The organism is Leptospira perdikensis, from assembly GCF_004769575.1.
GTDB lineage: Bacteria > Spirochaetota > Leptospiria > Leptospirales > Leptospiraceae > Leptospira_A > Leptospira_A perdikensis.
Genome location: NZ_RQGA01000007.1, coordinates 57,672 through 114,525 on the forward strand (window position 1 = coordinate 57,672; position 56,854 = coordinate 114,525).

At 39.6% G+C, this 56,854-nt stretch carries 61 protein-coding genes (2 of these 61 only partly in view); 32 read left to right on the forward strand and 29 right to left on the reverse strand.

What is annotated here, in order from left to right; genetic code table 11:
* From EHQ49_RS07350 to pnuC, 4 genes are all read left to right on the forward strand, one after another.
* Positions 1-8, forward strand: partial view of an aconitate hydratase gene (locus EHQ49_RS07350; RefSeq protein ID WP_135577931.1) — the end only. Its footprint begins 2,248 nt before the window's first position; the window shows 8 of its 2,256 coding nt (coding positions 2,249-2,256); its start codon lies off the left edge, out of view; its stop codon occupies positions 6-8.
* Positions 9-74: 66 nt separating this feature from the next.
* On the forward strand, positions 75-1,229 hold the full coding sequence (locus EHQ49_RS07355; protein WP_135577933.1) for a hypothetical protein: 1,155 nt from the start codon (positions 75-77) through the stop codon (positions 1,227-1,229).
* Positions 1,229-1,906 (forward strand): class I SAM-dependent methyltransferase, encoded by a 678-nt coding sequence (locus tag EHQ49_RS07360; protein ID WP_135577935.1) that lies wholly within the window; start codon positions 1,229-1,231, stop codon positions 1,904-1,906. The genes EHQ49_RS07355 and EHQ49_RS07360 overlap by 1 nt, the downstream gene beginning before the upstream one ends.
* A 92-nt stretch (positions 1,907-1,998) precedes the next feature.
* Positions 1,999-2,652, forward strand: a complete 654-nt coding sequence (gene pnuC, locus EHQ49_RS07365) for a nicotinamide riboside transporter PnuC (RefSeq protein ID WP_135577937.1) — start codon at positions 1,999-2,001, stop codon at positions 2,650-2,652.
* A gap of 25 nt (positions 2,653-2,677) precedes the next feature.
* On the opposite strand, the gene EHQ49_RS07370 is transcribed toward pnuC, so the two are convergent.
* The 9 genes from EHQ49_RS07370 to EHQ49_RS07410 all read right to left on the reverse strand — a co-directional run bounded on the left by EHQ49_RS07370 (position 2,678) and on the right by EHQ49_RS07410 (position 6,882).
* The gene (locus tag EHQ49_RS07370; protein ID WP_135577939.1) at positions 2,678-3,049 is read right to left on the reverse strand and encodes a DoxX family protein; all 372 of its coding nucleotides are present in this window, start codon (positions 3,047-3,049) and stop codon (positions 2,678-2,680) included.
* A 92-nt stretch (positions 3,050-3,141) separates the two neighbouring features.
* Positions 3,142-3,744, reverse strand: a complete 603-nt coding sequence (locus EHQ49_RS07375) for a YdeI/OmpD-associated family protein (protein ID WP_135577941.1) — start codon at positions 3,742-3,744, stop codon at positions 3,142-3,144.
* Positions 3,745-3,769: 25 nt separating this feature from the next.
* A complete protein-coding gene (locus tag EHQ49_RS07380; RefSeq protein WP_135577943.1) occupies positions 3,770-4,237 on the reverse strand; it encodes an SRPBCC family protein in 468 nt (155 codons plus the stop codon).
* A gap of 6 nt (positions 4,238-4,243) precedes the next feature.
* A complete protein-coding gene (locus EHQ49_RS07385) occupies positions 4,244-4,567 on the reverse strand; it encodes an ArsR/SmtB family transcription factor (RefSeq protein WP_135577945.1) in 324 nt (107 codons plus the stop codon).
* Between the two features lie 330 nt (positions 4,568-4,897).
* On the reverse strand, positions 4,898-5,227 hold the full coding sequence (gene cutA / locus EHQ49_RS07390; RefSeq protein ID WP_135577947.1) for a divalent-cation tolerance protein CutA: 330 nt from the start codon (positions 5,225-5,227) through the stop codon (positions 4,898-4,900).
* A gap of 49 nt (positions 5,228-5,276) precedes the next feature.
* Positions 5,277-5,522 carry a hypothetical protein gene (locus tag EHQ49_RS07395; RefSeq protein ID WP_135577949.1) on the reverse strand — a complete coding sequence of 82 codons (246 nt, stop codon included), beginning with the start codon at positions 5,520-5,522 and terminating at the stop codon, positions 5,277-5,279.
* A gap of 4 nt (positions 5,523-5,526) precedes the next feature.
* Positions 5,527-5,862: an LBF_4227 family protein gene (locus tag EHQ49_RS07400; protein WP_135577951.1), complete on the reverse strand. Its 336-nt coding sequence runs from the start codon at positions 5,860-5,862 to the stop codon at positions 5,527-5,529.
* Complete coding sequence (locus EHQ49_RS07405; RefSeq protein ID WP_002979579.1) at positions 5,863-6,147, reverse strand: DUF883 family protein; 285 nt, start codon at positions 6,145-6,147, stop codon at positions 5,863-5,865.
* 9 nt (positions 6,148-6,156) lie between these two features.
* Positions 6,157-6,882 carry a response regulator transcription factor gene (locus tag EHQ49_RS07410; protein ID WP_002975764.1) on the reverse strand — a complete coding sequence of 242 codons (726 nt, stop codon included), beginning with the start codon at positions 6,880-6,882 and terminating at the stop codon, positions 6,157-6,159.
* A 58-nt stretch (positions 6,883-6,940) separates the two neighbouring features.
* On the opposite strand from EHQ49_RS07410, the gene EHQ49_RS07415 reads away from it, so the two are divergent.
* Positions 6,941-7,357, forward strand: coding sequence for a DUF4279 domain-containing protein (locus tag EHQ49_RS07415; RefSeq protein WP_135577953.1), 417 nt, complete (start codon positions 6,941-6,943; stop codon positions 7,355-7,357).
* Here the strand turns inward: EHQ49_RS07415 and EHQ49_RS07420 are convergent.
* Entirely contained in the window at positions 7,326-7,685 is a 360-nt protein-coding gene (locus EHQ49_RS07420; protein ID WP_135577955.1) for a hypothetical protein, read from the reverse strand. The genes EHQ49_RS07415 and EHQ49_RS07420 overlap by 32 nt on opposite strands.
* A gap of 12 nt (positions 7,686-7,697) precedes the next feature.
* Here EHQ49_RS07420 and EHQ49_RS07425 point away from each other — a divergent pair, with 12 nt between their 5' ends.
* Positions 7,698-8,669, forward strand: coding sequence for an amino acid--tRNA ligase-related protein (locus tag EHQ49_RS07425; RefSeq protein ID WP_135577957.1), 972 nt, complete (start codon positions 7,698-7,700; stop codon positions 8,667-8,669).
* 7 nt (positions 8,670-8,676) lie between these two features.
* Here the strand turns inward: EHQ49_RS07425 and EHQ49_RS07430 are convergent, their stop codons facing one another.
* Positions 8,677-9,066, reverse strand: a complete 390-nt coding sequence (locus EHQ49_RS07430; protein WP_135577959.1) for an LA_2478/LA_2722/LA_4182 family protein — start codon at positions 9,064-9,066, stop codon at positions 8,677-8,679.
* A 411-nt stretch (positions 9,067-9,477) separates the two neighbouring features.
* On the opposite strand from EHQ49_RS07430, the gene EHQ49_RS07435 reads away from it, so the two are divergent.
* The 4 genes from EHQ49_RS07435 to EHQ49_RS07450 are packed head-to-tail and all read left to right on the forward strand — an operon-like array spanning position 9,478 to position 12,207.
* Positions 9,478-10,068: a DUF6935 domain-containing protein gene (locus EHQ49_RS07435; RefSeq protein ID WP_135577961.1), complete on the forward strand. Its 591-nt coding sequence runs from the start codon at positions 9,478-9,480 to the stop codon at positions 10,066-10,068.
* Complete coding sequence (locus EHQ49_RS07440; RefSeq protein ID WP_135577963.1) at positions 10,069-10,881, forward strand: ZIP family metal transporter; 813 nt, start codon at positions 10,069-10,071, stop codon at positions 10,879-10,881.
* Between the two features lie 15 nt (positions 10,882-10,896).
* Positions 10,897-11,211, forward strand: coding sequence for a hypothetical protein (locus EHQ49_RS07445; protein WP_135577965.1), 315 nt, complete (start codon positions 10,897-10,899; stop codon positions 11,209-11,211).
* A 12-nt stretch (positions 11,212-11,223) separates the two neighbouring features.
* Positions 11,224-12,207 (forward strand): BtrH N-terminal domain-containing protein, encoded by a 984-nt coding sequence (locus EHQ49_RS07450; protein WP_135577967.1) that lies wholly within the window; start codon positions 11,224-11,226, stop codon positions 12,205-12,207.
* 63 nt (positions 12,208-12,270) lie between these two features.
* Here the strand turns inward: EHQ49_RS07450 and EHQ49_RS07455 are convergent, their stop codons facing one another.
* Positions 12,271-14,022 carry an alginate export family protein gene (locus tag EHQ49_RS07455; RefSeq protein WP_135577969.1) on the reverse strand — a complete coding sequence of 584 codons (1,752 nt, stop codon included), beginning with the start codon at positions 14,020-14,022 and terminating at the stop codon, positions 12,271-12,273.
* 393 nt (positions 14,023-14,415) lie between these two features.
* The gene (locus EHQ49_RS07460; RefSeq protein WP_135577971.1) at positions 14,416-15,438 is read right to left on the reverse strand and encodes a zinc-dependent alcohol dehydrogenase family protein; all 1,023 of its coding nucleotides are present in this window, start codon (positions 15,436-15,438) and stop codon (positions 14,416-14,418) included.
* A 92-nt stretch (positions 15,439-15,530) separates the two neighbouring features.
* Here EHQ49_RS07460 and EHQ49_RS07465 point away from each other — a divergent pair, with 92 nt between their 5' ends.
* From EHQ49_RS07465 to EHQ49_RS07475, 3 genes are read left to right on the forward strand one after another with little or no spacing between them, the layout of a single operon-like run.
* The gene (locus tag EHQ49_RS07465; protein WP_135577973.1) at positions 15,531-16,340 is read left to right on the forward strand and encodes an SDR family NAD(P)-dependent oxidoreductase; all 810 of its coding nucleotides are present in this window, start codon (positions 15,531-15,533) and stop codon (positions 16,338-16,340) included.
* A 39-nt stretch (positions 16,341-16,379) separates the two neighbouring features.
* Positions 16,380-17,195: a DUF1295 domain-containing protein gene (locus EHQ49_RS07470; protein ID WP_135577975.1), complete on the forward strand. Its 816-nt coding sequence runs from the start codon at positions 16,380-16,382 to the stop codon at positions 17,193-17,195.
* Between the two features lie 19 nt (positions 17,196-17,214).
* On the forward strand, positions 17,215-18,285 hold the full coding sequence (locus EHQ49_RS07475) for an SAM-dependent methyltransferase (protein WP_135577977.1): 1,071 nt from the start codon (positions 17,215-17,217) through the stop codon (positions 18,283-18,285).
* On the opposite strand, the gene EHQ49_RS07480 is transcribed toward EHQ49_RS07475, so the two are convergent.
* Positions 18,264-19,838: a DEAD/DEAH box helicase gene (locus tag EHQ49_RS07480; RefSeq protein WP_135577979.1), complete on the reverse strand. Its 1,575-nt coding sequence runs from the start codon at positions 19,836-19,838 to the stop codon at positions 18,264-18,266. The two genes, EHQ49_RS07475 and EHQ49_RS07480, sit on opposite strands and share 22 nt — an antisense overlap.
* A 50-nt stretch (positions 19,839-19,888) precedes the next feature.
* Positions 19,889-21,556 carry a hybrid sensor histidine kinase/response regulator gene (locus EHQ49_RS07485; protein ID WP_135578342.1) on the reverse strand — a complete coding sequence of 556 codons (1,668 nt, stop codon included), beginning with the start codon at positions 21,554-21,556 and terminating at the stop codon, positions 19,889-19,891.
* A 69-nt stretch (positions 21,557-21,625) separates the two neighbouring features.
* On the opposite strand from EHQ49_RS07485, the gene msrB reads away from it, so the two are divergent.
* Entirely contained in the window at positions 21,626-22,171 is a 546-nt protein-coding gene (msrB, locus tag EHQ49_RS07490; protein ID WP_135577981.1) for a peptide-methionine (R)-S-oxide reductase MsrB, read from the forward strand.
* Between the two features lie 19 nt (positions 22,172-22,190).
* Here msrB and EHQ49_RS07495 read toward each other — a convergent pair whose 3' ends face one another.
* The 4 genes from EHQ49_RS07495 to EHQ49_RS07510 form a co-directional block, all read right to left on the reverse strand.
* Complete coding sequence (locus EHQ49_RS07495; protein ID WP_135577983.1) at positions 22,191-22,976, reverse strand: hypothetical protein; 786 nt, start codon at positions 22,974-22,976, stop codon at positions 22,191-22,193.
* Positions 22,977-22,979: 3 nt separating this feature from the next.
* Positions 22,980-23,186, reverse strand: a complete 207-nt coding sequence (locus tag EHQ49_RS07500; protein ID WP_100791940.1) for a hypothetical protein — start codon at positions 23,184-23,186, stop codon at positions 22,980-22,982.
* An 87-nt stretch (positions 23,187-23,273) separates the two neighbouring features.
* Positions 23,274-23,828 (reverse strand): hypothetical protein, encoded by a 555-nt coding sequence (locus EHQ49_RS07505; RefSeq protein WP_135577985.1) that lies wholly within the window; start codon positions 23,826-23,828, stop codon positions 23,274-23,276.
* Positions 23,812-24,876 (reverse strand): KamA family radical SAM protein, encoded by a 1,065-nt coding sequence (locus tag EHQ49_RS07510; protein WP_135577987.1) that lies wholly within the window; start codon positions 24,874-24,876, stop codon positions 23,812-23,814. Before EHQ49_RS07510 ends, EHQ49_RS07505 begins: the two co-directional genes overlap by 17 nt.
* 68 nt (positions 24,877-24,944) lie before the next feature.
* Here EHQ49_RS07510 and efp point away from each other — a divergent pair, with 68 nt between their 5' ends.
* Genes efp through EHQ49_RS07535 form a run of 5 tightly spaced genes read left to right on the forward strand, consistent with a single transcriptional unit; the run spans position 24,945 to position 29,432 of the window.
* On the forward strand, positions 24,945-25,511 hold the full coding sequence (gene efp, locus EHQ49_RS07515; protein WP_135577989.1) for an elongation factor P: 567 nt from the start codon (positions 24,945-24,947) through the stop codon (positions 25,509-25,511).
* Positions 25,512-25,513: 2 nt separating this feature from the next.
* On the forward strand, positions 25,514-26,134 hold the full coding sequence (gene mtnB, locus EHQ49_RS07520; RefSeq protein ID WP_135577991.1) for a methylthioribulose 1-phosphate dehydratase: 621 nt from the start codon (positions 25,514-25,516) through the stop codon (positions 26,132-26,134).
* The gene (locus EHQ49_RS07525) at positions 26,131-26,865 is read left to right on the forward strand and encodes an SDR family oxidoreductase (RefSeq protein WP_135577993.1); all 735 of its coding nucleotides are present in this window, start codon (positions 26,131-26,133) and stop codon (positions 26,863-26,865) included. Before mtnB ends, EHQ49_RS07525 begins: the two co-directional genes overlap by 4 nt.
* A gap of 5 nt (positions 26,866-26,870) precedes the next feature.
* Positions 26,871-27,608: an SDR family NAD(P)-dependent oxidoreductase gene (locus tag EHQ49_RS07530; protein ID WP_135577995.1), complete on the forward strand. Its 738-nt coding sequence runs from the start codon at positions 26,871-26,873 to the stop codon at positions 27,606-27,608.
* Between the two features lie 3 nt (positions 27,609-27,611).
* Positions 27,612-29,432 (forward strand): hypothetical protein, encoded by a 1,821-nt coding sequence (locus tag EHQ49_RS07535; protein ID WP_135577997.1) that lies wholly within the window; start codon positions 27,612-27,614, stop codon positions 29,430-29,432.
* Here EHQ49_RS07535 and EHQ49_RS07540 read toward each other — a convergent pair whose 3' ends face one another.
* The 5 genes from EHQ49_RS07540 to EHQ49_RS07560 form a co-directional block, all read right to left on the reverse strand.
* Positions 29,433-30,392: a magnesium transporter CorA family protein gene (locus EHQ49_RS07540; RefSeq protein ID WP_135577999.1), complete on the reverse strand. Its 960-nt coding sequence runs from the start codon at positions 30,390-30,392 to the stop codon at positions 29,433-29,435.
* On the reverse strand, positions 30,393-32,171 hold the full coding sequence (locus tag EHQ49_RS07545; RefSeq protein ID WP_135578001.1) for a M61 family metallopeptidase: 1,779 nt from the start codon (positions 32,169-32,171) through the stop codon (positions 30,393-30,395).
* A 265-nt stretch (positions 32,172-32,436) separates the two neighbouring features.
* A complete protein-coding gene (locus EHQ49_RS07550; RefSeq protein WP_135578003.1) occupies positions 32,437-34,509 on the reverse strand; it encodes a methyl-accepting chemotaxis protein in 2,073 nt (690 codons plus the stop codon).
* A 14-nt stretch (positions 34,510-34,523) separates the two neighbouring features.
* Positions 34,524-36,584: a methyl-accepting chemotaxis protein gene (locus EHQ49_RS07555; RefSeq protein ID WP_135578005.1), complete on the reverse strand. Its 2,061-nt coding sequence runs from the start codon at positions 36,582-36,584 to the stop codon at positions 34,524-34,526.
* A 66-nt stretch (positions 36,585-36,650) separates the two neighbouring features.
* The gene (locus EHQ49_RS07560; protein ID WP_135578007.1) at positions 36,651-36,995 is read right to left on the reverse strand and encodes a VOC family protein; all 345 of its coding nucleotides are present in this window, start codon (positions 36,993-36,995) and stop codon (positions 36,651-36,653) included.
* 65 nt (positions 36,996-37,060) lie between these two features.
* Here EHQ49_RS07560 and EHQ49_RS07565 point away from each other — a divergent pair, with 65 nt between their 5' ends.
* A complete protein-coding gene (locus tag EHQ49_RS07565; protein WP_135578009.1) occupies positions 37,061-37,339 on the forward strand; it encodes a TIGR04454 family lipoprotein in 279 nt (92 codons plus the stop codon).
* A gap of 11 nt (positions 37,340-37,350) precedes the next feature.
* Here the strand turns inward: EHQ49_RS07565 and EHQ49_RS18810 are convergent, their stop codons facing one another.
* A complete protein-coding gene (locus EHQ49_RS18810) occupies positions 37,351-37,653 on the reverse strand; it encodes a hypothetical protein (protein WP_135578011.1) in 303 nt (100 codons plus the stop codon).
* A 36-nt stretch (positions 37,654-37,689) separates the two neighbouring features.
* On the opposite strand from EHQ49_RS18810, the gene EHQ49_RS07575 reads away from it, so the two are divergent.
* The 10 genes from EHQ49_RS07575 (at position 37,690) to EHQ49_RS07620 (ending at position 50,662) form a co-directional block, all read left to right on the forward strand.
* Positions 37,690-38,619 (forward strand): DMT family transporter, encoded by a 930-nt coding sequence (locus EHQ49_RS07575; RefSeq protein WP_167482996.1) that lies wholly within the window; start codon positions 37,690-37,692, stop codon positions 38,617-38,619.
* A gap of 52 nt (positions 38,620-38,671) precedes the next feature.
* The gene (locus EHQ49_RS07580; protein WP_135578015.1) at positions 38,672-39,799 is read left to right on the forward strand and encodes an Lsa36 family surface (lipo)protein; all 1,128 of its coding nucleotides are present in this window, start codon (positions 38,672-38,674) and stop codon (positions 39,797-39,799) included.
* A gap of 76 nt (positions 39,800-39,875) precedes the next feature.
* Positions 39,876-42,416, forward strand: a complete 2,541-nt coding sequence (locus EHQ49_RS07585) for a methyl-accepting chemotaxis protein (protein ID WP_135578017.1) — start codon at positions 39,876-39,878, stop codon at positions 42,414-42,416.
* 65 nt (positions 42,417-42,481) lie between these two features.
* On the forward strand, positions 42,482-43,471 hold the full coding sequence (locus tag EHQ49_RS07590; RefSeq protein WP_135578019.1) for an ArsR/SmtB family transcription factor: 990 nt from the start codon (positions 42,482-42,484) through the stop codon (positions 43,469-43,471).
* On the forward strand, positions 43,455-44,774 hold the full coding sequence (ahcY, locus tag EHQ49_RS07595; protein WP_135578021.1) for an adenosylhomocysteinase: 1,320 nt from the start codon (positions 43,455-43,457) through the stop codon (positions 44,772-44,774). Before EHQ49_RS07590 ends, ahcY begins: the two co-directional genes overlap by 17 nt.
* A gap of 48 nt (positions 44,775-44,822) precedes the next feature.
* Positions 44,823-45,122, forward strand: coding sequence for a ferredoxin family protein (locus EHQ49_RS07600; RefSeq protein ID WP_135578344.1), 300 nt, complete (start codon positions 44,823-44,825; stop codon positions 45,120-45,122).
* 61 nt (positions 45,123-45,183) lie between these two features.
* Entirely contained in the window at positions 45,184-48,900 is a 3,717-nt protein-coding gene (metH, locus tag EHQ49_RS07605; RefSeq protein WP_135578023.1) for a methionine synthase, read from the forward strand.
* 32 nt (positions 48,901-48,932) lie between these two features.
* Positions 48,933-49,226, forward strand: coding sequence for a hypothetical protein (locus tag EHQ49_RS07610; RefSeq protein ID WP_135578025.1), 294 nt, complete (start codon positions 48,933-48,935; stop codon positions 49,224-49,226).
* 31 nt (positions 49,227-49,257) lie between these two features.
* The gene (locus EHQ49_RS07615) at positions 49,258-50,268 is read left to right on the forward strand and encodes a hypothetical protein (RefSeq protein ID WP_135578027.1); all 1,011 of its coding nucleotides are present in this window, start codon (positions 49,258-49,260) and stop codon (positions 50,266-50,268) included.
* A 4-nt stretch (positions 50,269-50,272) separates the two neighbouring features.
* Entirely contained in the window at positions 50,273-50,662 is a 390-nt protein-coding gene (locus EHQ49_RS07620; protein WP_135578029.1) for a hypothetical protein, read from the forward strand.
* Here the strand turns inward: EHQ49_RS07620 and EHQ49_RS07625 are convergent.
* Entirely contained in the window at positions 50,655-51,479 is an 825-nt protein-coding gene (locus EHQ49_RS07625; protein WP_135578031.1) for a hypothetical protein, read from the reverse strand. The genes EHQ49_RS07620 and EHQ49_RS07625 overlap by 8 nt on opposite strands.
* A gap of 84 nt (positions 51,480-51,563) precedes the next feature.
* Between EHQ49_RS07625 and EHQ49_RS07630 the strand changes: the two genes are divergently transcribed.
* Positions 51,564-52,871 (forward strand): ATP-dependent 6-phosphofructokinase, encoded by a 1,308-nt coding sequence (locus EHQ49_RS07630; RefSeq protein ID WP_135578033.1) that lies wholly within the window; start codon positions 51,564-51,566, stop codon positions 52,869-52,871.
* 9 nt (positions 52,872-52,880) lie between these two features.
* On the opposite strand, the gene EHQ49_RS07635 is transcribed toward EHQ49_RS07630, so the two are convergent.
* From EHQ49_RS07635 to argB, 3 genes are read right to left on the reverse strand one after another with little or no spacing between them, the layout of a single operon-like run.
* On the reverse strand, positions 52,881-53,471 hold the full coding sequence (locus EHQ49_RS07635) for a hypothetical protein (RefSeq protein ID WP_135578035.1): 591 nt from the start codon (positions 53,469-53,471) through the stop codon (positions 52,881-52,883).
* 15 nt (positions 53,472-53,486) lie between these two features.
* Positions 53,487-55,232, reverse strand: a complete 1,746-nt coding sequence (locus EHQ49_RS07640) for a SpoIIE family protein phosphatase (protein ID WP_135578037.1) — start codon at positions 55,230-55,232, stop codon at positions 53,487-53,489.
* A 6-nt stretch (positions 55,233-55,238) separates the two neighbouring features.
* On the reverse strand, positions 55,239-56,117 hold the full coding sequence (gene argB / locus EHQ49_RS07645; protein ID WP_135578039.1) for an acetylglutamate kinase: 879 nt from the start codon (positions 56,115-56,117) through the stop codon (positions 55,239-55,241).
* A 20-nt stretch (positions 56,118-56,137) separates the two neighbouring features.
* On the opposite strand from argB, the gene EHQ49_RS07650 reads away from it, so the two are divergent.
* On the forward strand, positions 56,138-56,854 hold the 5' portion of the coding sequence (locus tag EHQ49_RS07650; RefSeq protein WP_135578041.1) for a carbon-nitrogen hydrolase family protein. Its footprint extends 93 nt past the window's final position; 717 of the gene's 810 nt are visible here — the first part of the coding sequence; its start codon is at positions 56,138-56,140; the stop codon falls past the right edge of the window.

Sequence of the window (56,854 nt, forward strand, 5' to 3'; positions counted from 1 at the left end):
AAGCATAAACAAAACACAAATTAAAGACTTTACGAGTCGCCAGATGGGGATTTCCCTCTGGCGATTTTTCTCGTATGCCAAAACAAAAATCAAAACCCACAGCAGTCAAAACAGAAGAAACATTGATTTGGAAGGGAGTTTCTTCTAACCAAACCAAAGCCCAAAAAGAATTTAACGACGCTCTCAAAAAACATAAAGAAACCTTAGAACGGAACAAAGAAATTGAACCTTTGTTCCAAATGGTAAATGAAACCTATTTAAAAGATGTTTTACCCGAGTTAGAAAAACAAAAGAAATTAGAACGAACACGTTTTGAATTAATGTGCGCCATCCTACTCGAAGAAAAACTTTCTTTTGGAAAGATGCAAAGGGAGTTTTTACGCAGGTATTTACTCGATATTTGTACAGATTCTATTTTAGAAAATCCAAACTTCTATGGGAAATATCGAGATGAATTGGAAACGAAGTTTGAAAGAATGGAACGCCTTAGGCATAAAAATCAAATGGAATCCAAAATCAAAAATACGTTTGGAATAGAAATTGATTTAGATGATATGAATCGAACTGGGTTTGATTCAGAGGAGGAGAGAGAGTCTCACGAGAAAAAGTATAGAGAATTTCGGGAGAAATATGAAGAATACCGAGCAGAATACTTTAGAGGGAGAGGATCTAAATCCAACGAACGAAAAAAAAATAAATCGCAAACGGAAAAAGAAAAAAAGATCTTAGAATCAGAGCGATTACTCAGCACAGACATCAATACTCTATTTAAAAATCTAGCGAAACTCATTCATCCAGATAAAGAGCAGGATCCCGTTTTAAGGGAAAAAAAATCCAAACTGATGACAAAACTTTCCGGTGCGAGAGACAATATGAACATTGCAGAAATTTTGGAAATTAAGTTACAAGTAGACGAACTTCTCCCTGACCAACAAACAGATGTTTCTTTTCATGATACTTCCATCAAACGATTTGTGGGGATCATCAAATCAAAAATACGAGAACTCGAAGATTCAATTCGCCAGAGATTTTTTTCTCATCCACTTATGGCAGATTTTTCAGAAAGAAAAATCACCAAAGAATCTCTCACTGCTTATTTGAAACGAGTGAAAAATGACAATCAAATGGTAACCAAAGCTTTTGAAGAAGAAGTCGAACAACTGTCGAAAGAACCAAAATATATTAAAGAAATGATACGTGAATTACAAAGTTTGGGAGTTCAATTTTAGTGAAAAGTTTTTTGAACAAAAAGAACTTTGGCCTTGGTAAAAATGGCAAAAAGTTCGATGACACCTATTGGTCGGATATCTACGGGAATGGATTGGATGTAGATGGATCTTATAATGCGAAACAACATGCTGAATATTTAAGAGCACTCTTTCAATTAATGGAAATCCCAGTTTATAAAATGGCAGATTTTGGGTTTGGAAAGGCGATTCTACTCCGAGAGATGGTAAAAACTTTTTCTCCAGTAAAGGTGTATGCAGTGGATGCATCCAAAGAAGCCTTTGAAGATCTCAAAAAAAAAGATTGGGTCAAACGTTCAGACAAATTCCATTTATACAATGAATCCTTAGAGACTTTCAAACTTTCTAAATTGGAGAAAGATCCTGTGGAACTTGGGATTTGTAATTCAGTTATCCAATACCTTCCGGATTCCATGATTCCTGGTGTTTTGGAAAAGATGGCAAAATATTGTAATTATTTGTATTTTACTGTGCCAACAAACGAAGACTATGCGGTGATGAAAGACGAGATGTCTTTTCACGATCCATATGCCTTTTCCAGATCCAAAAAAAAATACCAAAAGTGGATCTCTAGGGATTTCGAAATCGTAGGGTATAATCTTTTACAAAGTAAATGGTTAGGTGAAAAAGGGTTTAAGGAAGATTTCTTTCGGATATAGTTTGGGGCAAATTACACTTTTGGTTTTGTACTTCTACCCAGATTTGATGATTTGGGTTTGAAGAAAATAGTGTGGAAAACAAACCTTTGTAAATGACGGATTTTTTCTCTTATCTATCGATTGAGTTTCAAATTTTCTCAGTATTTGGTTACTCTATTAGTTTGATTGAATTTCTAGGAACAAGTTCGGGTCTTGTCTGCGTTTATTTGGCCTCTAGAAATCATATTCTTACTTGGCCCATCGGGATTTTTAATTCGATTTGTTTTTTCTTTTTATTCTTCCAGATCCAATTGTATTCGGATATGTTATTACAAATTTATTTTTTTGGATCTAGTATTTACGGATGGTGGATCTGGCACAAAAGGACAGGAGCTTATGTCCAAATCCAGTCTCTTGGTAAAACGAAAAACATTTTACTTCTGTTCTCTATTATTTTGGGAACATATGCATTAGGTGAGACCACTAGCCGGTTGCCTTTTTGGTTACCAAAAATTTTTGAGAAACCACCGGTGTTTTTGTATTGGGATGCTTTTACTACTGTGGCAAGTATCATCGCTAATTTTTTGTTAGCTCAAAGAAAATTAGAGTCTTGGTTTTTATGGGTTCTAGTAGATGTAGTTTGTATTGGATTGTACTCTTTGAAAGAGATTCCCTTTGTTACCGCAGAATACATAGTATTTTTACTCATTGCGTTCTACGGTTGTTTTCATTGGTACAAAGAATACAAACTAAATCAAACCACTTGATAAGTTATGGACAAATAGTCCGAATTTACATTCTACGATTTGTTGGTCGTAAATACCAAGAAACCACAGTGAGTGCTAAAAGAAGTACGGAAGGGAAAATTTCTCCAATTGGGTGGCCACAGACAATGTGAGAAATGGCCGCTCCAGACATCGCAAAGAAAAATCCTGCATAAGCCCATTCTTTTAACAAAACAAATTTTGGAACAAGAACTGCGACTACACCGAGTAATTTCCAAATCCCAAGTAAGGTTAGAAAGTAAGTAGGATAACCTAATTGGTTTATCTTTTCTACTTCTTCGGGCAGTTTCATTAGTTGTACAATGGCAGTGGAGACCATTCCAAGGGACAACCAAAGGGTAAAAAACCAATAAGCTATTTTTTTTGTTTTTTCTGACATCTAATTTCTCCTAAATTGAAATATAATCCTGTTTGTTGTGTTTTGTTATATGAGTTGAACAACTAAAACTTTCCCGTAAATTAGGGATCAGTTTAATCGTTCAAACCTTTGCCTTTTAAAATATTGGAAACTTGTTTATCGATTCTTTCTTCTCTTGTTTCCGATCGTTTAGCTCCTGAGAAGTGGAGTAAATATCCTCTTTGCCTGCCAGGGGTTAAACCCGAAAAAGCAGTTTGAAGGTTGGGGTTGTTTTCTAAACGTCTTAAAAACTCTTCCGGGACCTCATACTCTGAGGTTTTTTTTAGAACTACTTTTTTACCTGATTGTTCAATCTGTACGGCTTCTTTTATCAATGATTTGATGGTCGATTTTAGTTTTGTGATTTCAGAAGTGTTCTGGAAGCGGATTTGTCTGGCTGATTGTACATTTTTGCTTTGTTGAATCAGAATTTTTTTTGGGTCTTTTAATAAGGCACCTTTGAAAAATAAAATGGCACAGTATTCTTTGAATCCATGTAATAAGAATATGTTTTGCCCTTTGTCAGTATAACAAGGTTGCCCCCATTTGATTTCTTCTACTAGTTTACTTTCGATGGCAATAGAACGTAAAATCTCAAATTCTTTTTTCCATGTTTTGGTTCCTTTGAAAAAGGAATCAGCACTATAGGTATTGTTTTTTTTTATTTTTTGATCCATGTTATTAATTTGATTTGTATACTGATCAATCCTTATCTTTTAGTAATTGTTCCATCTTGGTGTGCGCCATATTAATTCCTTGGATAAAAGGCATTTTAAGAACCTGATCTCTTTGTTCTACTGACTTATATATGATATGCATTTTGAGTTTTGATTTGGATTCTGAAACCTTTTGAAATTCAAAAAATTCTAGTTGGACGGCAAACCCTGTGTTTTCCATTTCAAAAGTTCGAGTGAATCTTTCGTTTTCCACAAAATCATGAAGCACTCCATTGGCTCGAAATACAACAATCCCATCTGGATTTTTAATTTCGTAAATCCAACCACCATGATTTTTTGCTTCAAATTTTAAGACTTTGTTCCCCATCCATTGTTCAATGAGGTCAGGTTCTGTATGGGCTTTAAAAACCAAAGAAACGGGCAGATCAAATTCACGTTCAATTGTTAACTCTTGTTTGCCGTCTTCTGCATGAACTTTTGTTTTTAATTCCATAAATCTTTATCCTTTCTTTTGGTAGTTTTTCATCACAGATTCTAATTTGTTGAACCGATCGTCCCAAAGTTTCTGGAAGGGTGCGATGAAATTGGCGATCTCTTTCATTTTGTTTGGGTTCAGGTGGTAATAAATCTCCCGACCATTGGGTTCTTTAGCGAGTAATTCACATTCGGTAAGGATTTGTAAATGTTTGGAAACCGTGGGTCGTTTGGTATCAAAATGGGAGGCGATGGTTCCCGCTGTCATAGACTGGGTGGCCACAAGTAAAAGGATGGCTCTCCTTGTGGGATCGGCAATTGCTTGGAATACGTCTCTTCTTAAGTCCATTGTGTAGTCATTTGACTAATCAAATACGTGTAGCCATTTGGCAACACATTTTTGATCGGAAAGGGAGATTTTAAACGAGTCATTCCTTCTAATGGGAGTACTTACTTACGCCAGGGCATACGGAGGGCTTGGTCTGCCTTTGGCAGACGGGAGCGAATGCGGACCCCGAAGTACGCCCGGTCGGTCTATATTGGGAGATTGGTGGGAAAAGAAATTCGAGGCGCCCGAAAAAAGAAATAGAATCAGGGATTCTTTTGGAACCACCAATGTGTTTTTCCAGAGGAGGGATCTGGCAACACCTGGCGGATCAATGTTAGTGTTGTTTTTGATTTAACTATTTTTTTGAATTTTATCGGCAACAAACGCTTTGTAGGTGGGACTTCCAAAACTCACGTCCATACGAATGATTTCGGGAGCAATGTAGGGATGGTGTTTTTTGATGTATTCTTCGATCGCATCGTACTTGTCAGCTTTTGCTTTGAGTAGGATTTTGTTTTCGGTATCGACTGTGATTTTTCCTTCCCATAAATAAACAAGTTCGACTTCGGGAAAGATGGTTCCGGAAACAATGATTCCTTGTTCTAACATTTCGGAGATTTGTTCTTCGGCCATATCGCGGTCGCCGATTGTGGTAAATACTAAAATTTCTTCTGAAGCCATGAGGATCCTTCTTTGTTTTTACAAAGATCGGCTTCGCATGGGGAAACCCTTATTCTTTTGGAGATTTATTTTGTAAGTAGGATTGGAATCCTTCTCTAACTTGGTCTACCATTCCTGATTCACGGACGGAGCGAACCACTCGTTGCCAAAATTTGATTTTGCCTTCAAATTCATTCCAACCGAGTTGTAAGTCCATCCGTTTGATTTTCAGTAACATTCTTAGTTCTGTAAGAGACATGTCCTTCGGATCTTTGTCTAAATACCGTTCATGATCTGTTAGAGGATTGAAACTCATGGAATTATTTTTTCTTTAATACGAGTGACAAAAATAAAATAGCAAAAACTAAAAATCCAAATCCTGTTCCGAAACTCGCAAGGATAGGGTCACCCGCGGAAAGAAATTTTTGAATGCTTAAGTACACTCCATAGGAGATGTAGATAAAACCTAAGAAGATTAGGAAAATAGAAGTGAAAACCCAAACAGAAGAGAGAACCAAATTTTTAATATAAACTTGGAGGTTCTTCTGGATATAAATTGCCATTACTTCTACATAAGCAACGGTTTTGTTGATTAAGTCATCGAAGGCGGCTTTGATTCCGCCCTTTTTACGATGTTTTGATTCTTTGTGTTCCAATTATTTCTTCTTAAAAACCCAACCAAGAGCAAGACCAAGTCCAAGACCTACACCAAAGCCAATGACTGCCGCTTTTTGTGGATGTTCTTTCACATAAGTTCCCACAGTATCAATTACTTCTTTTGCTTTGATAGAAGCTTCTTCACTAGCTTTACCTAACTTTTGTTTGATGTCACTTACTTGTTCCATATACTTCTCCTTGGCTCTTTGTTCAATTTCTTTGGCTTTTTTCTCATACAACTTGATTTCATCGATGAGGGATTTGTCTTTTTTCACTTCTTCCATAAAAGTTACCTAATCTGGAACAACAATGTTCTCAAAATTATCAGTAAATCTGTATCCGATTCCCCAAATGGTTTCGATCCATTCTGGTTGTGCAGAATTTTTTTCTAGTTTGGAACGAATCCGCTTGATATGACTGTCGATCATCCTTTCAAAACCATCCCATTCTACTCCCCAAACTGATTCCAAAATCATTTCACGAGAAAAAACTTTTCCAGGTGAACCAGCTAGTAGTTGTAAGATGTCAAATTCCTTTCTAGAAATATTGATGATGTTTTCGTTTAAAGTCACACGTCTGCGGATGGAATCAATTTTTAGAGCACCACGAATGATTTCGCCGGCTTGTCCCACATTGGGTTTGATCCCAATTTTTTTATCCCATCTACGAAAGAATACATCCACTCGAGTTTTGAGTTCACGTACAGAAAATGGTTTTGTGATGTAATCGTCAGCACCTAACTCAAGTCCCATGATGCGATCAATTTCCTCTGTCCTTGCGGAAAGGATAAAAATCGGCGTACTTTCATCGGCCTTTCGGATGCTACGGCAAATTTCCATACCATCAATGTCAGGTAGAGAGAGATCCAGAATCACTAAATCAGGATGATTGGACTTGTAAAATTTCAAACCTTCTTCGCCATTTTCAAAAACGGAGGTTGTGTAGTGAGCAGAATCGAGAGATTTCCGGATTAGGTTCCCGATATCCGGATCGTCCTCAATTACCAAAATATTTTTCATGTTTTTCCCTTGAGTTCTTTCTCAATTTGGTTCTTGTAGTAGAAAAAAAAAGTAAAAAATGGAATCGGGAACACAAAGAGAAGCAAAATCGTGGGCGATGTTCGCCATCACAGGACCTAGGCTTAGGCCTCTGGAAGTGACGGAAAAACTAGGCATTCAGCCGGATTATTATCATGGTGCGGATGTAAAAGACATCGAAAATATGACAATTCCGAGTCATTGGCAGCTGAATTCGAAGCTTGGACCTGAATTCCCGTTACTCGATCATATCTGGGACCTTCTCAAAACCTTAGCACCTGTTCGTAAAAACCTAAAAGAATTCACAGAAAGTTATGGGTCTACCATTTATGCTTCCGTTGAATTTGCATCTGAGTTTACAAAAGGTGTGGTTCTCGACAAAAGGACTATGCTTTTGTTAGGTGAGATGGGCGTGGACCTGGAAATTATTCCGTGGACTGCCTCTGAGATTCTCTAAGGATCGCTTCACTTGGGAAAATAAGCCGAATGAGGCCAAATCGTTTTAAATACATATAACTGGAAAGAGGGAGCCCAAGAAGTACAAGGACTCGTTTTTTCAAACGGAGATCCCGTGCGATATTTAAGAGTTTGGTGAGTAGAGTTAAAGGAAGGTAGGGAAGGTTAGAAAGATCCATTTGGATATGAGATCTTGTTTGGAAGAATAACATATGCATCACCGAATCCATTTCTTCTTCCAATTCGGTATTAACCTTCTTAGACAAAATGACAATTTCATAAGCATTCTGAACTTCGCGCACACTTAGGTATTTTGTTTTTTTTGCCATTGGAGGTAATGTATGGTCTCACTCTCAAAAGATACACTCATTTTTCGTTCCCAAGTGATCCGAAAGGTTCGGGAGATATTATGGAGGGATGGATTTTTAGAAGTTGATACACCTAGCTTAAAACCCGTTGTGGGGATGGAACCGTATTTGGATCCTTTTGAAGTGCGATCACCCAATGGACGTGAGAAAGGTTACCTCATCACTTCCCCAGAATATAGTTTAAAACAAATGATGGCTAGAGGAATGACTCGGATCTTTGAATTAGCCCATACGTATCGGTCCGGTGAGATGGGTAGTGAGTTTCATTCCAAAGAGTTTCTTATGTTAGAACTTTATGCAAAAGGTATGAATGATAGTTCCTTACGAAATTATATAGAAATTTTTTTAAGAGAGTTGGTTCATAATTTTGGAACCAAAGAGGATCAGAAAAAAACATCTAACCCGGATTGGATTTGTCATCTTTCAGTGGAAGAGGCGTTTGTAAAAACTGTGGGACATGGATTTTCTCGCGAGGAATTGTTCGAGACGATTGAAAAACATAAACTATCCACATCTAGTCTGGCAGAACTTAAGGCATGGCAATATGAAGATCTTTTCTTTTTGGTATTTCTCAACTTGGTAGAACCAAAATTAGGTGAGGGGATTGTTTTTTTATACGACTATCCGCCGGAATGTGCAGCCCTTGCTCGAGTTGTGGATGGGGTAGCCAAACGATTTGAAATTTATTGGGATGGTTTGGAACTTGCCAATGCCTTCTATGAACTCAGTGATGCAAAAGAACAACGAAAACGATTTAGAGAAGAACAGGAATTAAGAGAGAAATTAGGAAAAGAAGTTTTTCCGATGGATGAAGATTTTCTTCGGTGTTTGGAAAACGGGTTTCCTGAATGTGCAGGAATATCCATTGGAATGGATCGGTTGTTGTTAAAGCTGTCCGGTAAACACGGGCTAGGTGAGGTTAGCCCGTATTGGATGGAGGTTTAGTTAAATTTTAGTCTTCTTCTTGGAATTTTTCGCAAGACTCAGGTACTTTCCCATCTTCCAAATCCGCACAAGAGAAGGCAGCCATATCCTTGGCACATTTTTTCATATCTTCTAAGTCTTGTTTGGTGAGTTTTTTTGTCGGTTTGTCGTTTGTTGGTTTTTGGCCTTCCACCACATAGTTTTTGTAACGTGCTTCACAGACATTGCCATTCACAAATTGAGACTCAACCATCTTTCTTTGGTCTGCCGGAAGGTCTTTTAGTTTTTCTTTCATACACTCAGAAGTTTTGGCGCACATCTTTTTAGAGAGTGATTGGAATTCTTTAGCATCCTTTACCGTTTGTGCGGTGATAAGGAAAGGGATTAGAATTAGTAAAAAAATGGAAATTTTTTTCATACGAAAACCATCTGCGAACAAAAGGCTTTCGTAAAGTTTTTTTTAGCTATTTTTTAGAATTGGAATCCTGCATCACGATCACATGTAGACGTTACATCTGTAAGTGTACTCATGTCATCATGATGACGAGTGCCCATCCCATTCCCATAATGGGGAGTTTTCCCGATGCCGATTGTACATCTCCAATTAAAGTTTTAGCAGGATTCTTGCCGGAGTTGGAAATGGTAATTTGTGGTAGTAATCAAACTATGGCTTACATGAGTTGAAATAGAATATTTTTCGTATTATTTTACGTTAGCTTATTGTCGGATAACGCATGTTTATTCTAGAATGTAAGCATCCCCTCTTTTTTTCAAAAGCCAATCGAAAATAAATTGATAAATATCGGAAATTTCCCTACATTTTGAGATTATGAAAAAAGTCCCAATACTTGTATTTTGTTTCTCTCTCGTAACAGGGCCGACGATGGCTCAGAATTTAACTTCACGTAATGCGGTAGTAATTCCTTCTGAACCCACAACGATTGAAGAATTTAAATCGTTACAATCAAACCTTGCCACCACAGCGGAGGGAGGGGCAGCTATCCTTGTACTTGCAATTTCCCTCTATGGGAAAAACCAAGATCTGGGCAGAAAAACAATTACACTTTCTGTGCTTTCTAAAAACAGACAGAAGTCAACCAAACCAACAGCAGTGGATGGAGTGGACTTAGGTGGAGGAGATCAGTTTTTACTCGGCCAATTGGATAAATACAAAATGTTGTCTGGTGGATATTGGAAAGGTGCCGAACCGGCTAATGGATACACGCCGACTTTACCTTTAACAGTGGAAACCTACACCAACCCATATTCTGGTGATGAATCCACAGGAAAACTCAAACTATTTGTCGCCACTCGTGGTGCTTCTAGTTTTCGACCTGTGTCAATGGAAAAAGATACGGATGGTCTTTGGCGAGCCAAAGAAATGAGTTCCCTTTTTGTTGGAATGATGCCAGCCAAATAGATGTTAGATTCTCTGATGGTTTGGCACCCTGTGGCCTTGGCTCTTCTTGCTACTGGGTTTACTTGGTTTTGTACAGCCTTCGGTGCTGGTTTTGTTTTTTTCTTTCGAACCGTACCGAGACCTGTTTTTAATGCGATGTTAGGATTTGCTTCCGGCATTATGATAGCTGCCAGTTTTTGGTCTTTGTTATTGCCGTCCATTGCCCTTTCCGAAAGGGCTGGAAATCCTGCTTGGCTTCATTCGAGTTTTGGATTTTTATCTGGAGGACTTACCCTCTATGTTTTACATAAACTCCTTCCTCATTTACATGTGGGATTGGAAGAAAACCATTTGGAGGGAGGGAAGTCTTCCTTTCAACGTAGTTTGTTACTTGTTCTTGCCATCACTCTCCATAACATTCCTGAAGGTTTAGCCGTTGGTGTTGCCTTCGGAGCACTTGGTGATGGATTTACTTACGAAGCCTTAATGGCTGCTGTGGTTGTTGCTTTCGGAATTGGAATTCAAAATATACCGGAGGGTGCTGCTGTCTCTATTCCTTTATTACGAGAGGGGTTTAGTGCCAGGAAAAGTTTTTGGTATGGACAACTTTCCGGATTTGTTGAACCAATTGGTGGCCTTCTGGGAGCTACTCTTGTTTTTTATGTGGAAAGTTTACTTCCATTTGCACTTTCTTTTGCTGCAGGTGCTATGATTTTTGTTGTTGTGGAGGAACTCATTCCAGAATCTCATACAGGGAAAGAAACGGAAATGTCAACCCTCGGTGCCATGTTTGGATTTGTTCTTATGATGGCTCTGGATGTTGGGCTTGGATGAGTTATCAAACAAACGATGAATTCAAATTCTTTTCTTAGCAATACTGTTCTTTATGATTGGATTCCCGATTTAGAATTTAATTCGTATGACCTTTCTGGCTTAGTTGTCCCAGGTCATGAATTAGAAGATGAGTGCAGAGTTGTTGAAGAGAGATTAAGTGCCTTTTTAGCAATTTATAAAAAAGGCACCTTGGCGAAACCAAAAGGTTTATGCACCACCTTCAAATATGCAATTTTAGAATCTACCGAGTTGGCACTTTGCCAAAAACTTGAGAGCCAATTGGGCGGGAGTATTTTGGTTGTATATGCAAAACCACTAGAACGTTGGTAAACAGGTCAAATAATGATTTTAAATAAAATTTCTCCTTATGTGGGAGTTCACTGTGAAACCACAACCACAGGGACTTTGTTGAAACATATCGGACTAGATCTCTCCGAACCAATGTTATTTGGTATTGGGGAAGGTCTTAGTTTTATATTTTGGAATATGAAGTCGATGGCTTTTCCTTTTATCGGTGGGCGGATCAAACCAGACCAATTAACAGCTAATATAACTAAAAATTTAAATCTAAAACTAAAAATTCAAGAAACAACTTCTAAGCCGAAAGCTTGGTCATTGGTTCGAGATTTGATTGATTCGGGAACACCTGTTGGTTTGAAATTAGATTGTTTTCATTTAGAGTATTTTTCTAAACCCTTTCACTTTGCAGGACATTATGCTGCTATTTATGGGTACGACCAATCAAATGCTTATTTGATTGATACAAAACAACAGGGTGGAAAGGTTCATACTTCCTTAAAAAGTTTAGAATTGGCAAGAAACGAAAAGGGGCCCATGGCTTCTAAAAATCTTTTTTATACAATTGAACTAGGGAAAAAACAAACAAACTTAGAAAAGGTGGTTAGACTTGCGGCAAAAAACAATGCACGTGAATATCTAAATCCTCCCATTACCAATGTATCTTATCAAGGGATCAGAAAGTTAGCCTCGAATTTGGAGAAGTGGTTTCATTCTTCCGAAGATATCCAAAGAGATTTTGGAACCACCGCAATGATGATGGAAAAGGCAGGAACGGGTGGTGCCATCTTTAGGAATTTGTATAGAGATTTTCTTTTAGAATCCTATGAATTAACAAAAGATCCTATCTTTAAAAATACTCATCTCCAATTCAAAGAGATCGCAACCCATTGGACAGAGATTATTTCCTTGTTCGAGGTTTTGGGTAAAACAGGTGAGGATCGTTTGTTACTTCAAATTAAAAATCTTTTGAATCTAATATCCGATTCAGAGTTTGAAGCGATGACAGAGTTATTAAAATTGAAATGATCTTATAGGTGCCTAAGATTTGACACCTATTCTTTAAATTCTATGTGTTCTCCATTTATTAAATTAGAATTGAGCAGTCACCATCAAATAAGCAAACTGAGCATTTTTAGAAAATTGATTTGTGTAAACTTGAGAGTTCATGGTGCGATCATTCACTTTGTTCTGGATGGCATCACCAGCAAATAACATACTATAACCACATTCTAAAATTAAATTTTTGTATGGAACGTTGTATTTAAAATCAATCTCGCGAAACAAACTTCTCCCAAGCATAGATACTGGTCTATTGTCACCGGCACCTTTTTCTGTCTGGACTTGGCTCATATCATACTGGTTGTTTGTTATAGATTCTGTACTGGCACCGGTTTTTGCAACTCCTGCTATATCATACCAACTATCCTGGAGTTTATGTTTTTCGATGACAAAATAATCAACTCGAAAAGACCCATAAGCCCCCAAGTTATAGGATGCGTTTACTGATTTTGATTTCATATTAACCCAACTGACTTGGTCGGCCATTCCATAAAACAAATGGTTGGTATGAAATAAGTTTTGAAAACTGGCAACGGAACCATCCGTTCTGTTGGGATCACCACTGCCTATATCGTAAGCCACACCTAATCTAAGTTTATCGATTGTGTATCCAATGTCGGCCCCAAAAGCAAAAGTTTTGTATCTTTCTTTTTCTGAATAAAGACTATGATTGTAGTTTGTATTAGTTAAAGGATCAATCAATGTCACATCAGTTCGAATGTCGTCCCATTTTGGTCGGATGGATTTTCCTGTAGTACCTGTTTGGACTGCATATTCGAAAGAATAATCGAAAGCTTGGAGAGCCTTTTTGTTCGGTTGGGTCCTGTTTGTGATTCGGATTCCATATGTATGTAAGATATCCCATCTACCAGCTCTAGATGTTGGAGTTCCCGTTTCTCCGGTGGTAAGAACTAATGATTGGTTTGTTCTCAAATATTCTTTCTGTAAACCTAAGTAATACAAATCAATATGGAAATAATCGGAAGGTTTTAGGGTATTATAAAAGCCTGTAAAGTAAGAGTCACCTAATTCTTGTCTTTGGGCATCTGGTTTTAAAGTACAAACTTTTGTTCCGTTGTAAGGACAATCTAGATAAGGGCTATATTGGTTTTTGACTCCAAAGGAGGTGGTGTTCCCTGCAATATCGGAGTGGCGTTCACTCACGGATGTAACAAACATATGGGAGGAGAAGTATTTATCTTCCCATTTCAGTCTTAGTCCATCGAAACTTCGACCCACATTGGTCCAATCTAAAGATCCCACCAAACGTTCGTCACCATATCTTAAAATTTGACGACCTGCTTGGATATGGAATGGCAGATTGAAGTTGTTTTTGACTTCAATGTATGCTTCACGAACATCTGTGCTTTGCCTTGTTCCATCATTGGCAGTGGAAAGACCGGTGAGAGAACCTTTTTCCGCTCCCCATAATCTTGCATCTTGGAAAGTAATTTTAGCGATCACATCTTTGGTAAATTCTTTTTGAACCCAAAATTGAATCTTCTGTCCTGTAAAATCTACGTTATCATTGGTGGTTCGATTGAAATCTAAGTTATACTTCATTTCAGGACGTACACGCACAAGGGCTCCCGCTGTAAAACCCTCAGACCAAGAAGGGGGTGGATTAGGTTTTGGTGGTTCTTGTGTGGGCGGAATCGTAGAACTTGTATTTGGTGATATGTTTGGAGTTTCTGGAGCGGGTGCCACTGTTTGTCCAATGAGTCCATAACCAATGAATAAATAAAAAAAGAGTAGGGTGATTGGTAATCTTCGCTTTTGCATTTTCTAAAAGACCAGACTTGCGGTCTTCTCCTATGAGAAGCGGAAATGCAAGAATCGTACACTTTGAACCAAAAGTAGTAAAAAATATGAAGAATGGCTAGAATACTGAGCAAATTGTATCTTTTAGTAGGGCATACAAAAGATACAAGATTCGAACTTCTGATACAATCAGTATATAGAATGGGAAATATGTTTGTGATTTTAAAGTTTTGCGTAAGGAATGTGCAGATGGGTCCTTACAGAGACCCCCCGCGCCAGCGATAGTAGCGGAAATCCTTTCCCTACCCATAATCATGGTTATCTACAAACAGATCGGAAAGATTGGAGCGAATAGCGCGGTCGCGTTATCCAATCTAAGTTTGATCCTCGAAACGTTTGCGAGGCGCTAAAGTTTCATTCCCAACTCACTACTACTTTTCCAAAATGTTTTCCTGTTTGTAGATACTGTAATGCTTCCGGAACTTCATCGAATCCGAACACTTTGTCCACAACTGGTTTCATTTTGTTTTGTTCAATGGCGCGGTTCATTTTTTCAAAATCGGCGCGGCTACCTACAATCACTCCTTGGACTTTGACCCCCTGCATCAGAATGGGGTAAAGAGAAAGACTGGATTCTCCACCGGCAAGGACACCAATGAGAGCAATGGTTCCATATGGTTTTATACTCATCATAGACTTTTGCATGGTGCCAGCTCCTCCCACTTCGATGATGAGGTCGGCCCCTGCCATTTTGGTATGTTTGCGGACATCACGTTCCCAATTGGTTTTGGTTGCATAGTTGATGGTTGCGTCCGCACCAAGGGTTTTGGCACGATCCAGTTTTTCATCACTGGAAGAGGTGACGATGACTCGGGCTCCCATCATTTTCGCAAACTGGAGGGCAAATAAAGAAACACCACCGGTTCCGAGACAAAGGACATCCGATCCGGGTTCAATCCCACCAAAATTCACAACGGCATTGTATGCGGTAAGGCCGGCACAACCTAAGGTGGCAGCTTCTTTGTCTGTTAGGTGGTTTGGTGTGGCTACGAGTCCTTCTTCTTGAAATTTGCCATAATTCACTAAACAGCCGTCATGTGGGCCTCCGAGGGTGGAACGAAGGTTGTCCATATTGGGTGCCCCGTCCATCCATTTCTGGGCAAAAATCGGGAGGACTCGGTCTCCTTTTTTCCAAAGAGTAACTTCTGATCCGACGGCTTCTACAACACCGGCTCCATCAGAACAAGGGATAAGAGGGAGTTTTTGTCTGGGATTGTAAGTTCCAATCACCATTAAATAATCACGATAATTCAGTGAAGTCGCTGTTAGGCGAACGAGAACTTCTTTGGGAGCAAGCGATTCAGAAAGATCTCTTGTTGATTGTTTTAGGTTCTCTAATCCGAATGATCCTTGGATTTCCCATACTTTGTTTAACATATTTCCTCGTTCGATTTAAAATCAAAATTCACTCGTCAGATCCTCGGGCCTCCTTATCCTTTGTCGAGTGGGAATACGAGGAGTGGGTCGTTATGAAAAAAGATTTTTGGAACGATAGGGTGGTAGTGATCACCGGGGCAACGAGTGGAATTGGGAAAGCTTTGTATGAAGAACTTGCTCTTTTCCCTTGTGAACTTGTCCTTGTGGCAAGACGTGCCGCAGAAATTGAAGAACCCAAAAACAAACACGAAGGGGTGATCATTCACCGCGTGGCTTGTGACCTTTCTGATCCCACTTCTGTTTTAGATGCTGTAGAGTGGATCCAAAAGGAAGTTTCAAAAATTGATATCTTATTTAATAATGCTGGGATAACGGCCCACGGTAGATTTGATTCTCTGTCGATGGATGTGTATCGCAAAACCTTTGCTACGAATTTTTTTGGCCCCATTCAATTGGTACGTGGCCTTTTGCCTCTTCTTCTTGCGGCCAAAGGAAATATTGTGACTACTTCCACAGTTTCAGCTTTGTACGGAGTGCCGGGCCGGGCCGCTTACTCAGCTTCCAAGTCGGCCTTACATGCGGCACTCGAATCCCTTCGGATAGAAACCATGGAAGAGGGGCTTGGTGTATCTCTTGTTTGTGTTCCTTACACAGATACAGCCCTACGGACTTCAGGCCTTGATGCTTCTGGAGGAATTTTATCAGAAGCTCCTGCCAAAGGAAAACGGAAGACGGCCAAAGAAGTGGCTCATGTTTTAATGTCTGTGGCAAAGGACAAAGAAGCAAGGCTTGTCACATTCAATTTAAGCGGTCGATTTTTAGAATGGATGCGATTTTTCTCTCCTAAGTTTTTAGAAAAAATTCTATATAAAAAACTCTACTCGGACTTCAAATCGCACTGAAAGCTGTCTAAACCAAGGTATAGGGAGAAGATCTATCCTTTGGAAAATTTATTATTTTCGTATTTAGCGGCTGTTATATTTACATTTTTGTTTATGAGTTTGATGTGGTTCTGGGGAAAATACAGAGACAACTATGCCGTTATTGATGTGGGTTGGGGACTTGTTATCGCCGGGATTGCGAGTATCCTTGTTTGTTTTGGACGTGGGAATGGATTTGCTAAACTAGCAGTGCTTATACCCGTTTGGATCTGGGCTCTTCGGTTGTCAGGTTTTCTTTATTTCACACGCATCCGAACAAACCATCCGGAAGATAAACGATATGCTGGGTTTCGAAAAGATTACGGTGAAAAAGTTCATCAAAAGATGTTTACTAACGTTTTTCTTTTGCAAGGATTTTTGGCCCTTCTTTTATCGTTCCCATTTTATTTTGCCGCACAATGGAATTTATTCCCAAATTCTGGGGCCATAGGGCCTAACGGATATTTGATGGTATTTCTGGGATGGGTTTTGTTTGTTCTAGGAGTAGTTGGGGAAACGATCTCTGACCGCGATCTCCACAGGTTTGTGGCCGATCCTAAAAACAAAGGTAAGGTTTGTAACGTAGGTCTTTGGAAGTATTCACGCCATCCCAACTATTTTTTTGAATGGATCATTTGGGTGGGGATTGGGATCATTCCGATTCTTTCCGCACCAATGGCGATTTTGTCGCTTCTCACACCTCTCTTTATGTTTGTATTGTTACGATTTGTATCAGGTGTTCCTTTTGCAGAAAAATACTCTCTCCTTTCCAAAGGAGATCTGTTTCGGGAATACCAACGGACGACCAATGCATTTTTCCCATGGTTTTCAAAATAAAAATAATAAAGGATAAAAAATGAATTTTAATGATTCTGCCCCAAAAGATGAGGGTTCAACTTTTAGTATCAATTCCCTTTTAGAAAAAGATATTTTTCCAGATTGGCTCATTCGTTTTCGAATCCGTCAACTTTTGAAACTTCGTATCCGCCAAGAAAGGAAAGAAAATCCTACGACCCAACTCCAACACAAAATAAACTATGTGAATGAGTTAAAAAAATCCCCCATTGCGGTTCATACTGCGGCTGCCAACGAACAACATTACGAAGTCCCTAGTGATTTTTTTACCTATGTGATGGGACCAAGGATGAAATATTCCTCTGGATATTGGCCTTCCTTCGATACCAGTTTTGCTGAGTCAGAAGAAGAAATGCTTCGAATCACTGTGGAACGAGCAGAGATTCAAAATGGAATGAAGGTTTTGGATTTGGGATGCGGTTGGGGGAGTATCTCTCTATATATTGCCGAACAATTTCCTAAGTGTAAGGTTACAGGTGTTTCTAATTCGCGCACTCAAAAAGAATTCATCGACAAACGTGCCAAAGAACGTGGGTTAAAAAATCTCACCATCATCACAAAGGACATGAACGATTTTACCACCAAAGATAAGTTTGATCGGATTGTTTCTGTAGAGATGTTAGAACATATGAAAAACTATGAGAAACTTTTTGAAAAACTATCTAAGTTCCTTGTCGCAGATGGAAAGTTTTTTGTACATATCTTCACTCATAAAGAATTTGCTTATCCTTTTGAAGTTATTGATGAAACAGATTGGATGGCGAAGTATTTTTTTACAGGTGGGCAGATGCCATCGGATGATTTGTTTTTATACTTCCAAAAGGATTTTTTAATCGAAAATCATTGGGTTGTGAATGGGACTCATTATGCGAGAACAAGCGAAGCTTGGTATGATAACATGATAGACAACAAGGATAAACTATTGCCTATCCTTGCGAGTACTTACGGCGAAAAAGAAAAAACCAAATGGTTTGTTTATTGGAAAGTTTTCTTTCTCGCCTGTGCTGAGTTATGGGGTTACCGAAACGGTGAGGAGTGGTTTGTTAGCCACTACTTGTTTCGAAAACGCTGAGTTTTTTTCCCAGCAGCCTTTACGTAAACGCCACCTTCTTTTTTAGAAGAGGGTGCGCTACTACGGCGAGAATCCCCACCTCGGTCACTTCGTTCTCCCCGTTCACTTCTTTCGCTATTGGATCTTCCGCCACGGTATCCACCGCGACCGCCACCGCCTGAACCACCACCATCATCACGACGTCTTCTTCCGGATCCACCACTAGGAGGAGTTTCACTCCATTCCCCAGGTGTTTTTCCGATTTTTTCAGGGCCGCTGATTTTGGTTTTATCAAGCATAGTCGAAAGTAGTTTCAAAGAAAGAGATCTTTTGTCGTCTAACTTCAAAAGTTTTTCTAAAACTTCTTCTGCATCTGCGTGGATTTCCGTTTCCACTACTTTGTTTAGGAAATCTTCTTCCCGTCTTGCGAGTACTTCCTTTTTAGTAGGAAGAGCAGCAATGGTAAGGTTCATTCCAGAAGTACCTTTTAGTCTTAGAAGGGCACGAGATTCTCTTGTGGTTACAAGAGTCACAGCCTTTCCTGATTTTCCAGCACGACCTGTACGACCAATTCTATGTGTATAACTTTCGCTATCAAAAGGAAGGTGGTAGTTGATCACAAGAGACAAATCTTTTACGTCTAGTCCACGTGCGGCAACGTCTGTTGCTACAAGGATTTTAACGCGGCCATCGTGTAGGCTTTTTAAAACTTGTTCTCTTTGTTTTTGGTTTAGGTCTCCGTGAAGTGCTTCTACTGGATATCCTTTGAAACCAAGGGTTGCTTTTAAATCGTCTGCTTCTTTTTTTGTTTTTGTGAAGATGATTGCCTTATAAGGGTTTTCATAATCCAAAATTCGAACTACAGAAATTTCTCGTTCAGCTTCATCAATCACGTAGTACACTTGTTCGATGTTCTTAGAAGATTTTTCTGTTGCTGCAATTTTTACATGAGCGGGGTGCGTTTGGTACTTACTTGCCAACTTCTTAATGGGCTCCGGCATGGTTGCGGAGAAAAGTAAGGTTTGTCTTTTGGTTGGCAGTAGATTAAAGATGGATTCAATATCATCCATAAAGCCCATATCGAGCATTTCATCTGCTTCATCCAATATCACCATGGAAGGTTTGAAATTTTTAAGTTCCTTTCCTTTCAATAGGTCGAGAAGTCTTCCTGGAGTTGCGACAGCAACTTGGGCACCTTTTGCCACTTGTGTAATTTGTTTAGAATAGGAACTGCCACCGTAAATGGTAGTGGTTTTGATTCCTAAATGTTTTCCCAGTTTATACAATTCATCTGATACTTGCAGAGCAAGTTCACGAGTCGGTGTGAGGACAAGCACTTGCATGCCATCATTCACATTGATTCGGTTCAAACAGGGGAGTCCGTAAGCTGCAGTTTTCCCGGTTCCGGTCTGCGCTTGTGCGATTAAATCTTTTCCTTCCAATACGAGCGGAATCGCTTGTTTTTGGATAGGGCTTGGTGATTCGAAGCCTGCTTCAGTGATTCCTTGTAGTATTTCAGGACGTAATCCGAAGGATTGGAAGTCATTTCCAACTTCGGTGTCATTCTTAGTCATGGAAATAGGATACAATAAAAAAATGGCCTAAAAAAGAAAGGCAAAAATACCTAAATGGCCCTGGGTACCTTCGCTGCGATTTCTTTTAGGTGGAGGTAGAGTTCCTCTTTTAAGTAGGGTTTGGGCATAAAATAATCAAATCCAGAGGTTAGAATGTGGTTTCGTTCTTCCGGCATACAAAGCCCTGTACAGGCAAAAAGTGCGGGTTTATTGGGTTTTCCAACCAATCCTTTTGCAATTTCCGTCCCATGTTTCCCTGGCATCTCAATGTCCAAAAAAGCGATATCGAAAGAAGATTCATTTAACGTTTTTTCCGTATCAATTCCGTTATTTGTTTCTGTGATTTCAAAACCTAGCGGTCGCAAATAACTTTTTAAAACTTTTCGGTTGAGTTCATTGTCATCGGCGATTAGGACTTTTTGGGGTTTCGAAAATATTGGTAAATTTGATTTTGAAGTAGCCGGATTGATTTTTTCTGATTGGTTTTCTTCTAGTTTCCAAATCACGGGAATTTTGACTTTAAATGCGGAACCTTCACCTAACTTTGATTCCACGTGTACTTCTCCACCCATTTCTTCAAGTGAGAGTTTGACAATGGAAAGGCCAAGCCCGGAACCAGAAATTCCGCAGCCTTCAGGAACAAATTCATTGTACTTTTGGAAGAGTCGATCTTTGACTTCTGGAGAAATTCCAGGACCCGTGTCTTTGACTTCAATATGTAGATTTGCACTTTCATTTGTTTTGATTTCTAAATCAACAGAGCAAGTAACACTTCCTTTATTTGTGAACTTAACCGCATTTGCCATAAGGTTCCAAATTACTTTTTCGATTTTTCTTTTGTCGGTATAGAGAAAAGTTCTTTGATCTGCTTTGTTTTGAAAATGGAATTCTATTTTTTTACGTTTGGTTTCTTCTGTAAAAAAAGAATCCAAAATATGAAAACATTGATAGAGTTCAAACCATTCATTTTTTAATACACTAGCATTTTCCTCTAACCTAGAAAGTTCAATGGTATCGTTGACTAAATGTAATATAACTTTCCCTGCATTTCTGATATGATCCACATAACTAAGGATAGATGGTTGTAGTTCTGTCTCCCGAATCATTTCTGACATACCGAGTAGGGAGTTTAAGGGATTACGAATGTCGTGGCTGATGGCGGCAATAAAATCTCTTTTGGCAGCGGTGGCTTTTTCGGCAGCGAGTTTTTCAATTTCTAACCGTTCGGCAGCTTTTCGCATTTGTAACAATCGAATGGTCTGTTTGGCAAGCAAACTTAACATGTGCATTTGTTCCCCATTCAGTTCTCTTGGTTTACTATCGATGACACAAAGAGTTCCTAATTTGATTTGGTCACTCACGGCAAGGGGGATTCCTGCGTAAAACATGACATTGGGTGATTCGGTCACATAGGGATTGTTATAAAACCTGATATCCTCTTTGGCGTTGGGGATCACGAATGGTCCATCCCCTAAAATAGCATGAGAACAAAATGCTAAAGATCTTGGTGTTTCGCGATCCTCGAGTCCGTGGTGAGATTTGAACCATTGCCTTGCTTCATCAACCAAACTGACAAGAGAAATGGGAGCGTCGCAAATCATGGAAGCCAGTTTTGTGATTTCATCGAACATCTCCTCTTCAGGAGTATCCAGGATTTCGAGACTTCTTAAGACAGAAAGACGGGCTGTCTCATTTTTGGGTAAAGGAGCAATCAGCATACGAAGTTTAGACGAAATCAATTTCGCATAAAGGAAAGCAAATTTTCTATTTTTCCTGGTCTAAGTCCTATGAACCGAATGACGACTTTGTCTCTGTTTTTTCTCCTGTTTGTGAGTTCTCTATTTCTCACAACTTTTTGTTTCGAAACCTCCTCTCAGTCTCCGAAAAAACCAGAGAATCCAGAACTAAGAAAAAAACTAACCGATTTACAATATCGTGTCACCCAACAAGACGAAACAGAACCTGCCTTCCGAAACGAATATTGGGACAATCACGAAGAAGGGATCTATGTAGACATTGTTTCGAAAGAAGTTTTGTTTAGTTCGAAAGATAAATTTGAGTCGGGCACTGGATGGCCTAGTTTTACAAAACCTCTTGTAAAGACCAATGTCGTCGAAATTGAAGACCGTTCTTATGGAATGTTACGAACAGAGGTTCGTTCGAAAGCTGCCAATTCCCATTTGGGTCACGTTTTTGATGATGGGCCAAGTCCAACAAACAAACGTTATTGTATGAATTCGGCGTCGATGGAGTTCATTCCTAAATCCAAATTGAAAGAAAGAGGGTATTCATCTTTTCTTCCCGAATTTTTGGAATCGGGTCAAAACAAATAGTTGAGTGAACCTTTGGTTTTTAAGCCCAAAGGTTCATCATAAACTCTTCATCATTACGAAGTGAAATGAGTTTGTATTTGGTTTCGTGGATGTCTTCACGAGAAACTTCTCGTTTCCAACGAATGTCCACTTTGAGTTTACGAACGCGGGTTTGTAATTCCAAAAGTTCCCAAACAGAATCTTCCATTTCTTTCCTGTAAAGATTGGTAAACAGTGGTGCCATTTGGTCCGGTGTATCCATTTTTAAAAGTTCTACATGGGTTAAGTCATGAATGTTTTGTAGTGCCCAAATATGGAGGGTAAGAGTGGTGATTCTTTCCAATTGGGAAATTTCATCTTTAATATTTCTAGTGACTTGTTGTTTAAAGAAACGAATTCTTTTTTCTAAATATTGAATGAGATCCGATTTTGGGATTTCTCTCTGTTTCCATTTTTCCCAGTCCGTGCGCAGATCATCGATGATTCCTTCTCCGAAAAATACAGAAGAAGCTTCCATTAGTTGTAAACTTCCTGGTTCTGAAATCTTGAGTCTGTGGCGAAGAGAATCAGCATCTCCTGCAATCATATTGACCGGAGCCACATCCTCTAACTTTTGTAAGGCACGAGAAATAGAATCAATAAACTGAGATTTCATTTGGTCAGTGGAATGAGCTACCAAATAAAAATTGAGGTCGGATTCTTGGTGGAAGTCCCCTCGTTCCCGTGATCCATAAAAAAGAATTTGGTAGGGTTTTGTCGACGGGATGAGTTCTAATTCATCCAAAACTTGTGCGTAGAGATTAGGGTTTAGTGCTTCAAATTCCATTGTTTATTCAAAGTATAATTTCATTCGGGATAAATTTTCTAAAATGGCTTTGAAGGCACGATCACGTTCTTCATTGCCAGGGAAAGGAAGAGATTTTACATTATTGAGATCTTGGTAAATGATTTCAATGGAAGGTTGGTTAGGATTTTTTTTGATGGAGGCAATGTAATCCAAATTGATAACTTCCGATTCACCGAGTTTTAACCACATAAAATTTCTCCTCAAAGCCTAACGGCCACTCCCTATTTGCCTAATCTTTTTTTCTAAAAAAACAGGCTTTGTTGGATTTCCTGGAACCTAGTAGAGGTCCAGAGATTGGAGAACCATCTGGTGGAGTTGTTTTGCGAGTTCCTTGGAACCGATGGAGTTCGGAGTGATGGTCTCAAAAACCAGTAAAAACCCATTATGAATCCCTTCCCACCGGGCATAAAGTTGGGAATCAGGGAGTGAGAAAACAAGGACACTACATTTTTTGGTCCCCCAAACAAAGTAGGAAACATCTGGATTTTGTACTTCGTCCTGGTAGAAATAAGGAAACCGGGACTGGTTCTCTCTATCTGTGGAAGATAGTCTCATCCATTGGATCTTTCCCTCTCCGTCCAACCGAATTTCGTAACTATTCCCCGTTCCAAAAATAGACCCAGATTTTAGGAGCTCAAAATTTTCTTTTGCCACCCAAACTGCATGATAGGTAAGTCGTAGTTCTTTCGTTAGGTGCGATTTTTTTGTTTCCAAGTTTGGATTTGGTTTGGGAACCTCTGGATTTTTCTCTGGTTTGTTTTCCTTTGTGGATTGACAAACGGTAATTTGAGAGAAAATCAAAACGAGGAGAACCTTAATGGCCCACTTCATACTCATCTCCTAAATAGTTTTGGAATAGATACCCATCTTTTGTTTTCTTTTGCAGGTAATCAGGAGTGAGGAGTACTTTCCCACCACCACCTGTTAGGTCTTTTACATAATTTGGTATCGTGATTCCTGAATGGAATCCTCGTAGTTTACGATAGATTTCAATTCCCCTTTCAATTGGTACAACAAAATCAGAACTCCCAAATACCTCGTCACATTGGTGGAGGTAATAAGGTTTGATCCCGATCGATATTAATTTATAATTGAGTTCCGATAAGATTTTTTCGTCATCATTGATCCCTGAAAGTAAAACCGATTGGTTGAAAACGGAAACGTGACCTTTTTTGATCAGTCGCATAACATACATTTTGGTTTCATCCGTAATTTCATTGGGATGGTTGAAATGAGTGACCATATATAAAGGAAAGTGTTTGGCAAAAACATCACAGAGATCTTCGGTGAGACGCATAGGCATTGTGACTGGGTGGCGGGAGTGGATCCGCACTTGGTTGAGATGAGGGATTGATTTTAATTCCCCCAAAAGATAATCAAGTGAGGAATCAGCATGGGTGAGTGGGTCACCACCGGACAAAATGATCTCTCTTAGTTCTGTATGGGTGCGAAAGTATTCCAATGCTTTTTCCCATTCCTTACGGTTGGGAGTTTCTTCTGGGTCAGATACCTTTCGTTTCCTTGTACAAAACCTGCAATACACAGCGCATACATGAGAAATATACCAAATGGCACGGTCTGGGTAACGGTGGGTCACACCTTTTACCGGCATGTACCGTTCCTCTGCCAGTGGATCTTCTACTTCATTGGGTTTTTTGGTAAGTTCTCCCGCTCGGGGGATGATTTGTTTGCGGATGGGACAGTTCGGATTTTTTTGATCGATTCGTTCCAAATAGTAGGGGGTGACGGCAAAACTAAATTCCTCTAATGCAGGCACAAAACTCTCCTTCTCTTCGGGAGTGAGAGTCAGTTTTTCTTCCAAATCCTTACATGTAGTGATTCGGTTTTGTAGTTGCCATTTCCAATCCGACCAAGTCATCGCTTATGACCATACTTCGGTTGACATAAGGCCAAGTCCCTCGGATTTTGTTTACGAGTAACGAAATTATGAACTTAGGCATTACAGAAGTAAAAAAAGGAATGATCCTCAAGATCGACAGTGAGCTTTATTCCGTCGTCAAAACCGAGTTTGTGAACCCAGGAAAGGGTTCTGCATTCATCCGTACCAAACTTAAAAATATTGTCCGTGATTCTTCCATTGAAAGAACCTTCAAAGCTGCAGAAAAACTGGAAAGTGTGGATTTAGAACGCCGCAAAATGCAGTACTGTTATGCTGATGGTGACCAAATCATTTTTATGGACGTCAACGATTACGAACAAATCCCTGTTTCAAAAGATTATGTGGAAGACATCCTTCCTTTTATGAAAGAAGAAACTCCAGTGGAAGTTGCGTTTTACAATGATAAACCAATTGGTGTAACACCTCCTAACTTTGCTATATTGGAAGTGACTTATGCAGAGGATGGATTGAAAGGAGACACAACAGGTCTTGCACTCAAACGAGTGACAGTGGAAACTGGGGGAGAAGTCCAAGTTCCTATCTTTATCAAACAAGGGGACACTGTAAAAATTGACCTTCGAGATTTGAGCTACGTGGAGCGAGTCAACAAATAGATTTGGAATCTTTTTCTTTTTTACAAGAACTTACCAAACTTTCCCATACCTATTATGAAAGGCAGTGGATGTATGCCACTGCCGGCAATCTTTCTGCACGCGCAGGAGATTCATTTTGGATCACAGCTTCCGGAAAACATAAGGGAGAACTTACCGATAAAGATTTTGTTTGTGTTTCTGTTGCCGATGGGTCTTTGGTTTCTGCGGGAGAGGGACTGAAACCCTCAGCGGAAACTAGCATCCATCAGGTGGTTTACTCTCAGATACCGGATGCAGGTGCGGCCCTTCATGTCCATACTTTGGATTCCAATCTTTTAGAATTTGGAATTGATAAGGAAGAGGGGTTTCGCGATTTTCCTCTGCCACCAATTGAAATCATCAAGGCCTTTGGGATCTGGGATGAAAAACCAAACCTAAAGTTTCCTGTTTTTTATAATCATACTCATGTCCCAACGATTGCTTCGGAAATCAAACGTTATATAGAAACCAAGGGCAGACCCCAAGTTCCTTTTTTACTTATCGAAGGCCATGGTCCTACGGTTTGGGGGAAGTCGGTGGCAGAAGCCAACAAACATTTGGAAGCAGTTCATTTTCTATTACAAGTGATGGCAAGGCGTATATGAAGGACGGGGCCCATGTGTATATTTTTGGAATTGGTTCCGGAATTGGACAAGGGCTTCATAAACGTTTTTTAGAAGACAAATCCGTTTCTCTTTTCGGATTCTCTAGAAAGGGGAAACAGACTCTCGATTCTTTCTCCAAAGCAGAAAAGGGAAATTTTGTTTTCGATGCTAAAAATACAAAAGACATAGAAAGTTTTCAAACTTCTCTGTTATCTAAATATGGATTCACAAAATCTGGAGACTCTTCCGCATTCCAAAACATAGACCTTGTGGTTTACTTTGCGTTGGGGGATGGAGTGTTTGGACCCATTGCCGATTTAAAGGAAGTCGATTTAAAATCCCATTTTGATTTGAATGTCCACTCTCTGATTTTACTTTCGCGAGCCTTTGCTCCACTTTTAGCTTCTTTTCGCAGTTCTAGCTTTGTATTTCTGGGATCAACTGCCGGAAAACAAGGATTCCCCGAATCTGTGGCTTATTGTGCCTCCAAACATGCAGTTTTAGGAATCGCTCGAGCCCTAAGAGAAGAGTGGAAACCCTTCGGAACTAAGGTAGTTCATATCAGCCTCGGGGCTGTGGCCACAGAAATTTGGGACACAAGACCCCAGTTTGACAAGAATGATATGGTTACAATTTCGGACATTTCCGAGTATTTGTGGAGTATTTCCCACTTGCCTAAATCTATCTTTGTAGATGACTTATCCATTACCCCAAGAAAAGGAATCTTATAGTTCCCATGGAATTCAAGGAATCGATTGTACTCGTGACCGGTGGCAGTGGTGGCATTGGAAGAGAGATTGTCCGCTCTCTCGTCCTTGCGGGGTTTTCTGTATGGAACTTGGACAAAGTCCGTCCCACATCCCCCATCCTCCAAGAGACTTATAGAGAAGTGGATTTGGCGGAAACTCCCTTTGTAGTAGAAAGAAGTCTCGCAAAAATCATCCAAGAAAGTTCGGAGGCAGGTGATCTTTTTGGCCTGGTTCACAATGCTGGATTTGGTGGGCCTTACCATCCCATTACCGATGTTTCTATCGAAGAATGGGATTCCATTTTTCGAATTAATGTAGATAGTTTATTTCTTTTATCCAAATTACTTTTACCCATTTTTAAAAATCAAAATTTTGGAAGGATTGTTGCCATTGCATCTTCTTTATCCATTGTGGGGTCAGCAAACTCAGTTGCATATTCTTCCTCCAAACATGCATTAGTTGGCTTTATTCGTTCTGTGGCTGATGAATGGGGTAAGTTTGGAATTACCGCCAACGCAGTGAGTCCAGGTTTTGTGGATACTAAGATGGGAATTCAAGAAGACCAAATTTCTGATCATAAATCAAAAATCATAGAGAAGACACCGGTTAGGCGAATTGCAGAACCTTCCGAAATTGCTCGTGTGGTCAATTTCCTCCTTCAAAAAGAATCTGGATACATATCCGGATCGAATTGGACCGTTGATGGCGGGCTCACAGCCATTTAATTTATGAGAATATCCCCACCACACGATCACTTCCTACAACTTACTACCAAAGAAAATTTAGGAAGGTCTTCAGGGATCATCTTACAGAAAGAAGCTTTGTCCATTATGAAAACAGTGGAGATCCAAAGTTCACGAGAGAATATTGAAGCGGGCCATTTGTTCCGCCCTACAGATTCCAATTTTGAAAAACTAAAGATGGATCATGAAACTGCATTGGACGGACTGTGGCAACTCATTGACTACGGACTTACCACCCAACTGTTTGAAATTAAATTTGATGCCGATGTTGGTGAATTACGATTTGTTAATTTTCTTGTAGGCCTTCCTGGTGGGATGCCATTAGAAGAACCGTATAAACTCCTCATTGCGAGGTCAACAGAACATTTATTTGAATACATTCAGGCCAAACGGGTATTAACCGAAGATACTTGGCGTAACGTACTGAACAAACTTGCAGACATTGATTATAAAGAAGAAAAAGGATCTGGCGATGAACTGGATCGAATGTTAGAGCCGAAACAATTTCCCTTACAGCCGTCAGCGGAGATGTTATCCAGGTCTCGAGGTCTCATCATTGATGAGTTGGAAGCGGATCCCCGAATTATTGTCCTTCCCCATGTAGGATTTTATTCAATTCCCGAATCAGAAGCTGCAAATTTTTTACATATTGCTAACGAGTATTTGATGACCAAAGTCGAACCTTTAGCGAAGGCCTTCGATACAGAGATTCGATTGGCTTTTGATCGAATTCACACCATGACACCCGTGAGTGGAAATTCGGAACCAAGTGAAGTGGATCTAATTCGTTCAAAAATTGAAATGTTATATGGGTTTAAGGAAATTCTAAAAGAAAATGGATTTTATCCTTTAGTTCATAACTTACGAAAGGTGGCAGAAATTGCCGCTAAATATGCAGAAGTCGAAAAAAAACGTGAGGTTGACCGACTCCTGAAAGTTTATATGAAAATGTTGGATAGCCAATTTGACTTTGATTCAAGACTCCTTCGAATCAATTTGGAAAAGGACAATGAACATGATACCATCATTGTTGATCTTCTAAGAAAGAACCCTAAAGTTCTTTCTGCCGAATGGCATGACCAGGATTCAAAAATTGCTGTTTTTGTGAATAACAACCAGAACAATATCAAAGACATCAATCACCTTATTTTCCAAAATTATAGATTCACTACGGAACATATATTATACCTCAAAGCCATCATTGAACTCAACGAAAAAGAACTAAAACCTCTTTTCAAAGATGATGATTTTGTAAAAACCTACGGTAAAAATCTTCAAACTGTTTATTTTAATTATATTCCTTGGTTTTATAAACTTTTTTATTATTTAGGAGTATCTCCTATTGTGAACTCTGGTTATGCGAAGGCAAAATCGATTTTAACTTATGCACAAATGGATCGTCAGTTTTTATACCAGAAACGGAGAGAAAATTTCTTTAAAAAGAAACTAAGAGAAAGAGAGGAACGGTTTGAAAAAGAAAAAAAACAACAACTCAAACGTGCTCTTATTTCTGCTCTTAGTGATGCCTATTTTCAAAAGAATTGTTTACCTTCAGTGGATTGGCTTGGGTCCAATTATCCTGCCTTCTCGGCAGAAACTTTGGAAAAAATGATTCCTGATTTTGCTTTTATATCCACAACAGGAAAAACGGTGAAACCTAATTCAGTCATTTTGTTTCCGAATTCTCCCGAATTTGATTCTCTGAATAAACGTTTGAAGGAATTATTCAACCAGTGGACAAGAGGTGAGTTAGATCCACCAGCTGAAGACAAGGAACTCCTTGTTCAAATTCGTAGTTTGATTTAATCAATACCAACGTTTGATTCTAAAATAAAGTAACATCAAAATTCCTAAAAAACCCATACCACACAAGGCAGAGATAAATCCATATTCCCATTCGAGAGTGGGCATATGACGAAAATTCATACCGTAAATTCCTGCAACCAGAGACATCGGTAACATAATGGCTGTCATGATGGTAAGGATTTTCATGATTTCGTTGGTTTTGCGAGTGGATATAGCAATATGGGCTTCGAGAGCAGAAGATATGGACTCAATATTACTATCCACAAGTTCTAAGATACGAAGGGAATGGTCTCTTACGTCTCGAAAAAAAGCATCTGCTTCATCACTAAAAAAACTGTTCTTAATTTTTTCTAAATCTTCTAACACTTCTTTGTTTTGTAACATCCCTTTTTTGATCGAAAGCAGACTTGCCCGCAAACTATAAACATTGCTGATATCTAAGGATTTTGCATTTCCGAAAATTTGATCTTCGAAATGTTCGATTCGTTCTTCAATCTTTTGTGTGATGGCAAGAGTATGGTCAGTTTCTATGTCTAAAATTTTATGTACAACGAATTCATATCCGCGTGCAAGAATTTTATTGTTCACTTTCCACTGGTCTATGATGTCACCGATACTATCACGGTAGTCTAGTGTTAAAGAAATAATTTGGTTTGGTGTTAGAATGAAGTTAAAGTTTTTCTGTGTGAGTTGGTTTCTTTCAAAATGGAAACCTCGAAAAACAAAAAAGATATAATTGGGAAAAATTTCCAGTTTGATCCGACTATTGGGATTTAGAATGTCTTCAATGGTAAGTTGGTGGATATCATGTTTTTGAAAGAGAAACATTAGTTTTTCTTCGTTTTCTGCTGTGATATGAATCCAATGTTTGGGATGTCTATGCGAAAGAGGTAGAGGTCTATCGAGAAGCACTTCATCTTTACTTGTAGGAGTTAAAATATAATTAAAGAGAGCTGGCATTTATACTATATTCCTTAGAAAAAAATCTCTGAGTTCTTTTCTGTCATCGCTTGTGTCTTCAGCGATCACAAATTTCCTTGTTTTGAAATATCCGGAAGCTGTGATCATTGATTCTCTAATTTTTCCGGCTCGTGATAAAATGAGGTGAAATTTTTCGCCCGGGTGCAGGGATTTTTCTAGTTTCTGTAAGGTATTGGTTGTAGCCCGTTTCCCGTTGATGGCAAGTATTTCATCATCTAACATTAGGTCAAAAGAACCTGTCTCTGTATTGTGTAATAATTTTTGAACATAGAGGTTACCATTTTTTTCTTTTGTTTTGAATCCGGTTTCGCCTGCTTGATCGGTTTGAATCCTTTGGATACCAATGATATCCAAATAATAATCTACAGGGATTGGTTTTGGATTTTCTAAGTATTCGTTAAATTCTGTTTTTAAATCCACACCGGTAACATCTTTTACCGTTTCGAAAAATTCCTGTTTAGTGAAGCCTCTCCCTTTGGTTTTGACAAACACTTCGTTTAACTGTTGAAATACATGGCGAATGGTTTTTCTTTCTTTTGATTCTTTTAATAGAAACAAATTCATACACAAGGCAATGACTCCGCCCTTTGTATAATAGGAAACAGTGATATTGTGACTATTTCCATTTCGTTTGTAATATTTTGTCCAAGCGGTAAACGAAGATTCTTCAAGACTCATCCAAGAGTCGGCTTCATTGTCTTCTAACGCAAATACATCCGATTGGAGTTTAGCCAAATACTCTTCTTTTGTAAGAAATCCTGAATGGTAGAGGAAGTAAACATCGTAAAAACTTGTAAATCCTTCGGCAATCCAGAGTTCGCGTGTTAGGTTTGGTTTTTGGTAATCAAAAGGTCCAAGGGCGATTGGGCGAATTCTTTTGATATTCCAAAGATGAAAGTATTCATGAGATAAAAGTTCGAGTAATCTTTTGTATTCTTCTTCATCGGAAATTAAATCTGGGTTGAAGTAGTTGATACTTGAGGCTCTATGTTCTAATCCCCCATAAGCAGGCAAACTTAAATTTAGGACAAATAGATAATAAGGATTGGGAGAGTCCATCATCCACTCTATTTGAGTTTCCGTGATCCTTTTTAGATCCAATGCCAATTTTGTTTTGAAATCAAAATTTACATCGCCCTCTACAAGTAATTCATGTTTGGTGGTTCCTGCCGTAAAAAACACAGAGTTTTGTTTACTCAAATGGAAGGGAGAATCGAATAGTTCATCAAAATTTTCTGCAAAAAACAAATGGGAGTCTTCTCCGCTTCGAGTCAAACTCGAATACACAAAAGGGAAAAATTGAGAAACCTGAAACCGAACAGTAGCAGGGGTTTCTAATTTCCCTTCTGGATATAAAAACAAAGCGGGTGGGTTGATGAATCCAAATTCGGTTTCTAAATAATTGGTTCGAACAGTGAAGTCTTCAAAAGCATAGATGATATAAGAGATTTCGAATTCGGCGGGGAGGTTTTTTAATCTCCAGCGATGTAAGTCCACCATCTCCCAAGAAATAGATTCACCGGTTTTTAAATTTTTGACATCGAGTTTATGGAGATGGGTAGCATAATCCCGAATCATATACGATCCGGGAGTCCAACTGGGCAAACAAAAAGTCATCTCTGATTGGTCTGTTTGGACAGAAAGCCGAACCTGGAAATAGTGTTTGTAGAGATCAAAAATGGAGACTTCAAAATCCAACTTTAGGGCGTTAGACTGACCGGCTTCACTTACGGTTTTTTCCTGTTCTTCTTTGGCCATGGTAACCCCATCTTCTTTTATTTTTAGTTTTGATCAAATGTTTTCTTGACTTTATTTCTTTATAGTACTAGAAAAGGCATAGCTAAGGTATGAGCAAAGGAGGTGGTCATTTGGATAGTAGTTGTTACAACAAAAGATTTTTGACTCGCGAGGTGGCTGGGCAATAACGCCTCTAGCTTTGTTGCAAAACCGACCAGACACAGTCTTTCCAAGTTCCGAACGGGTGGTCTCCTTCGGGCTTATGCAGTCGCTTGGAAAGATTCCTTTATTCTTTCGAAATCTTAAAACTCTTTAATAATTCATCCAGAGTTGTTGTCACTTGGCTTAGGCGTTCCGCATTCTCTGACATAGAAGAAGACTGGTCGGATAAAACTTGGGAACCGTTCGAAATATTGACTGTCATATTGGCCAATTCATTTGTCGCCCTCTGTTGTTCCTCTGTGGAAAGTTGGATGGCTTTTACTTGGTCGGTAATTTCTGCGACTTCTGCATAAATACTTTCAGTCCTTGCACTTTGGTCTTCAATCATCGGTCGTATTTCATTGGAAGAAACAAAGATCTCAGACACTTCGTCAGTGATTTTTTTTAGAACGTCTACAAGTTTTTCCACTTGTACATTTCCTCGCTCGATCGAAGCCAGGGCCTCAGAAGATAAAACATTAATTTGGGAAACCGATTCTGCGGATTGGCTTGCCAATTTTGTGATTTCTTCTGCTACTACAGCAAATCCTTTCCCACTTTCTCCAGCCCTTGCCGCTTCAATCGCAGCATTTAACGCAAGTAAACCGGTTCGTTTGGCAATGTCTGAAATGACATTGGAAAATGCTGTAATGGTTTTTGATTTATCCTGGATCTCTTGGATGGCATGAGAGGCTTCTTTTGCCATCGTCCTTCCTTCTTCCGCATTACGGTTGGCACGGACTGAGATTTCTCCAAAGGAATTGACCTTCTCTAAAATTCTTTTCATCAATTGTTGGATATCACCTAACGATTGATGTATGGTTTCAGTATTTTCGACAGCACTGAGTACGTTGCTATGGATCGTTTCTGAAGAGGCGTTGAGTTCTTCCACAGTCGCACTTGCTTCCTCGGAAGAGGCTGCTTGATTCTGGGCTAAATCGGTGAGTTCAGTAATGGTTCCTCGGATTTTGTCTGTGGTTTCGCTGATTTTTCCCGAAGACTTTTGTGCAATCCGAATGAGTTTCCGTAAATGTTCGATCATTTTTCCCAAACTGACCATAATACTTCCGAGTTCATCTAACTGGTCAATGGCGATAGATTCTCTCAAATCCCCAGATGCTACTTTGTCAGTGGATAAGTTGATGGCTTTAATCCGTCTATCCACTAATCTTTGGAAACTAAAATAAATTGATAGGGTGGAAAGAACCACACCCAAAATTCCAAGAGTTATGGTTGTGATGAGAATTGAGTTAAGAGTGGATTGGATTTGTGATTCCGGGACAGAAATCCTCGCAAACCAAGGAGCGTTATCTTCTATAATGGTAATGGGAACGGCAACATGGTAATACCCATGAAACCTATAAATGGATTTGTCCTTGTTTTTCAAACGGTCGTAAAAAAACGCATCGGCCTGGGATCGAAAATCAAGGCCTTCGGAAAGGTTCGAAAACCCATCATACAAAACTAAATGGTTATCCGAGATGAGTGTGATTTTTCCTTCCCCGTCAGCGAATTTTAAGGTATCTAAATATTTCTTAATCGTCGCAAGGCTGATATCAATTCCAGAAATTCCAATGAATTTACCGTTACGTAATATTGGTTCCATAATCGAAACAATGAAGGTATCCACTCCACCCACCTTGTAAATGTAAGGTGAGGTGATGCTTGTTTTTAATGTGGCTTTTGGTTTTTGGTAGAACTCACCCTTAATGGGATCATCCACATCTTTTAAAACTTCTGACGAAATTTTGTCCTCATTGCGAAATACGTAAGGGATGAACCGACCAGTTTCGTCGTGGTCTGGAGTAAATTTATATGCCGCATCTTTTCCATCAAAAGCATTCGGCTCAAATCCACAATAAGCAGCAAAGGCAATATCTTTTTCGGCGATTAAGGTTTTTAGATACCGAATGGCCGCAGGTCTTGAAGTGATCGACCCATCTTCAAAAGATTTACGAAAGGCAAAGGTTTTGTTTAAAGGAACTTTCATTTGGTGAGAGATGTCACCTATGATTTTTGATGAAATATATTCTGTATCTTCCTCTAAGTTATGTAAAAGGGTAGATCTGACAACCAAAGACAATACAATCATAATCCCTGCGATAATAACAGAAATGACTGCCAGGGATATTAGAATGATTTTCTTTTTGATACTCATGTCTTTTTTTAAACCTATAAGTTGAATTTTAATAAAACTTCTGAAATTTTGGAACTAATTCCTGTCATACGAATAGAATTGGCTGACATGGTCTCCGATTGTTCCGACAGAATTTGGGAACCATTGGAAATATTAATTGTCATATTTGATAGTTCGAAGGTGGCTCTTTTTTGTTCTTCCGTAGATTGTTGAATAGACTCAACTAGAGATGTGATTTCTTCGATTTCTACGTAGATCTGATCGGTTCTAGTTTTTTGGTCTTGGATGAGGGGGACAATTTCTCTAGCCTTTTCAAAAATTACGGAAACTTCTTTTATGATTTCTCGTAACAAATCAATAAGTTTTGTGACTTGAGTCCCACCATTTTGGATGGAATGTAAAGCTTCTTCGGATAAGGTATTGATCTGTGAAACGGATTCAGCCGCTTGAGAGGCAAGTTTCGAAATTTCTTCCGCAACAACAGCAAACCCCCGACCCGATTCACCAGCTCTTGCGGCTTCAATGGCAGCGTTTAATGCCAGTAAGCTGGTCTTCTCTGAAATATTGGAGATAACTTCAGAAAACTCGGTAATAGCAAGTGACTTCTCCTGGATTTCTTCAATTGCTTTTGAAGTGAATCCCGCCATATTCCGTCCTTCTTCTGCTTTTTGATTGGCAAGGACTGCAATTTTCCCAAAGGACTCCACTTCCGTAGTGATGTTTTGAACTAAAGTTTGGATCGCATGAAGTGAGTTGTGAATTGACTTAGAGTTATCAACCGCCTGTACCACATTGGCATTGATAGTTTCGGAAGATGCATTGAGTTCTTCCACAGTGGCACTGGCTTCTTCGGAAGAGGCGGCTTGGCTTTGTGCCAAATCAGAAAGTTCAATGATGGTATTTTCCATAAACTTGGAAGTCTCAGTTAGTTCTGAACCTGAAGTCTGTGCGACACTTAAAATATGTCGAATGCTTTCAATCATCGCAACTACAGCTTCGACTAAATTTCCAATTTCATCTTTTTGTGTGTCGTTGATTTCTTTGGAGAGATTCCCGTTAGCTGCATCTTTTGTAAAGGCAATCAAAGTCTGGAGTCTACTATCCACAAGTTTACGAAAGATAATGACATTGGCCAAAGTAGAAAATAGAATTCCTGTCACTCCAAGGCCTAAAGCAATCCAAAAGATAAATTGAATTTCGTTTGTGATTTTTTCTTGCGGATAAGAGACACGAAGTGCCCAGGGAGCTGTGTTTTCCACTAGTTGGATCGGTAAACTCACGTGAAAGTAATCAGAGTCAGAATAACTTTGTCTTTGTTTAGATGACATAGCTAAATTTACATACATATCTTCCTTGTCTTCCCACTGTACATCCTTCTTATCAGGATGAAGGCCATTAAATAACACATATCCGTTACTTGCAACGAGTGTGATTTTTACAGCACCGTCTAGAATTTTTAGATTATGTAGGTAAGTTCGAATGGTCTCTAAAGAAAGATCAGCACCTGCGATCCCAAGAAAGTTTTGGTTACGGATCACTGGATATACAAGAGAAATCATCGTTACTTCTTTACCATCTACTTTGTAATCAAATGGTGGAATGAGTTCTACTTTTTTGTTCTTTTTGGGGAGTTGGTAAAAGTCAGATTCGGGAAGGTCAAACCCAACCACTGGTTCAATGATAATTTTGCCATTCGATTTTACAGAATAGGGGATCAGTCTACCCGAGTTATCATGATAGTTCGTATTACGATAGTTAGTGTCTTTCCCATCGAAGGCATTGGGTTCGAAGACAACATAAGTTCCGAGAATGGATTCATTCGATGCCGTCATCACATTCAAAATCCGGAAAATCCGATCTCGATCCAAAAGGTTTGGTTCTTGTAACATTTGTTTTAGAAGAAATGCTTCGTTTAATGGAGCAGAAAGATAGTCTTCTACATCCAAAGAGATTTTATCTGCAAGTACAGAGATGTTTTCTAGAGCGTTTTCTTTGGCATTTTTATATATGACATAAGAGATAAGTGTGAGTATTACTCCTAATGAAAACAGGGTAATGATTGATGTGCCTAAAGCTAACTTCTGTTTAATGTTCATTCGCGTGGATAAACTTTCCTAAGTGAATGTTACCGTAAGTAACTGAGTTGTTTTCTCAAACACATTTTATATAAGAGTGAGTTTTTCTGGATATTGGCTTAAGCCCAGTAGATTTCCATCACTGTCTAAAAAGTATACAGTGTAATCTGTTTTGTTTTGGATCTGTATTTGGTTTAGGAATTGGATCCATTTTGTTTTCTCTTTTTCTGTGAATGAAAAAACAAGAGCACGAGGAGAAGATTTCGCTCCTTCTTCCAACATCAGAATGATGGGGCCAAACTCGATCCAAATGGAACGAACCATTCCTGAGTCATAATGAAATTCCTGAGTTTTCTTTGCCCCCGGAATTTGGAGGTAAAACTCTGCTAAATTGGAAGGGTTCGGAGTACCTATGGCAATATGGTGAATCATTTTTTTGTTTTCAAATCCCTTTATAAAAAAGAAGCTATCATGAAATCTATCTCACGGAGTTTTTCATGAAAAAATCCCTCATCCTGGCGCTCGCTCTCGGGCTTTTTTTGGCTAATTGTAAATCCAAAGTGTATACCCAAGAAGAGTGTGAGTCTGCTCTCGCTAGCACATTCGCTCAAATCGAAGAAGAAGCTAAAAAGAATCCAGCAGCAGCACCAGTCCTCGCAGGATTACAACAAGGTAAACAAAAAATGATCGATCAGTGTACGGAAGGAAAATTTGATCCTAACTGTTTGAAAAATGCTCCAGGTTTCGCTGGCATCATGGGTTGCGTAAAAAAATAATTTTACAAATCCTACCGGGAATTAGTTTTCCCGGTTTTTGCCTCTTCCTCTAAACTTTCAAATCCCCCAGGTTCTGCATAACAACCGTGAGTTCGATATGGTCCATCCTCAAAAAATCGGATTTCTTGTGCATACCGTTTTCCTTCCCATAGACATTGTTTACAAATCGAAGGTCTGATTGCCCAGTCTTCACATTCTTCTGGTCGGAAAGCCGGAAAAACTCGTAAAAGAGGTTTCGAAATTTCCTGCTCGGGACTAGCCCAAAGAACAAATCCAAAAATCAAGAATACTCCTAAAATCAAAGTTAGCTTCATTTTATAAAACTATCGGGATTTCTTTGTGATTTCAGGATGGGTTTAGTGAAAGAAAAATTGAGTACAGAATGGAAAGGGGTAGTGCTAGTATTGATCGGAGCACTTTTGTTCAGCGCCAAAGCTGTTGTGGTGAAATTGACTTACCGGTATGAAATTTCTGCCATTGGATCTCTTTTTTTTCGGATGTTGTTTGCCTTTCCTTTTTTGGTTTGGATTGCATGGAAGGCAGAAAGAGAAGAAGGAAAAACTCCACTCACAAAAAAAGATGTGGTTAGTGTCATCCTTATGGGAGTGGTGGGTTATTATCTTGCCAGTTTATTTGACTTCTTAGGGCTAAAGTACATTAGTGCAGGTCTTGAACGAATCATTCTTTTTATTTATCCTACTCTTGTTGTCATTTTATCGTTTTTATTTTTAAAGAAGAAGATCCATATGCGGGAAGTATTTTCTCTGATTTTAACATATACCGGAGTTTTTTTAGCGTATGGACAGGACGTCCAACTAGGTTCTGCGAAAGATGTGAGTTTGGGAGCTTTTTTTATTTTACTTTCCGCTCTGACTTATGCCATCTATTTGATGGGTAGCGGTTCCATCATTCCAAAGTTAGGTGCAAAAAAGTTTACAGCTTGGGCTCTGATTATCTCTTCGTTTGCTGTATACATTCATTTCGCTATTTTTGGAACTTTTAAAGAACTCATCCAACCGTTTTCTTTCTACGCCCTCGCATTTATTATGGGGACTGTGAACACTGTAGTTCCTGCTATCTTCGTTTCGGAAGGAATCAAACGTGTTGGTAGCAAAACAGCTGCTATAGTTGGATCAATTGGACCAATGTCGACTCTTTTCTTAGCGTATTGGCTACTGGATGAACCGATAACCTTACTACATGCCATTGGTACATTATTCGTACTTACCGGTGTTTTTTGGATTAGTTCCGTAAAAAAAACAAAGGAAGCCTCTGTTTAAGAGAGAATTTTTCTTTCCAATTGTTACAAAAGATAGAGAATCAAGGATCTATATGAAATTGCGAAATCTGCTGCTTCTGCTCGTATTTGTCACAACAATCTCTCAAGGAGAACTGTACGCACAATTTACCTGTGAAGGATCAGCTTGTGGTTTTTTACCATCTACACTTACAGAAGCGGGAAATGGTTCCCTCAAAAAATTCGAAACTGGGTACTTAAACGAAGTACTGAAAACTAATTTGGAAGCTGGTTTTCTAGCCAACGTAGGAGCTAGTAATATCGGAACTGGTACCGTTCGTCGCATTCAATTTGGTGTGAGTGTTTCCGCTGCAGGATACAAAAAAGACGACATCCAAATTAAAGATGACTATATCAAATACCCAAAACTTCCCAACGTAGGTGGTGCTGTGATTCCTTCTTTCCACTTGGATATCAATCCTGGATGGTTACTCGGAACTTCAGAAGGTGGATACATTCGTCGGATCGGAATTTTTCTTCATGGTATGAACGTTGCGGTTACTGAAGATCAAATCCAAGCGGCTTCCAATAATAAAAACTACGAAGGTCGGATCGCCGTACGTTCGTATGGTGGTATGGTCCGATACCAATTAGTAGAAAAAGAAGGTTTTTTAATGAACCTTATCACTTGGAACGGAATCAACATTGGAGTGGGGCATCATGTGATGGAACAAAACATGAGCCTTAGTTACTTAGAAGGAAAGGCATCCCAAATTGAATTCCAAGGTGTGAAAGGAAAATGGGGAGGAGACACCAATTTCGTTTTTAACACGAAAGTCCAAACTACAAATGTAGATTTACGTACGGGTCTTGGTGTGTTTTGGATCGCCAATGTGATTGTCGGTGGGGGATATAGTTGGAATTCGGGGAATAACTCCGCCTCTCTCTCAAGACGTGGCCCTTTTCTCGTTACCTTAAATGATTCCCTTCCTTTGGAACTTCCACGTGAATACCAGGCGGCTCTTGACAAAGAACTTCTTGCCCAAAATCCCAACGCGACTCTCGGGTTTCGTGCCGCTGGTGAGTCTCATTCCAAACGTGGAATTGGGTACGGGATTGTCGGTTTGGAGTTGGATTTGTATCTCGTTAAGGTCATTGCTGAGGGTTTGTATGGCGGTAAGGATCTTTATTCTGCAAACTTAGGAGTCAAACTCTCCTTTTAGGAAAACTTCGGGGAAATCCATAAAACCTTGCCGTACCGATTGCGGAATTTACCTTTCGTCTTAGGTCTAAGTTTCAATGAAATTATACAAACGCTACGCAAGGGCTTTCACTCTCGCTTCCCAAGTATTCTCCTTGGGAGTCGTGGTTCCTATTGGAATCGCTCTCATTCTTTTTTATGTCGATCTAAGTCCCACTCAAATCAAAACCTTCATTGGTGCAACGATTGCTGCGGGGCTTACTAGTCTCATCCTCCCTGCTTTCATCTTTCCTAAAAAATTAAAGGCCATCCAAGAAGGTCTCGTTGCCCTCGAATCCCAAACAGAAAAAGATCCTAAAACCTATATATCTGTCTGGAACCTAATTGCGAAGATGCCTGTGGTCGGTGCGGTGGTGGGAAGTTGTCAATGGATCATGGCGTTTCCGATTGTCATTGGCCCCATGCTTTATCTTCCTGAAACCAGTAAGTCAGATTCCTTTTATATCGTTTGTGTTTTGATCCTCACCGCTCTTCTGAATATTTTATTTTCGTTTATCCTTTTGGAAAAAGCCTCTCATTTGGTATTGGAAGACGAACTTCTCCAAGCCGAATTAAAAGAACGGATTTCTCCTTATTATAGAAATCTCAGAAGTACAGTCCCCATTATGTTCTCGATTATGGTAATGGTACTTTCTATTTTCCTTTTGATTTATTCATTTAATGTCAATGCTAAGTCCTTAGAAAAAGCCTTTTCGAACCAACTCTATAATTTCAATCAAAGTAACGAAGCCGGAATTCACGTATATTTCGAGTCAGTAGAAACCAATTTAAAAAGTGTAGCTTCTCTACCGGTAGTGAGAACAGCATTAGAAACTAAAAACTACAAACTGGCAGAACCAGCACTGTCCAAAGTTTTGGATGATTCTCAATTACTGTTAGAAAATGCTTATATCGCCTCTTTTGACGAAGGGGTTCCCATTGTTGCTTCGGGCCTTCCTGGAGGTGCAAGTGTTGGTTACAAGTTAGCATCCAATAAGGAAGTTCTTGAGAACATTGATGCGGCAAAAGAAGGAAAAAACCATGTAGGTGTAGCCGTTAAATCGCCGATTAACGGAAGTATTGTGATTATGATTACAAGCCCAGTAAAAAATGCCAATGGGGCTGTGATTGGAATGGTAGGGATGCCTTTTCTTGTGGGAAAAGCAATGGAATCCTTCCTAAAAAATGTGAAAATTGGAACCACTGGATATTCCTTTTTGTTGGACAAACAATCAACAATGGTATATCACCCCAATCCAAAATATTTGATGCATAGTTTTAAAAATTCAGAATTTGAAGAATTGGCTAAAAATGCTGGGGAATCAGATTCTTTTCGTAATCCTTGGGAAGGTTCTACCTTTTTACTCCGTAGGAAGGTAAGCGAAAAATACGGTCTACAATTCTTTTCTACTATTGATTTAAAAGAGATTGAAGTGGAGAGCCTTTCTTCTCTAAGAGGACTAACAATCATTAGTATTGTAGGAGCAATTTTTATTGCCATTGCAATTTATCTATTGTTTACTGCTCGGTTCAAACCAATGAAAACCATTGGGAAAATCCTTCATGATATTGAAGTAGGTGACCTTCGTCACAATGCCAAAATGGAATCTTCTGATGAGTTCGCAAGACTGGCACGCGGTCTCAACGCAACGTTAAAACAAATTTCAGAAGTTGTGGGATCCAACCAAGCATTCTCTGAAGACCTTGCATCTTCCGCAGAACAGATGTCAGCTTCTCTGAATATGTTATCTTCCAATGCACAAACGCAAGCTGCTTCTGCTGAGGAAATATCTGCTTCGATTGAAGAGATTTCTGCGGCAGTCCAAAATGTGGATGCACAAGCGGAAGATCAGTTCCGCAAAGTAGATTTTTTGAAATTAAAGATGGCAGAACTTTCTAGTTTGATCGAAGCAACTGGAAGGCAAGTGGGCAAAGCTTCACAAGACGTAACCCTCATTTCGGAAGAAGCTCGGTCGGGCCAGGTCTCATTGGATTTGATGAGAAATTCTATCACAAAAATCAGTAACAGTTCTGAAGAAATTGGTAGTGTGATTGAAATCATTAATAATATCTCTGAACAAATCAACTTACTGGCATTAAATGCTGCGATTGAAGCGGCAAGGGCCGGAGTGTATGGAAGAGGATTTGCTGTGGTTGCTGACGAAATCGGGAAGTTGGCCGAAAAAACTGCCATCTCTATCGGTGACATTGGGGAACTCATTCAAGCCAATGAAAAGGAAATTGAAAGTGGTCGCGAGAATATCGAAACTACGATTGCCCTCATCCAAAGGATCATCCAGGGTGTGAGTTCCTTCGATGAAATGACGGATACGATTGAGTCGAGCACCAAAGAACAACTCATCATCAACCAAAAAGTAGGGGAAGAGGTGGACAAGGTGAACCAAATCAGCCAGGCCATCCGTCTTTCTATGGAAGAGCAGAAAAATGCGATTGGTGAGGTGGCTCAGGCCATTTTCAGCATCAATGATTTGACCCAAGGGACAGCTGCTGGGCTTGAAGAGATGACAGCAACCTCCAATGGGATCGCCAATTTGGCAGAAACCTTAAAACGTAAGATCAATTTCTTCAAAATCTCCTAAAATCGGAGAAATTTGCTTGCCGGAGTCTACATATCAAGATTTCTTGATATGTAGATATCTTGGATATGGCAACAGAAACCCTTTCCCCAACTAGGCCCTCCGGCCACCTGCTTTCTGCTACGAAAGCCATTTCCGATGAAACGCGGATACGGATCCTCCATATCCTCAGTTTTGGGGCTTTTTCCGTAAATGAAGTGGTGGAGATTTTGGGTATGGGTCAGTCTCGGATCTCCCGCCATTTGAAGATATTAACTGAGGCCGGACTCATTGGCACACGCCGGGAAGGAAGTCTTGTTTATAGTTTTCTTCCGGAAGAAGAAGATACAGCTCTAAAGTTTCCTTTGGAGCTCACAAAATTATTGTTATCTTATAAAGAGGACCTCCCCTCAAGGGAAAGGGACCAAAAGATGGTCCACCAAATTCTCGAGACCAGAGAACGTAAATCAAAGTCTTTCTTTGATACTGTAGCCGAGAGTTGGGAGAAATTACAAGAAGAGACCTTAAATCCCAAACTCTATAGGTCTTGGATTTTACAAGAGTTACCCGCTTGTGAAAATATTTTGGATTTGGGTTGTGGGCCCGGTGGCCTCATTCCTTTTCTTTTGAACAAAGCCAAACATGTGACAGGAGTGGATAACTCTTCTAAAATGATTGAAAGTGCTTCGTCCAATTATGGGAAAAATCCAAGTGTTAGTCTCATTCAAACTCCTATGGAGCATCTACCCTTAGCAGCTAATTCTTGTGATGCGGTAGTTGCTTCTATGGTAATGCACCATATTTCCCACCCACCCACAGTACTCGAAGAGGTAGCTCGGGTTCTGAAACCAGGTGGGGTTTTATGTATTGTTGACTTAGCAAAACACAATGCAGAGTATATGAGGGATAATTTTGCAGACTTGTGGCTTGGATTTGAACCTGAACTATTTGAGTCTTGGTTATCCAATGCAGGTTTTAAAGTCGGATCTATGAATGAGATCCAAACAGAATCTAGTTTTAAAATTTTAACTATCAAAGCAACAAAAGAAGAAGGAGGACAATATGTCCACAGCAACTGAAACAAAATCGGAAAGATTGCCATTTAAAGTGAAGGATATCTCTCTTGCGGAATGGGGAAGAGAAGAGATCATTTTGGCAGAAAAAGAAATGCCGGGCCTTATGGCTCTTCGTAAAGAATTCGGAACTTCTAAACCACTCAAAGGTGCTAGAATTTGTGGATCTCTACACATGACAATCCAAACAGCGGTTCTAATTGAAACCTTGGCTGCATTAGGTGCTGACATTCGTTGGTCCTCTTGTAACATTTTTTCAACACAAGACCATGCGGCAGCTGCCATTGCAAAAGCAGGAATTCCTGTATTTGCTTGGAAAGGTGAAACTGAAGAAGAATACTGGTGGTGTATTGAACAAACATTATTTTTTGACGGCGGAAAAGGACCAAACATGATCCTTGATGACGGTCATGATTTAACTCATTACATTCACGAAAAATACCCACAACTACTTGTAGACATCAAAGGTGTTTCTGAAGAAACAACTACAGGTGTAATTGCACTTCATAAAAAATTGAAAGCGGGAACTCTTAAAATCCCTGCAATCAATGTAAACGATTCAGTAACAAAATCAAAATTTGATAACCTCTACGGTTGCCGTGAATCACTTGCTGATGGAATCAAACGTGCAACTGACGTAATGCTTGCTGGTAAAGTGGCACTTGTTTGTGGATACGGTGATGTGGGAAAAGGTTCTGCTGCTTCACTTCGTAACTTTGGTGCACGTGTGATTGTAACAGAAATCGACCCAATCTGCGCTCTCCAAGCTGTGATGGAAGGTTACCAAGTTCTTCGTGTTGAAGATGTGATTGAAAATGCAGATATCATTGTAACTGCAACTGGAAATGATGATATCATTTCACTTGAAAACATGAAAGCGATGAAAGACGGTGCGATTCTTTGTAACATTGGTCACTTTGATACAGAAATTCAAATGTCTCGTTTGAACGCTGAAAAAGGTGTAATCAAAAAAGAAATCAAACCACAGGTTGATAAATACACTTTCCCTAATGGAAGATCGATCATCGTTCTTGCAGAAGGTCGTTTGGTAAACCTTGGTTGTGCTACTGGTCACCCATCTTTTGTAATGTCTAGTTCATTCACTAACCAAGTTTTGGCTCAAATTGAACTTTACACAACTAAATATGAGTTAGGTGTTTACCGCCTTCCAAAACATTTAGATGAGAAGGTAGCGGCACTTCACTTAGAGCAGTTAGGAGTTCGTTTGACAAAATTGACTCAAAAACAAGCTGATTATATCAGTGTTCCACTTGAAGGTCCTTACAAACCTGATCACTACCGATACTAAAAAAAATCGCCCTTTTTGGAAAAACCAAAAGGGGCAATGGAGTTTCTCATGGCTTATGTTGTAACTGAAATTTGCGTTGATTGTAAATACACAAGTTGTGCAGCAGTTTGTCCGGTGGAAGCTTTTCATGAAGCTCCGGACACCCTGTATATCGATCCGGACACTTGTATTGATTGTAATGCTTGTCAATATGAATGTCCAATTGATGCAATTTTCCCGGACTATGATGTCCCGGAAAAACACAAACCTTCTATTGAAGTTAATGCGAAAGAAGCAACCAAATTCCCTGTCATAGTCACTACAAAACCACCGCTTAAAGGTGCAAAGTGTTCTGACTCGAGTAAATAAAAGTTTTTTAGGGTATATGGCTTCGGTCGTATACCCTTTTGTTATACATTAATATAATTATATGAAATTTGAATATACCAACCCATCTTCTAAATCCCTTTTAAAACTGATCAACGAGAGGATTCTCGTTTTAGATGGTGCTATGGGTACCATGATACAAAGACATTCTCTGGAAGAAGATGACTTCCGTGGAGATCGTTTTAAGAATTGGCCTTGTTCCATTAAAGGGAATAACGATGTTTTGGCGATCACACGTCCCGATATCATTGAGTCTGTCCACTTGGAATACTTAGAAGCTGGTGCCGATATCATCGAAACCAATACATTTAGTTCAAACATAGTATCCCAGGCCGACTATCAGATGGAATCGGCGGTGAGAGATCTAAACTTAGCGGCTGTCGCTTGTGCCAAAAATGCAGTGGCCAAATACAAAGAAAAAACAGGAAAAACGGATGTGTTCATTGCCGGATCCATTGGGCCGACGGTAAAAACAGCTTCTCTTTCTCCCGATGTCAACAATCCTGCATTTCGTGCTGTCACCTTTGATGAGTTAGTGGATTGTTTTTATGAGCAAGTATCGGCACTTCTAGATGGAGGTGTGGATTTACTTTTACCAGAAACTAACATTGATACTTTGAATCTCAAAGCTTGTATTTACGCGATTGAGAAGGTATTTGAAGAACGCAAAATTCGTATCCCTGTTGTCCTCTCTGTAACCATTACCGATGCCTCTGGTAGAACCCTTTCTGGTCAAACAGGGGAAGCTTTTTATGTTTCCATCAAACACGCTAAGGCACTTGCTGTCGGAATCAATTGTGCGTTAGGTGCGGGGGAGATGCGGCCTTATATTGAGGAACTTTCTCGCGTCGCTGATTGTTACGTATCTTGTTATCCGAATGCTGGTCTTCCCAATGCCTTTGGTGGTTATGATCAAACCCCAGAAGAGTTTGGTGGTTGGATGAAAAACTTTGCCGAAGCAGGGTTTTTAAATATTGTTGGTGGTTGTTGTGGTACAACACCTGACCACATTCGAGCAGCCAAAGAAGCAGTTGCCACAATCGCTCCTCGTGTTTTAAAAGAACAACCTAAACTGAGCACTTTTGCTGGTCTTGAACCTTTGAAACTTACCAAAGACCAAGGGTTTGTCAATGTGGGGGAACGAAACAACGTAACTGGATCTCCTAAATTCAAAAAACTTATCTTAGATGGGAATTTTGAAGAAGCAGTGCAAGTGGCTTTACAACAAGTCCAAGCCGGTGCCAATATCATCGACATCAACTTTGATGAAGCTCTCCTCGATGGCGAAGCATCGATGACTAAGTTCTTAAATTTGATTGCAGGAGAACCAGACATTGCACGAGTTCCGTTTATGGTGGATTCTTCTAAGTGGTCTGTATTACTCGCGGGTTTGAAATGTATTCAAGGAAAACCAATTGTGAACTCCATCTCTCTCAAAGAAGGGGAAGAAGTTTTCCTAAGTCATGCTCGTACCATCCAAAGATTTGGAGCAGCTGCCATTGTGATGGCTTTCGACGAACAGGGACAGGCGGCAACCAAAGAAGACAAAGTTCGAATTTGCAAACGAGCCTATGACCTTCTAGTTGAAAGGTTAGATTTTGATCCAACGGATATTATCTTTGATCCAAACATCCTCACTGTAGGTACGGGAATTGAAGAACATAATAATTATGCTATGGACTTTATTGAAGCCACTCGTGAGATCAAACAAATCTGTCCTGGTGCTAAAGTCTCAGGTGGTCTCAGTAATATTTCTTTTTCGTTTCGCGGAAACAATCCTGTTCGTGAAGCCATGCATTCTGTATTTTTATACCACGCCATCCAAGCGGGAATGGACATGGCCATTGTTAATGCAGGGATGTTAGAAGTTTACGAACAAATTCCTAAAGACTTATTGGAACTTGTGGAAGATGTTCTCCTCAATCGTCGTCCCGATGCCACAGAACGTTTGATTGATGCGGCTGCTAGTTTTCACGGGGAAGCTAAGGTGCAGAAAAAAGACGATGTGTGGAGAAGTGGATCTGTTGAAGAACGACTAACGCACGCTCTAGTCAAAGGAATTGATGAATTTGTAACCCAAGATACGGAAGAAGCTCGCACTAGTTTTGCTAGACCTTTGGAAGTGATTGAAGGGCCACTTATGAATGGAATGAAAGTGGTAGGGGAACTATTTGGTGCCGGAAAGATGTTCCTTCCGCAAGTTGTAAAAAGTGCACGGGTGATGAAAAAAGCAGTGGCCTACTTACTTCCCTTTATGGAAGAAGAAAAACGAAATCAAAAGGACGAAAGTAAACAAGCCAAATTCCTCATTGCAACGGTGAAGGGGGATGTTCACGATATCGGAAAAAATATTGTGGGGGTGGTTCTTGCATGTAACAACTATGAGGTGATTGACCTTGGAGTCATGGTACCTTGTGAAAAGATTTTAGAAACCGCTAAAAAAGAAAACGTATCTGCCATTGGTCTTTCAGGTCTTATCACCCCATCACTTGATGAAATGGTATATGTAGCCAAAGAAATGGAACGACAAGGATTTCAAGTCCCACTCCTCATTGGTGGGGCTACGACATCGCCAGCACATACTGCGGTAAAAATTGCCGAACAGTATTCGAAGCCAGTCCTTCATGTGATGGATGCTTCCCGTGTTGTGAATGTGATGAATAGTGCACTAAATCCACAAACTGCTGTGGATTATGCAAAACAGGTAGTTGAAGAACAATCTAGAATCCGAGAAGAATTTTATTCGAGGGAAAATGAAAGAAACATCCTTCCCATTCAGGATGCAATACAAAACAAATTCCATGCGGATTGGGATTCATATACCCCACCAAAACCAAGTTTTACGGGAGTTCAAAAAATTGAAGATGTACGTTTACAAGACCTACTTCCTTTTATCGATTGGTCTCCTTTCTTTTTGGCTTGGGAATTAAAAGGCCGGTACCCTCAAATCCTAAAAGATCCGGTGATTGGTAAAGAAGCTACTTCGCTTTACAATGATGCACAAATCATTTTAAAGGAAATGTTGGAAAACCCAACTCTCAAACCAAGAGCTGTTGTCGGAATGTTCCCTGCGGTTTCTCATGGGGAAGTGGTAGAAATTTTTGAAGATGATGGAAAAACCAAATCTTTGGGAACATATCCAATGTTACGCCAACAGACGGTCAAAATGACAAATCAACCAAACTACAGTTTGGCGGACTTTATCGCACCAAAAGATAAAAAGAAAAATGACTATATTGGATATTTTGCGGTAACGGCAGGTCATGGCATCGAAGAATTAGCAAGGACCTACGAAGCCAAACAAGATGATTACAATGCTATTTTGGTAAAAGCACTTGCTGACCGATTTGCAGAAGCTTTCGCAGAATACATGCACCATAGAATGCGGGAAGAATGGGGATTTGGAAAAGATGAAAATCTAACTAAAGAAGACCTGATTCGTGAAAAATATCGTGGGATTCGTCCAGCACCTGGGTATCCCGCTTGTCCGGATCATACGGAAAAAAAGAAAATTTGGAAACTTTTGGATGTAGAAAAAAATGCAGGAATCCAACTCACCGAATCCTGTGCGATGTGGCCGGCAAGTAGTGTGAGTGGGTATTATTTCTCACATCCGGAATCTCGTTATTTTGCGATTGGTAAAATCAACGAAGACCAAGTGCAAAATTATTCTAAGGACAAAGAGATGGAAAAAGCAGAAGTGGAACGTTGGTTGTCACCCATTCTGAACTATGATCCATCCCGTAAGTCTAAATCTTAAAGAGTTAGTTTAAGACTAGATAGGGGGATCAGGTGAGTTTCATTCAAAACAATCACAACCATGGATGGAAGTCTGTCACCAAAGGAAAGCTTGGTGATGGATTTTCTTTCCATTCCAAACTTGCGACTTGGTTACAGGATTATACCAATATCCCCAAAGAAACGGAACTGGAAATTTTAGAAGTGAGTTGTGGGGAAACTAGTTGTCCGACAGAAGAAACAATGATTGTTTGGAAAGACCATGAATTTCGAATCTCCCGGAAAAAAGAAATGATTTCTAAAATGGATGTGGATTTATCTTGGAAACGATTTTTGAGTAAAACATAATCTAGAATTTAATTCCTTAAGGTGGCGGTGTATGTTGCGACTCCCGATTGTGTTTTACTTATTAATTATATGTTGCCTTAGTTTCCTGCCAAAATCCTTATCTGCAAAAAACTGTCTTGTTCGCGGAAATAAATCTTTTTGCGAAGGGGATCGTGTTGTTTATCCTTATCCAAAGTCAGAGAGTCAATACTACGGGGTGATTGAAAAGGTAGATCCGGAGATCAGAAACGGGAACCACAAAGGGATTCGTTGGATTCGCCTTGATGATGGATCGATTTTAACGGATGAGATGGGATATCATACTTACTTTCATCTTGCTGATTTACAAGAATGTGCCGTTTTTTCAGGTCAGAAAGTTTGTGTGGGCGAAACAGTTCCTGTAATGGGATATTCCGGGAATGGCGGAAATTTTGGTTTTATGAAGGTCATCGCCATTGCGCCAGAAATGTTTGGAAAAGGTTACGAACTGTACGGCCCAACAAAAGACTGGTATGGAAAAACCGTTTTGATTCAAGCAAGCGAAGTCCCAATTGTTAATGGAATTGTTCCAAAATTTCCTGAACTTCAATTTGGAGATTCTTTCCCAAATGCCTACGGTAAAAAAGAAAAAATAATTCTATTCGATCCGGAAGATAAAAATTATGCATTGGAGTCCGAAGGAACGAATCACTTAGTTTGGTATAAAGAAAATGAATTAAGAATTCGATACAACCAGATCAAAGAATATCCAATTCAGTGGGAAAAGGTCCTTGAAGAAATCACCGATTGTTATACAAATTCATGTGCTAAAGACGTTTTACGTTGGCGGGCGAATTTGTATTTATCTTCAGAATGCGAAAATAAGGTTTTTGGTTATAAAAAATCTTCTACTCGGGACACTACTTTTGAAATAGAGGATTTTGAATCTAGTTTTGAGTTTCTTAAATATGTTGGTTCTCATCATATGGGCGGAGATATGTTCTGGCCCATTCCTCGGAAAAAAACCAAAGCATTCGTGAAAGCAAAAACAATCTGTGTTTCAACAGAGACTAAGGAAAAATAAATTTATGAATGCTCAAATTCAGTTTTTAAAAAACAATCCTAAATATATTTTTTTAATGGATGGTCTTGGTGCCATACTTTCGGGAGTTTTGTTATCTCTCGTTTTACCTATGTTTGTGGATTCACTCGGGATGCCAATAAATACCCTTTATACTCTCGCAATTCTTCCCTTTATCTATGCCGTTTACTCTTTGTTATGTTATTTTTTAAATCCGTTCCAGTGGAAGTTTTATCTACGTGTGATTGCGACCGCAAACTTTTTGTATTGTGTGTTCACAATGGTATATCTGGTTTTGAACTTAGAACAAACCACAGTGATTTGTGAAATTTATTTTGTTTTGGAAATGATTGTGGTGGTTAGTTTGGCTAGTTTCGAGTGGAAACTAACTAGTTAGAATGTGACGTTGGGGCCACAGGCATATAATACTTAAGACCTAGGTTCCCTTGGATCTCAGGTGCCCAAAGTTCATCCAAAGTACGACCTGCTTCCCTTGCGTTGATCGGAACACGAACCATACCTTCAAAAGTTAAGTTACTATTTGAAATACTGATACCGGGTGTTACGTAAATCTGTCTACCAACGAAGTTGGTTCTCGAAGGTTCTTGGGCCCGGATGGAAGAGTTGAATCTATTGGCATACTCAGAAGAATCAAATCTATGTAGTTCGGAGAGTTGTAAAAATAATTCCCAACGAGAGTTTTTGATAAAGGAAAATAGATTTCGATTGAGTCTGTACTTGATTCGTACTTTAGACTCCGCAACATCTACATAACCGGAACCACCTTGGTTCATCGACATACCCATACTGAGTCCTAAATCAAAGGTAAATCCATTGCGATAATACACGTATGTAACATTGGGTTGGTAAGAAAGCATAGCCGAATTCATTCTTTCCGGCCTAACATCAAAGTTACCTTCTGGATTGCGGTATGGGTTCGTTGTGGAAAAAGGAATGACGGAAGAAAAAATTTGAATCCCAGCAATTGGATCATCCGATTTGGGAAGTTTGCCGTCATAACCGAGTTCCAGTTCCTTAGGAAATCGAAATGGGATGAGGATCGCCAAATTACCGTTATGTGTTCCGCCGACTTGGAATAAAGAGGCTCGTGGGTCTGAAAAGGAATAACTGGAGAAGAAGGGTAGACCTTGTGCCAAAAGACTGTAACTCGCGATCGAAGCGAGGATGGTAAGTAATACTGTCTTTTTAAGCATCTAAAAGCATTTCTGCCTGTTTTTCCTTAGTTTGGCAATGAAATTTGCTTTCTTCTCTCTCTTTTTTTGTTATAAGTTTGATCAATGAATGAAAACGATACCAAGGTTGAACAATTTGGTCCCTGCACCATTCCAAACCCAGCTGGGTATGACTATTGGACGGAAGACAACTCCGTCGTTCTATTCCAAACGATATTTTCCGGCCCTGCCGACGCTAAAAAAACCATAGAAACCAGTCCTGTATTCTTTGAACAAGCTGGCCCCAAAGAAAACATTTACTTCCGTCCAGAGGAAGTCACGGCAGGCATTGTCACTTGTGGGGGACTCTGCCCTGGAATCAATGATGTCATTCGTGCTCTTGTGATGGAGCTCCATTACCGGTACAAAGTGCCCCGTATTTTAGGTTTTCCTTTTGGTTATGAAGGCCTTGTGAAAAAATTTGGACATAGGCCCGTGGAACTCACTCCAGATAAGGTTGCCCATATCATGAACTTCGGTGGTTCCATTCTTGGATCATCGCGAGGGAACCAAAATATTGGAGATATGGTGGATACATTATTTCTCTATGGGGTGAAGATGTTGTTTTGTATTGGCGGAGACGGGACCTTACGTGGGGCCCAGGCCATTCAAGAAGAAGTAAGAAAACGCAAAGAAGACATCGCCATTGTAGGAATTCCCAAAACCATTGATAACGATATCAACTATGTCCAAAAAACCTTTGGATTCTCGACTGCTTTTAGTAAGGCGGTAGAAGCTGTTAATTGTGCTCATGAAGAAGCGAAAGGGGCTCCCAGTGGAGTCGGACTTGTGAAACTTATGGGTCGTCATTCTGGTTTCATTGCTGTAAATTCGGCTCTCGCATCTAAAAATGTAAATTTTGTCCTCATTCCAGAACTTGATTTTGATTTAGAAGGAGAAGGTGCTTTTTTAACCGTTTTGAAAGAACGGGTGCAAAAACGTGGTCATGCCGTTGTGATTTTGGCAGAAGGGGCAGGGCAGAAGTTTTTTGAAGACAAAGGAGAAAAAGACCAGTCGGGTAACAAGAAGTTGGCGGACATTGGGATTTTTATCAAAGATAAAATCACCGATTACTTCAAAAAAGAAGGTGTGACTCTAAATCTAAAATACATCGATCCCAGTTATATCATTCGTTCTGTTCCTGCCAATGCCGAAGATTCCGTATTCTGTGGATTTCTAGCACAAAATGCAGTCCATGCTGCTTTTGCCGGTAGGACAGGTTGTGTGGTAGGGATTTGGAACAACGTGTTTACGGTGATGCCAATTTCCCTTGCGATTGCGGAGAGAAAGGTATTACGTCCGGAGAGGAGTACTCTTTGGCGGGCACTCCTTGCCTCGACAGGCCAACCCAATTCAATGAAAGCGAAAGGCTGATCTTTAGGATCAGCTATTTTCTACTTTTTTCTGGAACTTGAGGATATTGTCTCGGATTTCTTCTTCTTTTTGGTGGAGTTCTTTTAAAAACTCAGTGTCCAAAATCATTTCCGGTTTTTTGATGAATTTACTTTCATCATAGTTATCAATTTCATATAACAGATCTTCAATGTTGGACTCTACTTTGACCAAACTTTGAATGGATTCCACTACCTTTTTATTTACAAATAGGATTTCTTTAAATCGTAAAATGTAATGTTGGAATCTGTTTTCGCGGATCATGGCTTGGCGTTGCATTTCACGCACCACTTCGCGTTCTTTTAAAACTTCTTTTTTTTCCACAAGGATTTGATTTTTAAAAATACGAATTAGATTTTCTGTTTCTAATTTATAATTTTCAAAACTGCTGTTGTGATTGTTTTGTAAGTCTTCCATTTGTTTGCGAAATTCTTTTTCTCGCAAACGATCTTGTTCTTTTCGAAGTTTGTCAGATGTTTGTAGCGCGTTTTTAACACGTGTTTCGATGACAGCATCTAACATGGCTTTGTGCAGTTTGTCCAATCGAAAGAACACTGCTATGGCATATAGAATGCGTTTCATAAAAACTCCTTATTATTAGTTTAGACGAATAATAAAGAGAGAAAGGTCATCATGAGGTTCCGCTTCTCCCACAAATTCACTGACTTTTTGTAAAATTGCCTGCCTGATCACTTCTGGAGGATCGTTGATATGAGATAAGATTACAGACTCTAATCTTTCTTCCGAAAAAAGTTCCTCTTTCATATTCATGGCTTCTGTCACACCATCGGTGTAAAGTACCAATAAATCACCTGGTAAATAACTCACAGTATGTTCGGAGAACTCACAATTTCCGATACCCATCGGTTGGCCTTTCCCTGAAAGGTGTTGGATTTTATGGTGTTTTTTACGATAGATGATTTGTAAATTATGACCTGCAGAAGAATACATTAATTCTTTTTTAGTCATATTGATTCGTACAAGCATCGCCGTCACAAACATAAGGAATCCAGATTTGTCTTGTAAAACATTGTTGGCGTTGAAGAGAGCTTCACTTGTGGATGTGGTTTTTGAAACTTCTTGTTGCAAGACCGTTTTCGAAAATTCCATAAAAAGTGCGGCTGGAGTTCCTTTCCCTGACACATCGGCAATGATCACTGAAACTTCATCTTTTCCGTGAACCACCATATCATAAAAGTCTCCCCCAATTTCTCGTGAGGCTTGGTAGTAGGTATCAAATTCTAATAGTGAATATTGTTTTGGGATGATGGGGAGTGAATGTTTTTGAATCATCGCCGCCACTTGCATGTCGCGGTCTATGTTTTTCAAACGTTCACTTTGTATCTTTACTTGTAAGGCAGTGTAGGCTTCTCCAACTTGGTTGGTAAGTGTTCGTAAAATCCGAATGTCCATTTCATCGAACCTTGTTCGAGATGTTTTATCGGAAACCACTAGAGAACCTAACCATTCTTTGTTTTTCAGAATGGGGAAAAGAATCATACTATGTTGGAATAGACCTTTGTGAGTGAGTTGAATCCCTTGAGGTGAGTTTGCGGTTATGATTTTATACCCTTTGAACATCCAATCAGATTTATCAGCAAATAATAAAACTTCTACATCTTCGTCGTGGATTTGGTCAGAAAACCCTTTGGATTTCGTTCGAGGTAAACCTTTTTTTTCAATCTTTTCAAAATGAAGTGAAACTCGATCTACCTGTAAAACTTCGGAAATGGTTTTGACTGCTAGGTCCATAAATTCATCCGAACTTTGGATATTGGCAAGTGCTTGGGAAATTTGAAACAAACCATTCAGTTCGTTTGCACGTAGATTGAGGCTATCAATGAGAAGACGATTTTTTACAGCAATGGCCGCAAGGTTAGAAAGGTACTTTAGGATTTTGATATCGTTGTTATTAAATTCTCGATTGTCGAGAGAGTTCACAGCCTCGAGTACACCTTGTACTTCCCCTTGGGCGATCATGGGAACACAGAGTAGGTTTCTTGTGACATAGCCAACTTTTTGGTCGATCGCTTTGAAGATCCTGGGATCGTTTGCAGCATCGTTGACAATTTCTGGTTTGAGGGTTTCGAGTACCATTCCCGCAATCCCTTTTCCCCTGGGGACTGTTAGGTGGGCAAGCGATTCTTCTTTTAAACCGCTGGTTGTATTAAAAACTAACTGATCATTTTCTTTATCGTAAAGGAGCAGGGAAGAACCTTCAGTTTGTAAAACATCCCGAGTAATCCCCATAATTTCACTTAAGAGTGTATCCAAATCTTCATGAGAATTGATCCGGCTGGTAATGTCTGAAATCAGACCTAATGTCAGTAATTTAGTAGGCATCCGAATCTATCCTTGTTCGATCAAACTTCCAATCCCTTGGTTGGTTAAAATTTCAATTAAGACGGAATGAGCAACTCGTCCGTCGATGATGTGGGCTCTTTTGACACCGGAGTCAATGGCTCTCAAACAACATTCTACTTTTGGTATCATGCCACCGGAGATCTGTCCAGTTTTTATATACCCGTGAATGTCTGCTTTTTTGAGACCTGTTACCAATTGCCCATCAATTAGGATGCCGGGGGTGTCAGTGAGTAAAATCAGTTTATCCGCATGCAGGGCTTCGGCAATGGCTCCAGCCATAGTGTCTGCATTGATATTTAAAGTTTGTCCTTCTTTGGACATGGCAACAGGTGAGATGATGGGGATAAAACCTTCACGTTGTAAGGTGAGTAAAATATTGGGATCTACTTCCGTCACTTCTCCCACAAGGCCTAAGTCTACCTTTTGCACCTTACCATCTTCGGCTTCCACTTCCATTAGGTATTTTTCTGCGATGGCAAGCCCACCATCTTTGCCCGATAGACCCACTGGTTTCCCCCCTTTTTCTTGGATGAGAGAAACAATTTGTTTGTTCACTTTTCCAGTGAGAACCATTTCCACCACTTCCATTGTGGGTTCATCGGTGACCCTGTGCCCGCGAATGAACTGAGTATTCAGGTTGAGAGACTTGATAAGAGCATTGATTTCAGGTCCACCACCGTGAACCACAACAGGATTGATCCCTAAATATTTGAGGAGTACAATATCTTCAGCAAAAGATGCTTTTAATTCTTCTTCCACCATGGCAGCCCCGCCATATTTGATGACAATGGTTTTCCCGGAATATTTGATCAAATAGGGAAGAGCTTCCAAGATATGATTGATTTTTTCAGAATGGTGGTTCATAAAAGTCCTCATTTATGATAATGAAATTTAAAGCCGCCGCAGTGCAAGTCACAAGTACAGCAAGAGTCTCAAATAACCTAACTAAGTGTAGGCAACTTGTGGAAGAGGCGGCAAGTGCCGGTGCCAAAGTCATTGGACTTCCTGAAAACTTTTCTTTTATGGGAACAGAATCCGAGAAAAAAAATCTCCTTGGTCAAATTGAAGAAGAAACAAACGCTTTTTTACAAGAAACGTCAAAAGATCTGGGAATCTTTCTACTCGGCGGAGGTTTTCCAACCAAGGCACCTACAGGAAAGGTTTATAACACAGCTGTCATTACAAATCCAGAAGGAAAGGAAATCTTTCGTTATCATAAGGCTCATTTATTCAATGCAGTGGTTGGTGACGGATTCAATTATAGTGAGTCCAACTCTACAGAAAGTGGGGGCAAAGTTCCCGATGTCATTCAAACCGAATACGGTAAAATTTCTTCTGCAATTTGTTACGATATCCGGTTTCCAGAACTCTTTCGTAGCCTTTCCGAGAAAGGAGTGGAACTTTGTTTTTTACCGGCAGCTTTCACGGTTCCTACAGGGGAGGCACATTGGCATGTGCTTCTTCGTGCTCGTGCGATCGAAAATTTTATGTATGTTTTAGCACCCGGACAAACCGGAACTCACGACCCACATGGGAATCGTAAAACCTTCGGACATTCACTCATCATTTCGCCTTGGGGAGAAATTTTAGATGAGATAGAC

Coding starts and splice junctions, on each gene's coding strand:
- EHQ49_RS07425 (WP_135577957.1), top strand. CDS start 7,698: ATGGTCTCACTCTCAAAAGATACACTCATTTTTCGTTCCCAAGTGATC.
- EHQ49_RS07630 (WP_135578033.1), top strand. CDS start 51,564: ATGAATGAAAACGATACCAAGGTTGAACAATTTGGTCCCTGCACCATT.
- EHQ49_RS07505 (WP_135577985.1), bottom strand. CDS start 23,828: ATGAAGTGGGCCATTAAGGTTCTCCTCGTTTTGATTTTCTCTCAAATT.
- EHQ49_RS07530 (WP_135577995.1), top strand. CDS start 26,871: ATGGAATTCAAGGAATCGATTGTACTCGTGACCGGTGGCAGTGGTGGC.
- EHQ49_RS07410 (WP_002975764.1), bottom strand. CDS start 6,882: ATGAAAAATATTTTGGTAATTGAGGACGATCCGGATATCGGGAACCTA.
- EHQ49_RS07615 (WP_135578027.1), top strand. CDS start 49,258: ATGTTGCGACTCCCGATTGTGTTTTACTTATTAATTATATGTTGCCTT.
- EHQ49_RS07405 (WP_002979579.1), bottom strand. CDS start 6,147: ATGGAAGAAGTGAAAAAAGACAAATCCCTCATCGATGAAATCAAGTTG.
- EHQ49_RS07500 (WP_100791940.1), bottom strand. CDS start 23,186: ATGTGGTTAAAACTCGGTGAATCGGAAGTTATCAATTTGGATTACATT.
- EHQ49_RS07450 (WP_135577967.1), top strand. CDS start 11,224: ATGATTTTAAATAAAATTTCTCCTTATGTGGGAGTTCACTGTGAAACC.
- EHQ49_RS07560 (WP_135578007.1), bottom strand. CDS start 36,995: ATGATTCACCATATTGCCATAGGTACTCCGAACCCTTCCAATTTAGCA.
- EHQ49_RS07380 (WP_135577943.1), bottom strand. CDS start 4,237: ATGGAATTAAAAACAAAAGTTCATGCAGAAGACGGCAAACAAGAGTTA.
- EHQ49_RS07435 (WP_135577961.1), top strand. CDS start 9,478: ATGAAAAAAGTCCCAATACTTGTATTTTGTTTCTCTCTCGTAACAGGG.
- EHQ49_RS18810 (WP_135578011.1), bottom strand. CDS start 37,653: ATGAAGCTAACTTTGATTTTAGGAGTATTCTTGATTTTTGGATTTGTT.
- msrB (WP_135577981.1), top strand. CDS start 21,626: ATGAACCGAATGACGACTTTGTCTCTGTTTTTTCTCCTGTTTGTGAGT.
- EHQ49_RS07600 (WP_135578344.1), top strand. CDS start 44,823: ATGGCTTATGTTGTAACTGAAATTTGCGTTGATTGTAAATACACAAGT.
- EHQ49_RS07510 (WP_135577987.1), bottom strand. CDS start 24,876: ATGACTTGGTCGGATTGGAAATGGCAACTACAAAACCGAATCACTACA.
- EHQ49_RS07525 (WP_135577993.1), top strand. CDS start 26,131: ATGAAGGACGGGGCCCATGTGTATATTTTTGGAATTGGTTCCGGAATT.
- cutA (WP_135577947.1), bottom strand. CDS start 5,227: ATGGCTTCAGAAGAAATTTTAGTATTTACCACAATCGGCGACCGCGAT.
- ahcY (WP_135578021.1), top strand. CDS start 43,455: ATGTCCACAGCAACTGAAACAAAATCGGAAAGATTGCCATTTAAAGTG.
- EHQ49_RS07375 (WP_135577941.1), bottom strand. CDS start 3,744: ATGGATCAAAAAATAAAAAAAAACAATACCTATAGTGCTGATTCCTTT.
- EHQ49_RS07590 (WP_135578019.1), top strand. CDS start 42,482: ATGGCAACAGAAACCCTTTCCCCAACTAGGCCCTCCGGCCACCTGCTT.
- EHQ49_RS07465 (WP_135577973.1), top strand. CDS start 15,531: ATGAAAAAAGATTTTTGGAACGATAGGGTGGTAGTGATCACCGGGGCA.
- efp (WP_135577989.1), top strand. CDS start 24,945: ATGAACTTAGGCATTACAGAAGTAAAAAAAGGAATGATCCTCAAGATC.
- EHQ49_RS07620 (WP_135578029.1), top strand. CDS start 50,273: ATGAATGCTCAAATTCAGTTTTTAAAAAACAATCCTAAATATATTTTT.
- EHQ49_RS07430 (WP_135577959.1), bottom strand. CDS start 9,066: ATGAAAAAAATTTCCATTTTTTTACTAATTCTAATCCCTTTCCTTATC.
- EHQ49_RS07580 (WP_135578015.1), top strand. CDS start 38,672: ATGAAATTGCGAAATCTGCTGCTTCTGCTCGTATTTGTCACAACAATC.
- EHQ49_RS07540 (WP_135577999.1), bottom strand. CDS start 30,392: ATGCCAGCTCTCTTTAATTATATTTTAACTCCTACAAGTAAAGATGAA.
- EHQ49_RS07440 (WP_135577963.1), top strand. CDS start 10,069: ATGTTAGATTCTCTGATGGTTTGGCACCCTGTGGCCTTGGCTCTTCTT.
- EHQ49_RS07485 (WP_135578342.1), bottom strand. CDS start 21,556: ATGCTGATTGCTCCTTTACCCAAAAATGAGACAGCCCGTCTTTCTGTC.
- EHQ49_RS07555 (WP_135578005.1), bottom strand. CDS start 36,584: ATGAACATTAAACAGAAGTTAGCTTTAGGCACATCAATCATTACCCTG.
- EHQ49_RS07565 (WP_135578009.1), top strand. CDS start 37,061: ATGAAAAAATCCCTCATCCTGGCGCTCGCTCTCGGGCTTTTTTTGGCT.
- EHQ49_RS07415 (WP_135577953.1), top strand. CDS start 6,941: ATGGAATCGGGAACACAAAGAGAAGCAAAATCGTGGGCGATGTTCGCC.
- EHQ49_RS07575 (WP_167482996.1), top strand. CDS start 37,690: ATGGGTTTAGTGAAAGAAAAATTGAGTACAGAATGGAAAGGGGTAGTG.
- EHQ49_RS07545 (WP_135578001.1), bottom strand. CDS start 32,171: ATGGCCAAAGAAGAACAGGAAAAAACCGTAAGTGAAGCCGGTCAGTCT.
- EHQ49_RS07475 (WP_135577977.1), top strand. CDS start 17,215: ATGAATTTTAATGATTCTGCCCCAAAAGATGAGGGTTCAACTTTTAGT.
- argB (WP_135578039.1), bottom strand. CDS start 56,117: ATGAACCACCATTCTGAAAAAATCAATCATATCTTGGAAGCTCTTCCC.
- EHQ49_RS07395 (WP_135577949.1), bottom strand. CDS start 5,522: ATGAGTTTCAATCCTCTAACAGATCATGAACGGTATTTAGACAAAGAT.
- metH (WP_135578023.1), top strand. CDS start 45,184: ATGAAATTTGAATATACCAACCCATCTTCTAAATCCCTTTTAAAACTG.
- EHQ49_RS07625 (WP_135578031.1), bottom strand. CDS start 51,479: ATGCTTAAAAAGACAGTATTACTTACCATCCTCGCTTCGATCGCGAGT.
- EHQ49_RS07640 (WP_135578037.1), bottom strand. CDS start 55,232: ATGCCTACTAAATTACTGACATTAGGTCTGATTTCAGACATTACCAGC.
- EHQ49_RS07355 (WP_135577933.1), top strand. CDS start 75: ATGCCAAAACAAAAATCAAAACCCACAGCAGTCAAAACAGAAGAAACA.
- EHQ49_RS07480 (WP_135577979.1), bottom strand. CDS start 19,838: ATGACTAAGAATGACACCGAAGTTGGAAATGACTTCCAATCCTTCGGA.
- EHQ49_RS07460 (WP_135577971.1), bottom strand. CDS start 15,438: ATGTTAAACAAAGTATGGGAAATCCAAGGATCATTCGGATTAGAGAAC.
- EHQ49_RS07535 (WP_135577997.1), top strand. CDS start 27,612: ATGAGAATATCCCCACCACACGATCACTTCCTACAACTTACTACCAAA.
- EHQ49_RS07420 (WP_135577955.1), bottom strand. CDS start 7,685: ATGGCAAAAAAAACAAAATACCTAAGTGTGCGCGAAGTTCAGAATGCT.
- EHQ49_RS07550 (WP_135578003.1), bottom strand. CDS start 34,509: ATGAGTATCAAAAAGAAAATCATTCTAATATCCCTGGCAGTCATTTCT.
- pnuC (WP_135577937.1), top strand. CDS start 1,999: ATGACGGATTTTTTCTCTTATCTATCGATTGAGTTTCAAATTTTCTCA.
- EHQ49_RS07585 (WP_135578017.1), top strand. CDS start 39,876: ATGAAATTATACAAACGCTACGCAAGGGCTTTCACTCTCGCTTCCCAA.
- EHQ49_RS07635 (WP_135578035.1), bottom strand. CDS start 53,471: ATGAAACGCATTCTATATGCCATAGCAGTGTTCTTTCGATTGGACAAA.
- EHQ49_RS07455 (WP_135577969.1), bottom strand. CDS start 14,022: ATGCAAAAGCGAAGATTACCAATCACCCTACTCTTTTTTTATTTATTC.
- EHQ49_RS07495 (WP_135577983.1), bottom strand. CDS start 22,976: ATGGAATTTGAAGCACTAAACCCTAATCTCTACGCACAAGTTTTGGAT.
- EHQ49_RS07370 (WP_135577939.1), bottom strand. CDS start 3,049: ATGTCAGAAAAAACAAAAAAAATAGCTTATTGGTTTTTTACCCTTTGG.
- EHQ49_RS07445 (WP_135577965.1), top strand. CDS start 10,897: ATGAATTCAAATTCTTTTCTTAGCAATACTGTTCTTTATGATTGGATT.
- EHQ49_RS07385 (WP_135577945.1), bottom strand. CDS start 4,567: ATGGACTTAAGAAGAGACGTATTCCAAGCAATTGCCGATCCCACAAGG.